Source organism: Nonomuraea sp. C10, assembly GCF_008017515.1.
GTDB classification, from domain to species: Bacteria; Actinomycetota; Actinomycetes; order Streptosporangiales; family Streptosporangiaceae; genus Nonomuraea; species Nonomuraea ferruginea.
This window is the reverse complement of sequence record NZ_VPFF01000001.1, coordinates 5,383,237-5,440,023: the sequence shown is the minus strand read 5'-3', so window position 1 is coordinate 5,440,023 and position 56,787 is coordinate 5,383,237. Positions and strand designations below refer to the sequence as shown.

53 protein-coding genes and 1 pseudogene (2 of these 54 cut by a window edge) are annotated in these 56,787 nt (G+C 69.3%); 27 read left to right on the top strand and 27 right to left on the bottom strand.

Translation table 11 applies throughout. The annotated features are described in order from the left end of the window. On the bottom strand, positions 1–635 hold the 5' portion of the coding sequence (locus FR742_RS24945) for an iron-siderophore ABC transporter substrate-binding protein (protein ID WP_148033186.1). 343 nt of this gene lie to the left of the window's left edge; the window shows 635 of its 978 coding nt (coding positions 1–635); it begins with the start codon at positions 633–635; its stop codon lies beyond the left edge, outside the window. Positions 636–646: 11 nt separating this feature from the next. After that, positions 647–1,465, bottom strand: a complete 819-nt coding sequence (locus FR742_RS24940; RefSeq protein ID WP_148033185.1) for an ABC transporter ATP-binding protein — start codon at positions 1,463–1,465, stop codon at positions 647–649. 182 nt (positions 1,466–1,647) lie between these two features. Here FR742_RS24940 and FR742_RS24935 point away from each other — a divergent pair, with 182 nt between their 5' ends. Continuing rightward, positions 1,648–2,661 (top strand): zinc-binding dehydrogenase, encoded by a 1,014-nt coding sequence (locus FR742_RS24935; protein ID WP_148033184.1) that lies wholly within the window; start codon positions 1,648–1,650, stop codon positions 2,659–2,661. A gap of 84 nt (positions 2,662–2,745) precedes the next feature. On the opposite strand, the gene FR742_RS24930 is transcribed toward FR742_RS24935, so the two are convergent. Both FR742_RS24930 and FR742_RS24925 read right to left on the bottom strand, forming a co-directional pair. After that, positions 2,746–3,180 carry a hypothetical protein gene (locus FR742_RS24930; protein ID WP_148033183.1) on the bottom strand — a complete coding sequence of 145 codons (435 nt, stop codon included), beginning with the start codon at positions 3,178–3,180 and terminating at the stop codon, positions 2,746–2,748. 181 nt (positions 3,181–3,361) lie between these two features. After that, complete coding sequence (locus FR742_RS24925) at positions 3,362–3,829, bottom strand: NUDIX hydrolase (protein WP_148033182.1); 468 nt, start codon at positions 3,827–3,829, stop codon at positions 3,362–3,364. Between the two features lie 120 nt (positions 3,830–3,949). Between FR742_RS24925 and FR742_RS24920 the strand changes: the two genes are divergently transcribed. Next, a complete protein-coding gene (locus FR742_RS24920; protein ID WP_148033181.1) occupies positions 3,950–4,522 on the top strand; it encodes a hypothetical protein in 573 nt (190 codons plus the stop codon). Positions 4,523–4,850: 328 nt separating this feature from the next. On the opposite strand, the gene FR742_RS24915 is transcribed toward FR742_RS24920, so the two are convergent. Beyond that, complete coding sequence (locus tag FR742_RS24915; RefSeq protein WP_148033180.1) at positions 4,851–5,465, bottom strand: Eco29kI family restriction endonuclease; 615 nt, start codon at positions 5,463–5,465, stop codon at positions 4,851–4,853. Positions 5,466–5,619: 154 nt separating this feature from the next. Between FR742_RS24915 and FR742_RS24910 the strand changes: the two genes are divergently transcribed. Both FR742_RS24910 and FR742_RS46415 read left to right on the top strand, forming a co-directional pair. Further along, positions 5,620–6,903: a DNA cytosine methyltransferase gene (locus FR742_RS24910; RefSeq protein WP_148033179.1), complete on the top strand. Its 1,284-nt coding sequence runs from the start codon at positions 5,620–5,622 to the stop codon at positions 6,901–6,903. After that, on the top strand, positions 6,900–7,697 hold the full coding sequence (locus FR742_RS46415) for a very short patch repair endonuclease (protein ID WP_315970628.1): 798 nt from the start codon (positions 6,900–6,902) through the stop codon (positions 7,695–7,697). Before FR742_RS24910 ends, FR742_RS46415 begins: the two co-directional genes overlap by 4 nt. A gap of 395 nt (positions 7,698–8,092) precedes the next feature. Here the strand turns inward: FR742_RS46415 and FR742_RS24895 are convergent, their stop codons facing one another. Together FR742_RS24895 and FR742_RS24890 are read right to left on the bottom strand one after the other, a co-directional pair. Next, a complete protein-coding gene (locus tag FR742_RS24895; protein ID WP_148033177.1) occupies positions 8,093–8,704 on the bottom strand; it encodes a hypothetical protein in 612 nt (203 codons plus the stop codon). A 6-nt stretch (positions 8,705–8,710) separates the two neighbouring features. Next, positions 8,711–9,934: a DUF262 domain-containing protein gene (locus FR742_RS24890; protein ID WP_148033176.1), complete on the bottom strand. Its 1,224-nt coding sequence runs from the start codon at positions 9,932–9,934 to the stop codon at positions 8,711–8,713. 213 nt (positions 9,935–10,147) lie between these two features. Between FR742_RS24890 and FR742_RS24885 the strand changes: the two are divergent. Beyond that, positions 10,148–11,232 (top strand): annotated as a pseudogene (locus FR742_RS24885) (IS630 family transposase). A gap of 357 nt (positions 11,233–11,589) precedes the next feature. Here the strand turns inward: FR742_RS24885 and FR742_RS24880 are convergent. After that, positions 11,590–12,036, bottom strand: a complete 447-nt coding sequence (locus tag FR742_RS24880) for an ATP-binding protein (RefSeq protein WP_148033175.1) — start codon at positions 12,034–12,036, stop codon at positions 11,590–11,592. Between the two features lie 195 nt (positions 12,037–12,231). Between FR742_RS24880 and FR742_RS24875 the strand changes: the two genes are divergently transcribed. From FR742_RS24875 to FR742_RS24865, 3 genes are all read left to right on the top strand, one after another. Continuing rightward, positions 12,232–13,053, top strand: coding sequence for a helix-turn-helix transcriptional regulator (locus tag FR742_RS24875; RefSeq protein WP_187281292.1), 822 nt, complete (start codon positions 12,232–12,234; stop codon positions 13,051–13,053). Further along, on the top strand, positions 13,035–13,244 hold the full coding sequence (locus FR742_RS24870; protein ID WP_148033173.1) for a DUF397 domain-containing protein: 210 nt from the start codon (positions 13,035–13,037) through the stop codon (positions 13,242–13,244). Before FR742_RS24875 ends, FR742_RS24870 begins: the two co-directional genes overlap by 19 nt. A 210-nt stretch (positions 13,245–13,454) precedes the next feature. Continuing rightward, the gene (locus FR742_RS24865; RefSeq protein ID WP_148033172.1) at positions 13,455–13,940 is read left to right on the top strand and encodes a hypothetical protein; all 486 of its coding nucleotides are present in this window, start codon (positions 13,455–13,457) and stop codon (positions 13,938–13,940) included. A gap of 8 nt (positions 13,941–13,948) precedes the next feature. Here the strand turns inward: FR742_RS24865 and FR742_RS24860 are convergent, their stop codons facing one another. Beyond that, positions 13,949–14,386, bottom strand: a complete 438-nt coding sequence (locus tag FR742_RS24860) for an NUDIX domain-containing protein (RefSeq protein WP_148033171.1) — start codon at positions 14,384–14,386, stop codon at positions 13,949–13,951. Continuing rightward, positions 14,383–15,585 carry a CynX/NimT family MFS transporter gene (locus FR742_RS24855; RefSeq protein WP_148033170.1) on the bottom strand — a complete coding sequence of 401 codons (1,203 nt, stop codon included), beginning with the start codon at positions 15,583–15,585 and terminating at the stop codon, positions 14,383–14,385. Before FR742_RS24855 ends, FR742_RS24860 begins: the two co-directional genes overlap by 4 nt. A gap of 253 nt (positions 15,586–15,838) precedes the next feature. On the opposite strand from FR742_RS24855, the gene FR742_RS24850 reads away from it, so the two are divergent. The 6 genes from FR742_RS24850 (at position 15,839) to FR742_RS24825 (ending at position 22,161) form a co-directional block, all read left to right on the top strand. Further along, positions 15,839–16,813, top strand: a complete 975-nt coding sequence (locus FR742_RS24850; RefSeq protein WP_222709048.1) for an endonuclease/exonuclease/phosphatase family protein — start codon at positions 15,839–15,841, stop codon at positions 16,811–16,813. 155 nt (positions 16,814–16,968) lie between these two features. Next, positions 16,969–17,424 (top strand): hypothetical protein, encoded by a 456-nt coding sequence (locus tag FR742_RS24845; RefSeq protein ID WP_148033168.1) that lies wholly within the window; start codon positions 16,969–16,971, stop codon positions 17,422–17,424. A 327-nt stretch (positions 17,425–17,751) separates the two neighbouring features. Further along, a complete protein-coding gene (locus tag FR742_RS24840) occupies positions 17,752–18,609 on the top strand; it encodes an SAM-dependent methyltransferase (RefSeq protein WP_148033167.1) in 858 nt (285 codons plus the stop codon). A gap of 302 nt (positions 18,610–18,911) precedes the next feature. Further along, positions 18,912–19,742 carry a hypothetical protein gene (locus tag FR742_RS24835; RefSeq protein WP_148033166.1) on the top strand — a complete coding sequence of 277 codons (831 nt, stop codon included), beginning with the start codon at positions 18,912–18,914 and terminating at the stop codon, positions 19,740–19,742. Between the two features lie 91 nt (positions 19,743–19,833). Next, complete coding sequence (locus FR742_RS24830; protein ID WP_148033165.1) at positions 19,834–20,736, top strand: polysaccharide deacetylase; 903 nt, start codon at positions 19,834–19,836, stop codon at positions 20,734–20,736. Between the two features lie 87 nt (positions 20,737–20,823). Continuing rightward, positions 20,824–22,161, top strand: coding sequence for an MFS transporter (locus FR742_RS24825; protein ID WP_148033164.1), 1,338 nt, complete (start codon positions 20,824–20,826; stop codon positions 22,159–22,161). A 7-nt stretch (positions 22,162–22,168) separates the two neighbouring features. Here FR742_RS24825 and FR742_RS24820 read toward each other — a convergent pair whose 3' ends face one another. Further along, positions 22,169–23,107, bottom strand: coding sequence for an acyl-CoA desaturase (locus FR742_RS24820; protein ID WP_148033163.1), 939 nt, complete (start codon positions 23,105–23,107; stop codon positions 22,169–22,171). Between the two features lie 208 nt (positions 23,108–23,315). Here FR742_RS24820 and FR742_RS24815 point away from each other — a divergent pair, with 208 nt between their 5' ends. From FR742_RS24815 to FR742_RS24800, 4 genes are all read left to right on the top strand, one after another. Next, a complete protein-coding gene (locus tag FR742_RS24815) occupies positions 23,316–24,590 on the top strand; it encodes a cytochrome P450 (protein ID WP_148033162.1) in 1,275 nt (424 codons plus the stop codon). Between the two features lie 2 nt (positions 24,591–24,592). After that, entirely contained in the window at positions 24,593–26,176 is a 1,584-nt protein-coding gene (locus FR742_RS24810; RefSeq protein ID WP_148033161.1) for a peroxidase family protein, read from the top strand. 137 nt (positions 26,177–26,313) lie between these two features. Continuing rightward, positions 26,314–28,389 (top strand): hypothetical protein, encoded by a 2,076-nt coding sequence (locus FR742_RS24805; RefSeq protein WP_187281291.1) that lies wholly within the window; start codon positions 26,314–26,316, stop codon positions 28,387–28,389. An 18-nt stretch (positions 28,390–28,407) separates the two neighbouring features. Then, positions 28,408–28,650, top strand: coding sequence for a hypothetical protein (locus FR742_RS24800; protein ID WP_148033160.1), 243 nt, complete (start codon positions 28,408–28,410; stop codon positions 28,648–28,650). A gap of 45 nt (positions 28,651–28,695) precedes the next feature. Here the strand turns inward: FR742_RS24800 and FR742_RS24795 are convergent, their stop codons facing one another. The 8 genes from FR742_RS24795 to FR742_RS24755 all read right to left on the bottom strand — a co-directional run bounded on the left by FR742_RS24795 (position 28,696) and on the right by FR742_RS24755 (position 37,645). Beyond that, entirely contained in the window at positions 28,696–30,135 is a 1,440-nt protein-coding gene (locus FR742_RS24795; RefSeq protein WP_261808725.1) for a flavin monoamine oxidase family protein, read from the bottom strand. A gap of 122 nt (positions 30,136–30,257) precedes the next feature. Next, positions 30,258–30,842 (bottom strand): hypothetical protein, encoded by a 585-nt coding sequence (locus FR742_RS24790; RefSeq protein WP_148033159.1) that lies wholly within the window; start codon positions 30,840–30,842, stop codon positions 30,258–30,260. A 94-nt stretch (positions 30,843–30,936) separates the two neighbouring features. After that, the gene (locus FR742_RS24785) at positions 30,937–32,226 is read right to left on the bottom strand and encodes an acyltransferase (protein ID WP_148033158.1); all 1,290 of its coding nucleotides are present in this window, start codon (positions 32,224–32,226) and stop codon (positions 30,937–30,939) included. A gap of 49 nt (positions 32,227–32,275) precedes the next feature. Continuing rightward, the gene (locus tag FR742_RS24780) at positions 32,276–32,890 is read right to left on the bottom strand and encodes a hypothetical protein (protein ID WP_148033157.1); all 615 of its coding nucleotides are present in this window, start codon (positions 32,888–32,890) and stop codon (positions 32,276–32,278) included. A gap of 165 nt (positions 32,891–33,055) precedes the next feature. Further along, positions 33,056–34,858, bottom strand: a complete 1,803-nt coding sequence (locus tag FR742_RS24775; protein ID WP_261808724.1) for a serine protease — start codon at positions 34,856–34,858, stop codon at positions 33,056–33,058. A 93-nt stretch (positions 34,859–34,951) separates the two neighbouring features. Beyond that, a complete protein-coding gene (locus FR742_RS24770) occupies positions 34,952–35,692 on the bottom strand; it encodes a hypothetical protein (protein ID WP_148033156.1) in 741 nt (246 codons plus the stop codon). Between the two features lie 527 nt (positions 35,693–36,219). After that, positions 36,220–37,233: an NADPH:quinone oxidoreductase family protein gene (locus FR742_RS24760; protein WP_148033155.1), complete on the bottom strand. Its 1,014-nt coding sequence runs from the start codon at positions 37,231–37,233 to the stop codon at positions 36,220–36,222. Positions 37,234–37,279: 46 nt separating this feature from the next. Beyond that, a complete protein-coding gene (locus FR742_RS24755) occupies positions 37,280–37,645 on the bottom strand; it encodes a MerR family transcriptional regulator (protein WP_148034793.1) in 366 nt (121 codons plus the stop codon). A 267-nt stretch (positions 37,646–37,912) separates the two neighbouring features. On the opposite strand from FR742_RS24755, the gene FR742_RS24750 reads away from it, so the two are divergent. Continuing rightward, entirely contained in the window at positions 37,913–40,732 is a 2,820-nt protein-coding gene (locus FR742_RS24750) for a LamG-like jellyroll fold domain-containing protein (RefSeq protein ID WP_148033154.1), read from the top strand. A gap of 90 nt (positions 40,733–40,822) precedes the next feature. Here the strand turns inward: FR742_RS24750 and FR742_RS24745 are convergent, their stop codons facing one another. Continuing rightward, complete coding sequence (locus FR742_RS24745) at positions 40,823–41,302, bottom strand: heme-binding protein (RefSeq protein ID WP_148033153.1); 480 nt, start codon at positions 41,300–41,302, stop codon at positions 40,823–40,825. Positions 41,303–41,558: 256 nt separating this feature from the next. On the opposite strand from FR742_RS24745, the gene FR742_RS24740 reads away from it, so the two are divergent. Then, positions 41,559–43,349: a helix-turn-helix domain-containing protein gene (locus FR742_RS24740; RefSeq protein ID WP_148033152.1), complete on the top strand. Its 1,791-nt coding sequence runs from the start codon at positions 41,559–41,561 to the stop codon at positions 43,347–43,349. A 4-nt stretch (positions 43,350–43,353) separates the two neighbouring features. Here FR742_RS24740 and FR742_RS24735 read toward each other — a convergent pair whose 3' ends face one another. The 7 genes from FR742_RS24735 to FR742_RS24705 form a co-directional block, all read right to left on the bottom strand. Next, a complete protein-coding gene (locus tag FR742_RS24735; protein WP_148033151.1) occupies positions 43,354–43,716 on the bottom strand; it encodes a Rieske 2Fe-2S domain-containing protein in 363 nt (120 codons plus the stop codon). A gap of 9 nt (positions 43,717–43,725) precedes the next feature. Then, positions 43,726–44,934 carry an NAD(P)/FAD-dependent oxidoreductase gene (locus tag FR742_RS24730; protein WP_148033150.1) on the bottom strand — a complete coding sequence of 403 codons (1,209 nt, stop codon included), beginning with the start codon at positions 44,932–44,934 and terminating at the stop codon, positions 43,726–43,728. Further along, positions 44,931–45,275, bottom strand: a complete 345-nt coding sequence (locus FR742_RS24725) for a Rieske (2Fe-2S) protein (protein WP_148033149.1) — start codon at positions 45,273–45,275, stop codon at positions 44,931–44,933. The genes FR742_RS24730 and FR742_RS24725 overlap by 4 nt, the downstream gene beginning before the upstream one ends. Next, positions 45,272–45,988, bottom strand: coding sequence for a TenA family transcriptional regulator (locus tag FR742_RS24720; RefSeq protein WP_148033148.1), 717 nt, complete (start codon positions 45,986–45,988; stop codon positions 45,272–45,274). Before FR742_RS24720 ends, FR742_RS24725 begins: the two co-directional genes overlap by 4 nt. 117 nt (positions 45,989–46,105) lie before the next feature. Next, positions 46,106–47,563 (bottom strand): aldehyde dehydrogenase, encoded by a 1,458-nt coding sequence (locus tag FR742_RS24715; protein ID WP_148033147.1) that lies wholly within the window; start codon positions 47,561–47,563, stop codon positions 46,106–46,108. Further along, positions 47,560–48,192: a Rid family hydrolase gene (locus FR742_RS24710; protein WP_222709047.1), complete on the bottom strand. Its 633-nt coding sequence runs from the start codon at positions 48,190–48,192 to the stop codon at positions 47,560–47,562. The genes FR742_RS24715 and FR742_RS24710 overlap by 4 nt, the downstream gene beginning before the upstream one ends. Next, a complete protein-coding gene (locus tag FR742_RS24705; protein WP_222709046.1) occupies positions 48,185–49,762 on the bottom strand; it encodes a gamma-glutamyltransferase in 1,578 nt (525 codons plus the stop codon). The genes FR742_RS24710 and FR742_RS24705 overlap by 8 nt, the downstream gene beginning before the upstream one ends. 362 nt (positions 49,763–50,124) lie before the next feature. On the opposite strand from FR742_RS24705, the gene FR742_RS24700 reads away from it, so the two are divergent. The 7 genes from FR742_RS24700 to FR742_RS24670 all read left to right on the top strand — a co-directional run. After that, a complete protein-coding gene (locus FR742_RS24700) occupies positions 50,125–51,663 on the top strand; it encodes a hypothetical protein (protein ID WP_222709045.1) in 1,539 nt (512 codons plus the stop codon). 78 nt (positions 51,664–51,741) lie between these two features. Beyond that, positions 51,742–53,076, top strand: a complete 1,335-nt coding sequence (locus FR742_RS24695; protein WP_148033145.1) for a lysine N(6)-hydroxylase/L-ornithine N(5)-oxygenase family protein — start codon at positions 51,742–51,744, stop codon at positions 53,074–53,076. Then, a complete protein-coding gene (locus FR742_RS24690) occupies positions 53,076–54,131 on the top strand; it encodes an iron ABC transporter permease (protein WP_148033144.1) in 1,056 nt (351 codons plus the stop codon). The genes FR742_RS24695 and FR742_RS24690 overlap by 1 nt, the downstream gene beginning before the upstream one ends. Then, positions 54,128–55,183: an iron chelate uptake ABC transporter family permease subunit gene (locus tag FR742_RS24685; protein WP_148033143.1), complete on the top strand. Its 1,056-nt coding sequence runs from the start codon at positions 54,128–54,130 to the stop codon at positions 55,181–55,183. Before FR742_RS24690 ends, FR742_RS24685 begins: the two co-directional genes overlap by 4 nt. Continuing rightward, positions 55,180–55,998, top strand: coding sequence for an ABC transporter ATP-binding protein (locus tag FR742_RS24680; protein ID WP_148033142.1), 819 nt, complete (start codon positions 55,180–55,182; stop codon positions 55,996–55,998). Before FR742_RS24685 ends, FR742_RS24680 begins: the two co-directional genes overlap by 4 nt. Further along, positions 55,973–56,200 (top strand): MbtH family protein, encoded by a 228-nt coding sequence (locus FR742_RS24675; protein ID WP_148033141.1) that lies wholly within the window; start codon positions 55,973–55,975, stop codon positions 56,198–56,200. Before FR742_RS24680 ends, FR742_RS24675 begins: the two co-directional genes overlap by 26 nt. A gap of 8 nt (positions 56,201–56,208) precedes the next feature. Continuing rightward, positions 56,209–56,787, top strand: the start of a protein-coding gene (locus FR742_RS24670) for an ABC transporter ATP-binding protein (RefSeq protein ID WP_148033140.1). 1,107 nt of this gene lie beyond the right edge of the window; the window shows 579 of its 1,686 coding nt (coding positions 1–579); it begins with the start codon at positions 56,209–56,211; its stop codon lies off the right edge, out of view.

The following is a 56,787-nucleotide window of genomic DNA, read 5'->3' as shown; positions in this document are numbered from 1 at the left end:
ATCGAGCTGCCCTGCTTCCACCCGTCGGCCATCACGAACGGCTTGCCGGCGCCGCCCGCGGCCTCGATCTTCGCCTTGCCGCCGGCCAGCGCCGCGTCGAAGTCGCTCAGCAGCTTGGCGCCCTCGTCGCTCTTGCCGACCGCCGCCGCGATCATGGTGACGTCCTCGCGCATCCGCTCCAGGTTGCGCGTGGCGTCGCTGCCCTTGGCCACCAGCACCGGCACGAACTTCTCCAGCTGGGCGGCCAGCTCGACGTCGTCGGACTCCATGACCACCAGGTCGGGGTCGAGCGCGCTGATCGAGTCGACGCTGGGCTCCTGCCGCATGCCGACGTCCTGCACCGAGGGGTCGAGCTTGACGGCGGTGTTCCAGACGGCGAACCCCTTCACGTCGGCCGCGCCCACCGGCATGACGCCCAAACTGGCCAGGATCTCGGTCTCGGCCCACTCCAGGCTCACGACCCGGGTCGCCGGCTGGTCGAGCTTGACCTCCTTGCCCCGGCTGTCGGTCACGGTCACGGGGGCCGCCGACGGCTCCGCGCTCGCCGACGCCGCCTGCTCGGGTACGGGTGCTTCGGTCGTGCCGCAGGCGGCGAGAAGGGCGATGGCCGCGATGGCCGTCAGGGCACTGCGCATGGTGGTTCCTGTCATGTCGTTGCGATGACGCTCTTGCTGTGCCGGCCGATCGGCCGGGTGGTCACGGTCCCGCTCACCGGGTCGTGGCTGACCTCGATGCGGATCCCGTACGTGTCACTGAGCAGGTCCTCGGTGAGGACCTGCGCGGGCGGCCCGTCGGCGCGGACCCGCCCCTGATGGAGCAGGACGACGTGGTCGGCGATCTCGGCGGCCTGGTTGAGGTCGTGCAGCACGACCCCGATCGCCACGCCGTGCTCGTCGGCCAGGTCGCGCATCAGCTCCAGCAGCTCCACCTGATAGCGGAGGTCGAGGAACGTGGTGGGCTCGTCCAGCAGCAGGACGCCGGTGTCCTGCGCCAGGCAGGTGGCCAGCCAGACGCGCTGCAGCTCGCCGCCGGACAGCTCGTCGACCGGCCGCTCGGCCATCGCCGTCACGCCGGTCAGCTCCATCGCCCGCGTCACAGCGGCGGCCCCGTCAGGATCCGCCGCCTTCCAGCGCTTCCGGTACGGGTGCCGCCCGTACCCGACGACGTCCGACACCCGCACCCCGCCGGGCGTGGGCCGGCTCTGCGCCAGCAGCGTCACCCGGCAGGCGAAGTCGCGCGCCGACAGCCCCAGCGCGTCGGCGCCGTCGCCCAGCGTCACCGCGCCGCTGTCGGGCCGGTGCAGCCGGGCGAGCGCGCGCAGCAGCGTGGACTTGCCGCTGCCGTTCGGTCCCACCAGCGCGGTCACGTGGCCAGGCCGCAGGGCGATCCGGCCGTCGTGCACCACGGTGGCGCCGTGATAGCTGAGGCACAGCTCCGCCCCGCGGAGAGAGATCTCCTCGGTCATGGGGATAAGGTTAGGCTAACCTTGCTGATCGCGCCACAGGGGGGCGGTGAGAAGCGACACGGTGCCCGGCCGGGGGATGCCGCCGGGGTGTCGTCGCCTCGCCCGGGGGCAGTCGATCCGCACGCGAGCCGAGTGACGAGCCTCGCCGCGTCAAGAGTGTCCGATCCACTAGGGGGCAAGGCATGCGGGCGTACCTGCTGACGGGCTTCGGCGGCCCGGAGAAGCTCGAATACCGCGAGGACGTTCCGGACCCGGAGCCCGGCCCCGGCGAGGTGCGGCTGCGCGTCACCGCGGCTGGCGTGAACAACACCGACATCTGGACCCGCGAGGGCGCCTACGGCGACCTCGGCGCCGGCGACCCGGCGGCATGGCGCGGCGCCCTGGAGTTCCCGCGCGTCCAGGGCGCCGACCTGGTCGGCTGGATCGACCGGGTCGGCGCGGGCGTGCCCCCCGAGCGCGTCGGCGAACGGGTGATCGTCGACCCCGTCCTGTACACCGGCGGCGAGGCGGAGCTGGCCACGTCCGGCCTCCTGGGCAGCGAACGCGACGGCGGTTTCGCCGAGCTGGCGACCGTCCCGGCGGAGAACGCGATCCCCGTCGACACCACGCTCACCGACGCCGAGCTGGCGAGCTTCCCGACCGCCTACCAGACCGCCTACCGCATGGTCGAACGCGTCGCGCTCGCCCGCGACGAGACCGTCCTGATCACCGGCGCGTCCGGCGGTGTGGGCTCCGCGCTGGTCCAGCTCGCCAAGGCGCGGGGCGCCCGCGTCGTCGCCGTCGTCGGCCCCGGAAAACAGGAGCAGGCGCTGCGGACCGGCGCCGACGCCGTCCTGCTCCGCGACGACGTCCCCGCCGGGGAGTCGGTGGACGTCGTCGCAGATGTCGTGGGCGGCCCCGCCTTCCCCGCGCTCCTGGACGCCCTGCGCCCTCTCGGCCGCTACGTCACGGCGGGCGCCATCGCGGGCCCGCTCACCGAGCTGGATCTGCGCAAGCTCTACCTGAAGGAGCTGACCCTCGTCGGCTCCACCGTGAGCACGCACGAACAGTTCGCCGACCTCGTCCGCCAGATCGAGGCGGGCGCCTTGCGGCCGCTTCTGGCGGCCACCTATCCCCTGCGCGATCTGCCCCGCGCGCAGGCGGACTTCGTCGCGAAGAAGTTCTTCGGCAAGCTCGTCATCACCCCGCAGGAGTGACCAGCCGCGGGCACTCCCGCCAGGGGCCGGTGGGCGACGTCTCGCCGACCTCGCCCATCGGCCCGGCTGCCTACGCGAGACGCGTCACACCAGCCAGGAGCCGGTGCACGTGGCCGGGCTCCCACCGAGAATGGACGCCTTCGCGCACGCCTTGTAGAGGCGGCCGGCGATGGCCCGGTGCGCAGGGGAGTAGGTCGTGTTCTTGATCCCCTTGCCCTGGCTGTCCCACTTCCCCGTCTTGGGGTTGTAGACCTGCAGGATGATGCGGTGGCTGTCCGCGTCGGAGTCCTTGGGCGCGCGAGCCCAAAGATAGCTGTACGACCCCCACTTGCCCGAGCGAAGCTGGATCGTGAAGCTGCCCCCGTTGCCGATACGGACCGACTTCGTCTTCAGGTTCCCCACCTTCGTCGCGTACTTCGGCGCCGACGAGCTCCAGTAGCTCGCCGCCGACGCGGGCGTCGTGCTCAACAGGGTGACCCCCGCCACGGCCGCGGCCACGGTTATACGTGCCAGTCGCATGTTGCCCCTTCATGGTGTTCGACTCGCTGTCGTCGAAGACCCTAGAGACCGGCGGTATGGAGGCGGTATGTCCACGCGTACCGGCCCGGCCGGATCTTCGCGGCGGCCCGCACGACCACCTTCCGCCCTTCGTGGAGTGTGACGCCCGCCGCATCGGACAGACCGGCTCGGCTGCGCGACTTCACCAGTTGAGGGTGACGGGCCGCTCGCGTCGTACTCCTTGCAGCAGGTCTTTCAGCAGTACGGCCAACCCGCGTGGAAAGACCCGCTCCGTGGTCGAGTCGAGCTCGGCCACGGTCCACCACCGGTGCCCGAGCCCGTCATCTCTCGTTCCGGGAGCTTCCGCCCTTGAGACTCGGACGAAGAAGTACGTGTGGACGGTGTAGTAGCGGCTCCCCCGGATGGACCACTCTCCCGCGTTGACGGCCACCGGATCGCCCAGGTCTTGGGGCGTGAGGATAAAGCCGGTCTCTTCGTAAGCCTCTCGACAGGCCGCTTCCACCGCTGACTCGCCTGGTTCGATACCACCCCCGGGGAGGTGCCATGCGGGCTCACGGGGCCAAGGGTCGGGTGGGACAAAGCGGAACATCAGCGCGCGGTCGGCAGGGTCGGCGAGGATGACGCGTGCGGTAGGGCGATTCTTGATCATCTGTCCGAGGGTACCTATCAACTCCGTGAAGGTTTCCTGTCACGGCACTAGGCGCCCCTGGGCTCGAACGGTTCGGCGCAGGATGTTCACGCGTACGTGTCCGCACTCGGGGGGAGCGTCATGAAGAAGGCTCCGTTGATGGTCGCGCTCCTAGCCGTGTCGGCCTGCGGTGCGCAAGGTGTGCTCAGCCAGGCCGCCATCGACCAGGCCCTCGGCCAGGGCACTGCTCCGGAGCTGATCTACGTCGTGGATCTGCCCGGGTACGAGCTCCAGGAGCAGTCCGTCGGCGCGGTGGGTGAGGAAGGGTTCGGGGCCTTTTATGTCTCACCGGACGGCAGGCAGGTGCAACTGCGCGTCGACCGTGGCGCCTTCGACGACGCGGTCTGCCGCGAGCGGCCCGTCACCGACGCCGAGCCGGTCGATGCTCCTGTGCGGTGCGCGCGTGATGAGGTCGGCTGGTATCGGGAGGCAGTCGGGCGGCATGAGTACGTCGCCGTCAAGGGTGATGCCTTTGTCCTCCTGGCCGGGAAGGTCACCGACGTGAACCGGGAGACGCTGAAGACGGCGGTAGCCGGCGCCCGTCAGGCGGCCGTGACCACGTCGCCTTCACCATGGCGTAGTCCGGTTGAGCGCGGAGACCTGCCTACGACTGGGGACGGGGCTCCGAACAACGAGGTGGGCCCAGGCGGATGACCGTGTTTATGCCGGGCAGGTGAGAGGGCCGCAATGCCTGGAAGATTGAGAGCTTAGGACAGGGCGGGGGATCCGCGCAGACGGCCCGTCAACGGCGACCCAATCCGTCAATTGCCCAGAGCCGCTAGCGTAACCCGACAAGATCACCAAGCAACTCTACGTACTCAGGATGAAGAGTCCTCATATGGTGGCGTCCTGGTGAAGCGCTTGCTTTGGGCGGGCCCGGCGCCTAAAACACTCCACCTCGCCAAGGGAAAGTGAAGCAGGCGGGGAACCACGTGGGGCGGATGCACTGATCCGGATATGCCGTCACCTTCGGATTTACCGCTCAACGCCAAGGAATCTCTCCGACCAAGGCGATACGCATCCTGATGTGGACCCGTGCTTCCTCTATGAGAGCCTCGCGCGTGTGCTTGCTCTCGCCATAGCTGCGATTCCGGCCCTGGTGAACGGTGTCCCACTTGGTGCGGGCACTTTTCCTAGTGGACGCTCCTTGTTCGTTGCTACCGAATCCGCGCAGGATGGCATTCCAGACAGGTTGATAATTGACACGTAGGCCGTTCTCGCCAAGGTCGGCGTGGACATCAGGCATGCGCAAGAGTCGTGCGGCGAACTCCTCCAGACGAAGTCCACCACCTTCGATTGAGCGAGCGTGCCCACGGACCCGTGACCACAGTGGTGACTTGCCCCGCGTCGCGACACCGGTCGCGCTGTTGTGAGAGAGAGATTGCCCTACGTATACCGGAATGTCGTGGGGGACGAGTGGGGCGTACAGAGGTTCAGTGGTGTCGGTGTAGTAGATCGCGTAGAGACCTGAGCCTTCGAATCGGGGCAATTCGGGCGTCAGAGGTATCAACGACTGAGCCTCAAGCTCGCGGCAGATGACGGAGGTAACGCTGCTCGTGTCGAGCGGATCGTAGTACTTGGGGGTGTAGTCGGACACTCGTCAGACACTACCGCGCGAGACGGGCCTGCTGGGCGATCCCGTATCACGTTGCCTCCCTTCGGGTCTGTTGTAGCGTCGGGTATGGGCTGGAAGATCAAGATCACCCTTCTGATCAGCTTGTAGATCAATAACTCCGCGGTATGCTTTCTCTATGGTTGATCAGCGAGAAGATCCATCCCGAGACCGATCGGCGGTAGAGTTGTTCGCGGGTGGGGGTGGCCTGGCGATGGCCGTTCACCGCGCCGGCTTCCGGCCGTTGCTGTTCAACGAGTTCGCGAAGCGCGCGTGCGAGACCCTGTCGGCTAACGGTGCTCGACGGGTCCCGGAGGGAGAGGGTCCTTGGATTCCCCAGCCTGGTGATGCCTGGCCGCTGGTTGAGGGAGACGTGTGCGGGCTCGACTTTAGGTACCTCGACGGAAAAGTGGATATGCTCGCGGGCGGACCCCCGTGCCAGCCCTTTAGCCTAGGGGGAGTGGCCAGGGGCGATGAGGACGAGCGAAATATGTTTCCCCAGATGTTTCGCGCGATTCGGGAAATGAAACCCAAGGCTGTTATATGCGAAAATGTACGCGGGCTTCTACGTCCTTCGTTTAAGCCATATTTCGAGTACATCCTCCGCGAGATGGAGCTTCCCTTCGAGGAGCGTGATAGTGATGCGTCCTGGCAGCAACATGACGCTGTCCTCAAAGAGCGGATACTAGAGGAGGGAGGAGACCTCTCTCAACGTTATCGGGTCATCATGACCCCCGTTAATGCTGCTGACTATGGTGTTCCCCAGGTTAGGCAGCGAATCATCATCGTCGCCTTCCGCGCTGACCTTGAAGTCGACTTGAATAAGTTCAAGAAGCTCATTGAGCCGACCTATTCTGAAGCCGCTCTCGCTCGGTCTATGGTCGATGGCGACTATTGGGAGCGGCATGATGTTCCTGCCAAAATACGGAAAGAAGTGCTTAAACGCTTGCCTAGTGCGCTACCGCTGGCTGATGCTAAGCGCCCGTGGCGTACGCTTCGAGACGCTCTGGCCGGTATCGAGGGCATTGAGGGTTGTGAAAAACCTCTGCCGGCCGTCCCTTTCGAACTGCTTGACCGGCAGGAGCACTATCTGGGCGGCTTTACCGACCACATCGGCTGGCCGGACGCGAGGATCTATCCCGGACACACGCCTAATGAGTTGGATCGCCCTGCCAAGACTGTAAAGGCGGGTGTCCATGGAGTGCCTGGCGGCGAATCGGTCGTTCTGCTCGATGATGGAACTCATCGCTACATGACTGTCAGAGAGACCGCACGCGTCATGACCTTTCCCGACGATTGGAAGTTGCGAGGACCGCGGGGCGAGAAGATGCGGCAGCTAGGCAACGCGGTGCCAGTCGTTCTCGGGGAGGTTTTCGCGAAGGCGGTTGCGGAGGCGTTGGACGCGGCTGAGAATAAATCATGATGGGAGCGGTTTCAGGCTCGGGGCAGTGGAGAGACAAGCCACCGCCTGAACGAGCGTGGAAAGGACGCAAGGGGCGGAGTAGAGAAGTCGCCTCAGCTGAGCAAGACCGAGCAGCTGGCGGCCGCCAACGCCGTATGGTACATCTAGGAGATGGGCGTTACGCATGTGCGTCCATATATCTAAAACTTCTACCGAAGACCAGGCGTATACGCGCCTATCTCCGCTGGTCGGACAAAGGGCGATCTCCAACGCGATATATCGGTGAGGTGAATCATGGATCGCGGGAGGAGAATCTTGCTCAGGCGTGGCGGATGGCGTCAGAACAGGGTCTCGCCGGTGAAAGAATAGTGTCGAAGGAGAACGCCCGAGAAACTGAGTCGTGGGCCTCCTCTCCTGCGGTCCGTGCCGTGATGCGCGGCAATAAAGGGCGTGACACTCGTCCGGAACTTGCGCTTCGTTCAGCTATCCATGCACTTGGCCTGAGGTATCGTGTTGGCATTCGTCCGCTACCTTTCGTACGAAGAACTGCGGATCTTGTATTCACTCGCGATAAGGTCGCGGTCTTCCTCGACGGTTGTTATTGGCATGGGTGTGACCAGCACTATCGACCGGCCCAGAGGAATCCGGAGTTTTGGACAGCTAAGATCAAGGCGAATCAGAACAGAGACCGTGAAACTGATCGCCTTCTACGGGAGGCCGGCTGGGAGAGTGTCCGTGTGTGGGAGCACGAACCTCCCGATGCTGCTGCTGCTCAAATCGCCGCGCTGCTCAAGCAGAAACGAGCAAGAGCGTGATATCAGAGGATGTCCTCAGATAGCAGGACTCTGAGACGAGATAGAATATAATAGTCATCGCGCAAAGGTTAGTTGGCGCTGCCAGCCTGAGGGCACTACATGTGAGAGCTAGTTATGGCAAGAGTTAAAGAGTTCTTCAGGACACAACAAAGCGCACGAGTACATCCAACCGAGGTAGAGTGTGGCTACCAGCCAGTCCATTCCGAGTACGGAATACTGCTCCAGTTAAGCACTTATGGGTCAGATGCAAGACAGTCTGAAAAAAAGGTCAGTCAGACCATTCAACTAGACCGTCAGCAAGCAGCGAAGCTCGCTGAGATCATCGCGGAGATATTTCCCGATCCATAATTTTAACTACATCGACTCTAGTGCGAGCGCTCTTCTGTGGAATTACGCTAGTCTTTCAGCGTAGCTATGTCGATAGCCTGATCTAAGGGATCCAAGAGAGTCAGAATGGGATCTATTCTTTCCCATTCTCGCATGGGCTCTGTCATCAGTCGAGCCCGGTTAACCTTTATGTGTGACGCTCGATTGCGGGCGTCACTCAGATCATCTAATCGATCCAGTAACTCTTGATCGATGTCGGTCTCTTTAAGTCCAAGAGGTATGAGAAGTTTTTGTAGATCACCACTGTCGATGCCGTGGCTTTTGCGAGATAATTGACCATACGCCTCCTCGACTCTCTCGAGGTAATCGTGATCACGAATAATCTCTGCACGAGATAGGGGAACAGTTCCCGTCATCTTTCGCAAGGTGTACCAGATGACGATGGCGTGGCCTGATCTTGTGGGCTGACCTCGCTTTAGTCTCCGCAACCCTTGCGCCGCCGCACTTCTGCATCGTTCTTCTACAAAGTGCTCGATCGCTGCGCTACTGAGCAGAATAAAGCTAAGTGCCATCGTGTGATCTTGGCGTGTGTATGCACTGTAGTGCTTGCCTTCCGCTATGAGGTCTTGCCTCAGGTCTGAAACAGCCTGACATAAGCTGGTTAGCTCAGGTGATGCCACGGCGGACTAGTCACCTCTAAGCCGGAGAAGATTGGATGCTCGCTGTATGATTGCGAGCTCTATATCAAGAATCTTCTGCACTTCTCCTCCGTAACGGAGAATGCGGCCTGCCGTTGCCTCCTCGGTTTTGGTAGTAGATTTGATGCTATCTTGGAATCGCTGATCCTCTGCACACAGTTTTTCGAACGCCTGTCGTAGTGTGGCAGCATGTTCGCTAACGTCCTCATCGCTAATCTCAGCCGATGAAAATATAGCGCACATGAGATCAAACACGGCGACATTAAATCGGCGGATGTACTCCGATGATTTTTCCGTTTGCTCATAGCGATAGAATGAGTTACTACCGAATACGGCGAAGGTGCGCTCGATAGCTTTTTCGCAAATATTGGCGAGCGCTTGGTAATGTTCAGCTTGGGAAGACCAGTTCTGATTGCCACGCTCGCATGTTTCGTCGAGAAACTGTCGAAGGTTTCCTGTGTAGTCTTCGAGGTGGTCCTGGAAGGCCACGGCTCGGAGTAGCATCTCTGCATCGCGCATCCGAAAATCAGGCGCCTTTAGTCGGCGAGCACGTCTGATCTGTGAGCTAGCCGCAGATCGATTATTTATCCAAACTGTGAAATCGCCAGGAAATAGAGCCTGTCGTAGTTCTTGGGGTGATAGTGGCACGCTGTATTGGTTTAGTCTGACGAAGATTTGGTAGAGGACAGCTGGCTTGCCCCAACTGCGTACGACTATAGTTCTCACTGGCTGGGCGAGGAAATTGTCGAGCCACTCTTGACCGTCCTCAGATTTTTGTATTCTGGCGAAAGATTTCCCTTTGAACTGAGTGAGGAATTGTAGCTTGCTTAGGGATAGTGCTTTAAAATGCTCGTTCGGTGCGGCGAACTGCTTCATTGTTACGAGGCGTTGTTTACCGTCGAGTACAATGAAACGACCCTTATGAGTTCGATCCTCTGCGAGGACGATTTGCGGCACGGGCAAGCCGAGCATGAGTGATTCGATGTAGAGGCTCTTTCGGGTGCCATTCCATGCATCTCGTCGCTGGAAAGCAGGATTTATATCGAAAGTCGTCCCTATTTTCTCCAGAAGGGACTGAACGCTCCAGTCGAGTGTATAGGTCACCACGTCCGCGACGTCTGCTGCGGTCAAGACGTCTTCGCCGAGTTCGTCTTCGTTGATGTCTTCAGCCAGTTCGTCTAGCGACTCTTCGCTCTCGCCGTGCTGGTCCATTGTGTCCTTTATGTCGCTTATATGCACTTTTGGTGCCGAGGGGTGTATGGGAAGTTTAATACCAGACAAAGTTAGTCTGTCATGGCTGCGTGCTCAAGTGATGGCACCCTCCTCCGCACCTAGTGAGCTGGTGGTGAGTCTCGTGGTCACCACTTGGGTTGCTTTCCGTAACTCGGTGGTGACTTCGGGCCGGACTGCAGGTGTGCTCAAGGAGTGGCAGACAGCAGATTGGCACCGCTGGAGCTGACCGCGCACGAACAGACGACCTTGCAGGGCTGGGCGTCACGACGGTCGACAGCACAAGGGCTGGCGTTACGGGCGCGGATCGTGCTGGAGTGTGCGCGGGGCGGATCCAACCTCGCCGTCGCGGCGCGCCTGGGAATCGCTCGTGGCACGGTGACCAAGTGGCGGGCCCGGTTCCTGGCCGCCCGCCTGGACGGACTGAGCGATGAGCCCCGGCCCGGGGTGCCCCGCACCATCACCGACGCCCAGGTCGAGCAAGTGGTAGTGATGACGCTGGAGAACGCCCCGAAGGGCGAGACACACTGGTCCAAACGGCAACTGGCCGCACGGATCGGCATCTCGCCGAACAGCGTCGCCAGGATCTGGAAGGCCTTCGGGCTACAACCCTGGAAGACCGAAACATTCAAGATCTCGCCTGACCCGCTCCTGATCGACAAGATCCGCGATGTCGTCGGCCTCTACCTGGCTCCGCCGGCCAACGCGGTGGTGTTCAGCGTGGACGAGAAACCCCAGATCCAAGCCTTGCAGCGCAGCGCTCCCGTGCTGCCGATGATGACCGGCGTGCCCGAGCGGCGCAGCTTCGACTACGTCCGGCACGGCACCGTCGACCTCTTCGCGGCCCTCGACATCGCCACCGGCAAAGTGGTGGGCAAGGTCACCGCCCGCACACCGCCGACGACTTCCGGGACTTCCTGGCCGACCTCGACGCCATCGTCCCCACCGGCCTGGACGTCCACGTCATCTGCGACAACCTCTCAGCTCACAAGGCACCGGCGGTGCAGCGGTGGATCGTCGCTCATCCCCGCTTCACCCTGCACTTCACTCCCACCTACTCGGCCTGGCTCAATCAGGTGGAGCGGTGGTTCGCCGAGCTTCAGCGCCGCTGCCTGGAGCGCGGGGAGTTCTGCTCGGTCGAGCAGCTCACCACCGCGCTGCAGGACTGGATCGCCGTATGGAATGACAACGCCCGGCCGTTCGTCTGGAAGAAGACCGCCGATCAGATCATCGACCGCATCTGCCACTACTGCTCACGTATTTCTGGACCAGCTCACTAGGCGGCTGTGTGCGGGAGTGGCTTGGGGTGAAGTGGTGGTGGTCCTATCATCCCTTTCGCGTGCCTCGTAAGCTCGCCTCCCCCGTAAGGATTGAATTCCACCTCCGCTCCGCTACACGTTGAGACCAGGGCCCTGCGTACGCGACTCGTGGGGGAGTGGTTTGGTACGTACGGCGGATCACGTACATGCCACCGGACGCGAGCAACTCGTACACGATCGTGCGGCACGAGCAGGTGTAGCCCAGCACCCGCGACCGATACGGCCGCTCAGCCGTCCAGTCGAGCGACATCGCCGGAGTGCCAATGCGTCCCGGCGGATGCGGAGCGAGTTGCGGGCAGTCCCAGTCGTCCGGGCCGATCATGACGACTCACCCAGCAGAACCCAGACGACCTTCCCGCCCGTCCTCGGCCACCGGTACCCCCAACTGGTGGCCACGGCGTCGACCACGCACAGGCCCCGACCACCGAAAGCCTCCTCCTCGGGGCAGCGGAGTCTCGGGGGGCGGCGGCTGCAGTCCCACACCTCCAGGACGACGCCGGCGTCCGCCTGGTGGAGTCCGACCCGCACGCGCCGATAGGACCCGGCGAGCGTCCCGTATACCGCGACCTCGTCCTCGCTGGGATCGGATGCCTTGATGCCGTTCGTCACCAGCTCGCTGATCACGAGCTCGGCGTCATCGATGAGGGTGCCGCGGCCCCACTCCGTCAGCACGCGCGCCACATGTCTCCGTGCGAGGGACACCGAGAGCGGGTGGACCGGCAGTTCGGTGTAGTTGCGCCAGGCCGCCGGCGAAGCGACGCTCATGCCCACCTCCCATGACAGACAGTGCGTCTTGTACGCCTGTGTGGAGTCCAAGCATGCGGATTCGACGGGGCCTATAGGGCTTTCACCTGGTGAAACATGGGCGACAGAAAAAGACACGAGAAACGATATTGCGAGTCGTCGGCTTGTAGCTATACCGTCACGTTCGGTGATATTCGTCGGTTGGGAGGGAGCGGAGTGGACGGCGACATCAGCGGCCCCATGTCTCCTCGGGCCCGTTTCGCCCGGGAGTTGGAGAGGCACCGCGAAGCAGTCGGTCTGTCGCAGATAGCCCTGAGCGTTCGAATGTGCTGCCATACATCCCTCATCAGCCACATCGAAAGGGGGCGACGGGCGCCTACTCGCGACTTCGCGGAGAGACTTGATCAGACATTTCAGGCCGACGGGCATTTCGTGGGCCTCTTTGAGCAGATATCCCGCTCGCCCGACCTTGGCTGGTTCGCCCGCTGGGTGGAGGAGATCGAGCCGCAGGCGGTAATCCTGCAGTCCTGGGATCCGCTGGTGATCCCAGGCTGCTTGCAGACTCCCGAATACGCTCGCGCCCTCATCTCCTCGACCTGTCCCGCGGAGCAGGTTGAGGAACGGGTGCTCGCTCGTACGCGACGAGTGCACTTGTTCGACAGGCCCAACGCTCCCATCTACCTGGCACTGGTCGACGAGAACGTCCTTCACCGGCCACTCGGCAGCGTGGCGATCCTGGCGGATCAGCTCGGCCATCTTCTGAAACTGTCCCAGCATCCGCGCATCACCGTCCAGGTCGTGCCGGTGGCGGCCGGGTGCGTGGTCGGCCTGCTGAGTGCTTTCTCGCTGGCCCGTTTGCGCGGCGGCGCCGAGATCGTATCGACGGACTCGTGGCTGTCCGGGCATGTCACCGGTGACTATGATGCGGTCGCGCAGCTCAAGGTGAGATATGAAACAATCCGAGCGGACGCATACTCACAATCCATGTCACAACGGGCGATTGAAGAGGCGGCGGCTAAATGGGCGAACTCAATCTAGAAGCGGCGGAGTGGCGCAAAGCCGCGGCAAGCGCCGACGTTGGACAGTGCGTTGAAGTGGCGACCAACCTTCCCGGTGTCGTCGCCGTACGCGACAGCAAGAACCCCCACGGCCCCGCGCTGATCTTCACGCCAGGCGAGTGGAAGGCGTTCGTGGGCGGTGTCCAGGACGGCGAGTTCGACCTGGCCTGACGTACGTCGGCTTCGGACGCTCGACTGGGACCACTCCCGGAGGGGTACGCATGGCAGCCTGCTACCGGATGTCCGGTCGGGCTGCCGGTGCGTCGAGGGCGCACTCAGCGGATGCTTCACCTTCGGTCCAGTCCACGGTCCGTCGAGACATCAGTGTCACCTCTGCCTGCTTGGATCGCGTGATCGCCCACGGACGAAGGGATAGGCGTCATGGCGGAGCTCATCAAGCACGTGGTGGTGGATATCAGAAGCGCTTGGAATGGGCCCATGGTGGTCGACCCCACCGTCCTCGCCGGCGAGGATCATGCTCCTTGGGATGAGGAGTGGTCGCCGTCCGGCTTAGATGGCTGGGCGCGAGTGGGACGCAATGCGGTGGTCTTCGACAAGCACACGGACATAGACGCTTGCATCCGGCTCGAACTGTGGACTGACGAACCTTCCATGACGCAACCGATGTGGGATCGCATGTGGGTCGGCGAGATCTACCTTCGGTCGGGGCAGCTCCAGATCCACGATTTTTATGAGGCATGGTCAAGGGGGGACGTGTTCGACCTGGGGCAGCGAGACGCTACCTGGGCCGTACGGATCCAGCACAGGAGACTGGAAAACGATCAGGAGCCGGACTTTCCGCGCGACATTTACCAGGTGGATATCTTCAAGCTGCAGTTCTGGATGCTTGAGTCCCTTCTCACCTGACTGCGGCGTCACAGGCCGATGTTGGCCTTGTCGCCCATGTACGACCCCGCCCCCGGCCATCCGGCTTGGGCCAACTCGACGAACCGGGAGCCGAACCCCAGCCCCGGCAGCTCGACCAGCGGCACGAAACGCACGCCCCGGATCCGGTTGGTGTCGACACCCTCGGTGACGACCCCCAGGGTGCCGCCCACACGGGTGACCTCGAACGTCATGTGGATGACGTGGAGGCCGCCGCCCGGAAAGTTGTCGCACACGTACAGCAGCCGGCCCGCCTCCACGTCCAGCCCGGTCTCCTCGCGCATCTCCCGTACCAGCGCGTCGGCCAGCGGTTCGCCCGCCTCGACCCGCCCGCCGGGCAGTGTCCAGGAACGGGTGTCGGTGTCCTGATCCAGCAGGAGGATCCGGTCGTCCTCGACGAGGATGCCGGTGACGCGCACGATGATCATCTCGATGCCCGCCTGCCGACCAGCAGCAGCAATCCGACGGCGGCCAGGATGCCGACGGCGATGGCAGGCACGAGCGCCCCGAAGCCCAGCCCGGCCGCCACCAGGCCGAACAGCGGCGGCCCGAGCAGTGACCCGAGGCTGCCCGCCTGGGCGACCACGCCGTTGCCGACGTCCGCGTGGTCGAGGCGCTCCAGCACCAGCGGCAGGGCGGCGAAGCCGAGGGCGCCCAGGAAGCCGTTCTCGATGGAGACGATCGCCGCGCCCGCCAGCGCGGCTGACGCCGAGCCGTGGTCGCCGAACAGGAGCCAGGCGGCCGGGAGGGTGAGCAACCCGGTCATGGCCAGGACGCCGACCGGGATGCCCCGGCGGAGCAGCACGCCCACGGCCAGCCCGCCGATCGCGCTGAGCACGGAGATCACCGAGGTCAGGGCGCCCGCGGCGGCGGCCGAGTAGCCCTGCTGCTCGATGAGGAGCGTGGGCAGGAGGACGATCACCGGGAGGGTCACCAGGATGGCCAGGCAGAAGGCCGCGGCGAGCACCAGCGGCCACCACAGCGCCCCGGCCCGGGGGCGCGGGCCGGCCGTCTGCCGTCCGGGCCCTCGCGGCAGGCGCGCCCAGAGGACCAGCGCCATCGCCAGCGTCAGACCGGCGACCAGCGCGATCCAGCCGCGCCAGCCCAGAGCGGAAGCCAGCGCGCCACCCGCGAGCGTGCTCGCCCCGAGGCCCATCGGGACGAACGTGGCCCAGATCGACAGGGCCGTGCCCCGGTCACGTCCGGTGGCCAGGCGGACGACCAGGGCGGGGCAGGTGATGATGATCAGGAGATACCCGATGCCCTCGGCGACCCGGGCGGTCAGCAACCAGCCGAAATCGGGCGCGGCCACGCTCGCCGCGCTCGCCGCCGCGGTCAGGGCGAGGCCCGCGACCAGTGACCGCTCCGCGCCGATGCGGCGTACGAGGTAGCCGGCGGGCAGACCGGCGGCGGCGCCGACGCCGACGACGGCCGAGATCACCCAGCCCAGCTGCGACAGCGACAGCCCGAGCTCGGCCGCCACCTCCGGCCCGACCGGGGAGAACTTGCCGAAGCTCATCGCCGCGACGACCCCGCCGAGGTAGATGACGGCGATCGTCAGCCACGGGGTGCGTCGTGCGGACTCCCCGGCCGGCTCGGACGTGTCCGGCATCGAGGGAGAGTCCATCGGGCTCCTTTTGCGTCGTCGCGGGCACGTCTCCAGGCTCGATCATGGCTCTGCCGGTTGCCCGGTTCAACCCGTTTGTTCCGTTCGGGCTCCGCTTGGATCTCCATCGCACGGAGGTGTGGGCGTCACCGGGTTTGTCCGTACGGTTTCGTCGCTTTTGCGGCAGGGCGCAGAGGCCCTTTCCATCGCCATTCTCCAGGGGCACGATGGAGGGCGTCTTGACCGTTGATCATCACGACGAAACGGAGGACCTGTGAAGATCGCGCGACGTCTCTTAACCGCCGTGTCCGCGCTCGCCCTCGTCATGACCTCGCCCGGCGTCGCGGGCCCCGCTCACGCCGAGCAGGCCGAGCCCGTCCAGGTCAAGCCCCTGTCCGTACGGAGCGTCGCGCCGATGGGCGCCGAGGCCGCGGCGCTGACGGCGAAGGCCCGCGGCGGCCAGGCCAGGTCGGCGCTGGCGGCCCGCCCGGACCGGCCCGCCAGGACGCAGGCCGCGCGGTCCTTCTACGAGCTCCAGCTCAACCTGTGCAACAGCGGCAAGGCGGGCTGCTACGCCGGCGGCCAGTCGATCTACGAGGGCGGCGACCTGATCTACTACCTCGCCCCCGACCTGGTGACGCTGAACGAGATCTGCTCCGTCGACCTGCCCAACTACCTCCAGCCGTCGCTCGCCGAGGCCTGGCCGAACGACTGGACCTACTCCGTCTTCTACCCGGCGCTCGACAAGCCGACGGGCAACCCGATCACCTGCACGAACGGCGGCACCTACGGCAACGCCGTCCTCGGCCGGGTCCCCGCCGCCCTGTGGCAGGGAGCCAACGGCTGGGTCGGCGAGTACACGACCCAGGACAGCGGCAACGAGGTGCGCACCTTCGCCTGCGCCTACGCGGTGGGCGACCACCTGTCCTGCGCCACCCACCTGAGCGCGAACAGCGAGCCGATCGCGCTGACCCAGTGCAAGGCCCTGATGTTCGACGCCGTGCCCTACATCAGGTCGCAGGAGGGCATCTCCGGCAAGACGGTCGTCGGCGGTGACTTCAACCTGGAGTACGACACCTCCGACCCGGAGAACGCGCAGAACTGCGTACCCAGCGGCAACACCCGCAAGGGCGACAGGGACGTGCAGCACGTCATCTTCAGCAACGACTTCACCTTCGTCAGCCGGAGCCTGTACGGGCTGACCTACACCGACCACGACGGCATGCTGATCCGCCTGACCAAGCCGTGACTCCGTTCCGGGTCTGACGGCGAATCCCAGGTGTGTCCTCCGAATGCCCGGCTGCTGTCCTGTCTGTGATCGGAGCGAGAGCGTTATTTTTTTCGCGACGGCCGTTGCTCATCGCAGGAAAATTCAGCGCGAAATCGCAAGGCGGGAGAGGGAAGATGAGAAAAGCGATCTGGGCTGCCGCGATCGCCCTGACGGCCGGTCTTCTGGCTGGTGGGGCGCCCTCGGCGGCGACGGCGGCCTCGCCGACGGACAACGGGGTTCACAACACCAGCACGATCGCCGTCGGCGCCGTCCAGACCTGGATAACGAACGCCTGTGTTTATCGGCAGGGTTGTTACGACGCCCTGATTCCGGCCGGGCGGTATTCGGGCTGGCGGTACACGGCCGCCGTCTACTTCGGGGACAACTACTGCCTGAGAGTCCGCGCCTGGCAAGCGGGAGGTGGTCTGGGGCCCGTGACGATCACCGGCGAGGGGCCCGCGTACTTCGTGTTCAACAGCGTCCACCCCGGCTTCGACGTGCGGGCGGTGCCGATCAACCACGCCGACTGCCACAGTGCGGCGGCGACCTCCAGCGGCGACGCGGGAGAGGTCGTCCAGGCCGGGCAGTGACATAACCGGGTGCGGGACCAGACGTCCGCGTCTGCTGCGAGATCATCACCGGCCGTGGCCGGGTGGCGAGCATGGACCGCCGCCTGGCCATGTGCTGGTGATTCCGCGCGCCCACGTGGCCGGGACGCGTGCACTGCACGACGGTGGCCCCGCCGTGGCTCGAGTTCGTCTGGCAGTACCGCCCGGGAGTCCTCGACGGAGAGGGCCGCAGGCGTCGCCGAAACTTTCTGCCTCGTTCTTGACAATTTTCGGCGGGATATCCAGACTGATTGCCCCAAGTGATCTCTCCTATCGGCGCGGTCATCGCCGGTCTACGAGGAAGAGAAGATGCCTGACAGCGACAGAGGGACAGACCCGCCGGCCCCCGCAGACTCAGATGCTCCGATCTCGAGGATTAATCGCCATATTCCTCATCCGGCTCGGATCTATGACTACCTGCTCGGCGGCAAGGACAACTTCGACGCCGATCGCAAAGCCGCCGAGGCGCTCATTGAGTTGTCGCCGGGCACCCGCGAGGGCGTGCGCGCGCATCGTGCCTTCCTGGGCCGGGCGGTGCGGTATCTGGCGGACGAGGCCGGCATCACCCAGTTCCTGGACATCGGCACCGGGATCCCCACCCAGGACAACACCCACACGATCGCCCAGCGGGCCGTGCCCGCGGCCCGCGTGGCCTATGTGGACAATGACCCGATCGTTCTGGTGCACGGTCGGGCTCTGCTGACCGGTGACCCCGCGGGCATGACCGACATGATCGAGGCGGACCTGCGGCAGCCGGAGAAGATCTTGGACGATCCCACGATCCGGCGCGTGATCGACTTCACCCGTCCCGTGGCCGTCATCCTGGCCGGGGTCATGCACTTCATCACCGACCAGGAAGATCCGTACGGGCTGGTCGAGCAGTTCAAGGCCGCGGTGCCCGGCGGCAGTCACCTGCTGCTGTCGCACATCACGCTCGACTTCGCCGACCAGGTGCGCCGCGAGGACTTCACCAAACCCTACGACAACAGCTCCGCCCCCATGGTGCCGCGCAGCCACGACGAGACGCTGCGGTTCTTCGCGGGCTGGGACCTGGTGGATCCGGGCCTCGTCGAGGTGGTGACGTGGCGGCCGGATCCCGTCGACGACCGGGAACCGATTCCCGGCGGCCATGCCTGGGCCTACGGCGGTGTCGCGATCAAGCCCTGAGGCGCCGAGAGCCAGATCCGGCCAGACCCGTCACAGCCCGAGCCGTTCCCCCCAGCCGGTGAGCGGCAGCCTGCCCAGCTCAGGCCGCTGTGATCAGCCTCCTTGCGCACGCTGAAGCGCACGGGCCCTGACATCAACGGGTGTTCCGGCATGGACGCGTTCGTTGGCTGGATCGGCTCGGGCGGCCTGAGAAGCTGTGACCCATTTCGCTCCTGACGGCCGAGCCGCATCACCTCGTAAACGCCTCTCGACGTTGCCCCGATCCTGGCGTACCGTGAGGAAAATTCTCAATAGGAGGGGCCGTGGTATACGAATTCTCGCTTCCGCCGGAGAAATACGGATACGACGGGTATACGCGGGAGGCGTACCAGAAACGCACGGACGAAAAAATCGAGGCCCACTACAACATCGCCACGTTCTCTTTCGTGCCGAGGCCGGGAGTCACCCCGACCACCGCGGACCCCGGTCGCACGATCAGCAGCACGGGGATCGGCGTATACAGAACGGTGGGAACTTACGTTCAGCACGACGTCAGGGTCAACGAAAGCCACTCCGAATACCAGTTCATCAGACACAGCCTGCCGTCGGTCGACGACGGGGTGTTCCCCGCCCAGTGGGTCCTGTCCTGGGTCTACACCGAGCGTCCGGCCTGCCCGGACGCGTTCTGGGGGAACAGGTACGTGGCACCGGGATGCAAGACGATGATCCAGCAGATGGAGGATCTGCAGCGCCAGCGGAGATGGGACGGAGAGACCAAAGAAGGCTACGCGCTGCGCGATGACCTGCGGGTCGAGATATTCTCCACGTTCACCGAGGGCTTTTCCGAGATCAACAGGGCGGTGGCTTTCAACCCGATCTGGCAGGACGTCCGTGACGATCTGGCCGAGAGGCTCGAGAAGCTCTATGAGGCCGACTATGACGCCGCCCACGACACCGAGGAGTTCGACCAGGAGTGGTATGACGCCATTCCCCGGCTGGCCCGTGAGCACGCGGAGAGAAGCCTGCCGTTGTTGGGTGACTATTTCCTCACGAAGAAGGACGGTGCGACCTTCCGAAAGGCCCTGAACGAAGCGGCGGCCCGGATCGTGTCCGAGTTCCACGAGAGCGACTCGGACGACACGATGGAAACCTGACGTGCCGCGGCACCCGCGCATGCGGCGGGCGTGACCTCAGCATCGTCGGTCCAGGACCGGTACACGGCGATGCTCCGGGTACGTGCGTGGCATGAAAGCCATCAACGTGTGTTTCGGCGTAGACGTGGACGCGGTCGCCGGCTGGATCGGCTCGTACGGGGGGCAGGAGTCCCCGAACGACATCCAGCGGGGTGTCTTCGCGGCCGAGGTGGGGACGCCGCGGCTGCTGCGGTTGTTCGCCCGGGAAGGCATCAGGACGAGCTGGTTCGTGCCGGGGCATTCGGCGGAGTCGTTCCCGAGGCAGACGCACATGATCGTCGAAGCCGGGCATGACGTCGGCGCGCACGGCTACATGCACGAGAACCCCGTCGCGATGTCCGCCCAGCAGGAGGAGGACGTGCTGGCGCGCAGCGTCGAGCTGCTCGACAAGGAGTTCGGCGTCCGGCCGAGCGGGTACGTCGCGCCGTGGTGGGAGATGTCGGCGCGCACCATCGACCTGCTGCTCAAGTACGGGTTCAGCTACGACCATTCGCAGTCGTACCGGGACTTCCAGCCCTTCTACGCCCGCCGGGGCGAGGAGTGGACGCGGATCGACTACGACAAGGACGCCTCGACCTGGATGAAGCCGCTGGTCCACGGAGAGGAGGTGGATCTGGTCGAGTTCTCCGCGAACTGGTATCTGGACGACCTGCCGCCCATGATGTTCATCAAGAACTCGCCGAACAGCCACGGCTTCGTGAACCCGCGCGATCTCGAACAGCAGTGGCGCGACCAGTTCGACTGGGTCTACCGGGAGCTCGACTACGCGGTCTTCCCCATCACCCTGCACCCGGACGTGAGCGGCCGGCCGCAGGTGCTGCTGATGCTGGAACGGCTGATCCACCACATGCGCGGTCACAAGGGCGTGAAGTTCATGTCGTTCGCCGAGGCGGAGAAGGACTTCCGGGCCCGCTACCCGTTCAAGGAGCGGGCGCGGCCGGCCGACGTCCACTGAGCCGGGGCCATACTGGCAGGCATGAGCTGGACCCCTGAGCCGCCGGTGAACGCCCTCCGCGACGGCATCACCCACGGCTGAGCCGGGATGAGCCCATCGCCCGCGCGTCTGCGCGCCCGCATCGACGACGCCCCGATGTCCCGATCGCAGTGGTCGGCGATCGCCGTGTGCGTCCTGCTGAACGTCGTCGACGGGTTCGACGTGCTCGTCATGTCGTTCACCGCCGCGGCCGTCTCCGCCGAGTGGCGGCTGTCGGGGACCGAGCTGGGCCTGCTGCTGAGCGCCGGGCTGGTCGGGATGGCGCTGGGATCGCTGTTCCTCGCGCCGGTCGCCGACCGGACGGGGCGGCGGCCGCTGATCCTCGCCTGCCTGGCGGTGTCGTCGTCCGGGATGCTGCTGTCGGCCCTGGCCGGGAGCGCCGTCCAGCTCGGGCTGCTGCGGCTGGTCACCGGGGTCGGCATCGGCGGCGTCATCGCCGGCAGCAACGTCATCGCCGCCGAGTACGCCAACCGGCGCTGGCGCGGCCTGGCCGTCAGCCTGAACACCGCCGGTTACGCCGTCGGCGGCACGGTGGGCGGCGTCATCGCCGTGGTCCTGCAGAACGCGTCGGGGTGGCGGTCGGTGTTCGCCTTCGGCGGGGTCGCCACTGCGCTGCTCGTCGCCGCCGTGGTCCGGAGGCTTCCCGAGTCGCTCGACTTCCTGCTCACGCGGCGCTCGCCCGGCGCCCTCGACAGGCTCAACGCGCTGCTGGCCGCGATGCGGCAGCCGCCGCTGCGGTCGATGCCCGAGCCGGACGCGCCCGCCGGGCGAGCGCCCGGGCTGCGGCAGCTCCTGTCGCCCGCGCGGCGTCGTAACACGCTGCTCACCTGGGCCGGCTTCTTCACGAGCATGTCCGGCTTCTACTTCGTGGCGAGCTGGACGCCCAAGCTGCTGGTGGAGGCAGGGATGTCGGCCACCGAGGGCATCACCGGCGGGTCGCTGCTCAACCTCGGCGGCATCTTCGGGACGACGCTGCTCGGCCTGCTCGCGGCCCGGTTCGCGCTCCGGCGCGTGCTGCTCGGCTACGTGCTGGCCTCGGTCGCGCTGCTGGCCCTGTTCGTGCCCGCCATGTCGGTGTACGGACCGGCGCTCGCGCTCGGCGCGCTCATCGGGCTGTTCGTCACCGGGGCGGTGGCGGGCCTGTACGCGCTCACGCCCTCGATCTACCCGCCGGAGATGCGGGCCACCGGCGTCGGCTGGGGCATCGGCGTCGGCCGCGTCGGCGCGATCCTGTCGCCTCTGGTCGCCGGTCGGCTGCTGGACGCCGGGTGGGGGCCGGGCGGGCTCTACCTGCTGGCCGCGGCGGTGCTCGCCGCCGGCGGGCTGGCCGTGGGCGCCTTCCGCCTGGACGCGGGCTCGCCCGTACCCGTGAAGACGGAGGCGTGACCGCGGGTCAGGGCAGGCGGTCGGTGCGGTGGGCGGAGAGGCGGGCGGGGTCGGGCCAGCGCACGCCGTGCGCCCAGCCCGCCCGCTCGAACCAGCGGATCAGCCGCGCGCTGGGGTCGAGCTGGCCTTTGAGCACGCCGTGGCGGGCGCAGGCGGGCTCCGCGTGGTGCCAGTTGTGCCAGCCTTCGCCGAACGTCAGCAGCGCCACCCACCACACGTTGGACGAGCGGTCGCGGGTGCGGAACGGCCGGTCGCCGAAGGTGTGGGCGACCGAGTTGACCGACCAGGTGACGTGGTGGACGACCGCGTAACGGACGAGCCCGCCCCAGAAGAAGGCGGTCCAGGCGCCCGCCCACGACATCGACCACAGCCCTCCGGCGGCGGCGGGCAGCGCGAACGAGAGGGCCACGACGGCCGGGTAGGCGGCGTCGAAGCGCCGCACGTCCGGGTCGGACAGCAGGTCGGGCACCCAGTGGCGGGTGCTGGAGCGGCGCCGGGCGGTGTAGAACCAGCCGACGTGCGCGTGCAGCATGCCGCGCAGCAGGCCCAGGCCGCTCTCGCCGTAGCGCCACGGGGAGTGCGGGTCGCCCTCGCGGTCGGCGTACTTGTGGTGCCTGCGGTGCTCGGCCGCCCACAGCGTGACCGGCCCTTCGACGGCCATGCCGCCCGCCAGCATGAGCGCGACCCTGAGCGCCCGGTTGCCGCGGAAGGCGCGGTGGGTGAACAGCCGGTGGTAGCCGACGGCGATGCCGAAGATGCTCACCGCGTACATCACGGCGGCGATGACCAGGTCGCGCGGGCCGATGCCCCAGCCCCAGGCGGCCGGCACCGCGAGCGCGAGGAGCAGCACGGGCAGCACGACCAGGACGACCAGATAGGCGGTGCGGCGGCCCGTGGTGACCGCCACCGTCTCCGCCGCGCTCCGGCGTGGAATGGCTGACGTCAAGCTTCCTCCCTGTGGTGACCCCGGCTCCCCATTCAACGGCGGGGGTCCTGGAGTGCGGCTATGACCTGACAGTGACGACTCGATTACTTTCAGGAGGCAGAACAATGCGCTCCGTAGCCATGAAGAAACGCAGAGGGTCTCCCTAGATTGTGGTTGCACAACGTGATCATTGATGATCGCTCCGGAACCATGCGGAAAGGTCCACGGAATGGGTGCTGTCGGCCAGACGACCACGGGCGGCTATCTGGAGAGGTACGACGAGGCGCTCGCCAGCGCTCCGATGTCCGCGTTCGGGCTGGTCAGAGAGTGGATCCGGAGCGACTGGCGCGGCCTGTTCGCCGAGCTGCGCGAGCGGCGTCCCATCCTCGTCACGCCCGCCTTCACGGTCGTGACCCGCCACGCCGACGTCACCGAGGTGCTCTCCCGTGAGGAGATCTTCTCGGTCCGGGCCTTCGGCCCGCGGCTCGACGCCGCCCTGGGCGGGCCGTTCATGCTCGGCAGGGACGCCACCGCGATGAACTGGCGGGAGAAGGGCCTGATGCAGGTCATGCTCGACCCCGGCGACGTGGCCGGGGTGCGCGAGCTCGCCGGGAACCTCGCCGACGAGCTGCTCGACGCCGCCTCGCCCGGCGGGCGCGTCGAGACGGTCGGCGGGCTGTTCAGGCCCGTCGCCCTGGGGGTGTGCGCCCACTACTTCGGCTTCCCCGGCCCCGACCCGCAGACCCTGTCGCGGTGGACGCGCGCCGTCGTCACCGACGGCTTCGCCAACTTCCACGGCGATCCGGAGATCCAGGCCGCGTCCGTACGAGCCGGTACGGAGATGATCGCCTACCTGCGCGAGCGGCTCGCCGAGTACCGGGCGGCGCCCGATCCGCCCGACGACGTCTTCGCCCGGCTCGTCCGCTCCTCGCACGTGCCCGACGACCGCATCCTGATCAACATGGCCGGGCTGCCGCTGGGCTTCGTGGAGAGCGCGCCCGGAGCCATGACGGAGGCGGTCGAGCAGCTGCTGATGCGTCCGGAGGTGCTGGCGGAGGCCGTCGAGGCGGCGGGGGACCCCGAGCGGTTCGACCGTTACGTCTGGGAGGCGCTGCGGTTCAACCCGTTCTTCAAGCTGCTGCCGAGGCTGTGCGAGCGCGATCACGTGCTGGCGGCGGGCACGCCGCGCGCCACGCCGATCCCGGCGGGCACGTTCGTGCTCGCGGCGCCCGCCTCGGCCATGTTCGACGCCGACGTGGTGCCGGAGCCGGGCGAGTTCCGCCTCGACCGCCCGGCGCACCACCACCTGTTCTTCGGCCACGGTCACCACGCCTGCCTGGGTGTCCATCCGGCCAGGGTCGTCGTGAGCGAGACCGTACGGCGTCTGCTGCTGCGTCCCGGCGTCCGCCTGCTGCCCCCGCCGGAAGGCGCTGTCGAGCGCGCCCTCGGCATCTTCCCCGACCGCTTCGTCGTCGGGCTCGGCACCGAGCGGCGGGAGGGCTGACGATGGCGGGCAGCACGACAGCGCGCGGCGTCGCCTCGGACGGGCTCGTCAACCGGCTCAGGTTCCTGGCCCTGACCAGCGGCCGGCCGTTCTGGGACCTTCTGCAGCGGGTCGATCCGGTGCGGCGCAGGGTCAACGCGACCCTGATCGACCAGGCGATCCGGGAGATGCCGCCGCGGCCGGAGCCGCTGAGCACCATGGCCGGCTACACCTCCTGGGCCTCGCTGACCGACCGCACCTACAGCGGGCGTCACCTGCCCCCGATCACCGTGGCCGACGACAGGCGGCCGACCCCCGAGCGGGCCGCCGAGCTGTTCACCCGCGGCGAGTCCATGATCCACTGCCCGCGCTCCACGGTGCTGTTCGCGTACTTCGCCCAATGGTTCACCGACGGCTTCCTGCGCGGCGACGTGAACATCCCGCGCGACCCGCGCAAGAACAGCTCCAACCACCACATCGACCTCAACCAGGTCTACGGCCTCGACGAGCGGGCGACCGCCGCGCTGCGCACCTTCGACGGCGGGCTGCTGAAGAGCCAGCTGCTCGACGGCGGGGAGTTCCCGCCCTTCCTGTGCGAGAACGGCAAGATCAAGCCCGAGTTCGCCCCGCTGCGCGTCATCCGCTTCGACGAGCTCAGCGACGCGCAGCGCGACACGCTCTTCGCCACCGGCAGCGACCGGGGCAACATCCAGCTCGGCTTCACCATGCTCACGGTGCTGTTCCTGCGCGAGCACAACCGGGTGGCCCGGCTGCTCGCCAAGAACCATCCGCGCTGGGACGACGAGCGGTTGTTCCAGACGGCCCGCAACATCCTCATCGTGCTGCTGATCAAGCTCGTGGTCGAGGAGTACATCAACCACATCACCCCCTACCACTTCCGGTTCACCCTGGACCCGAAGCTGTCGGCGCTGCTGGCGCACGCCCCCTGGCACCGGGAGAACTGGGCCTCGGTGGAGTTCAACCTCGTCTACCGCTGGCACAGCCTCATCCCGTCACACCTGTCCGTGGGCGGGCACGATCTGCCCCTGGCGCAGACCATGATCGGCGGCACGCTGATCCCCGGCCCCGGGCTCGGCCGGCTCTTCGAGGACGCCTCACGCCAGCGGGCGGGCCGCATCGGGCTGTTCAACACCGACCCGCTGCTGCGCGAGGTCGACGCGGCGAGCATCGCCGACTCGCGCGTGCTCGGGCTGGCCTCGTACAACGACTACCGGCGACACTGCCGCTTCCCCCGGGTGCGCCGGTTCGAGCACGTCTCCGGCGACGCGCGGGTCTCCGGCGCGCTGCGCGACCTCTACCGCGGCGTCGACGACCTCGACCTGTACGTGGGGCTCTTCGCGGAGGAACCCGGATCCCCGGACGCGATCCTGCCGCCGCTGCTCACCAAGATCATCGCCATCGACGCCTTCTCCCAGGCGCTCACCAACCCGCTGCTGGCGCCGCGCGTGTTCAACGCCGCCACCTTCTCCCCGACCGGCGTGCGGATCATCACGGCCACCCGCACCCTCGCCGACGTGGTACGCCGCAACACCCCCGAAGACCCGACCCCCCGCTTCGTCAGCATGACCCGGCAGGCCTTCACATGACCTGCCCTCCCGACCCGTCCCCGTCTGTCCCGTCCAGTCCCTCCGAGGAGTCCCCGGTCGGTTCGTCTGATTCGGCCGCCGCGTTGCTGCGTGCCGCTGCCCGGGAGGTGGTCGATGTCGCGGTCACTCTTCGGGAGGTGGCGGGTCACGCTACGGCCGCGCTTACCGACGGCGAGCTGCTGCGTGGCCTGCCGCGCGCTCCCGCCGAGGGCCGGTCCGCCTGCCGTGCGCTGCTGCGGGCCACCACCGGCCGACGCGGTCTCGGGTACGCGCTCACCGGCGGTCCGCTGGTCACCCTGGCCGCCAAGGCGGGCGCCATGGCCGGGGCCGAGAGCCTGGTCGTACGCGTGCTGGCCACGTCACTGCGTCTGCGCATCGCCGCCGTCGCGGTGGACCACCCCGAGCTGGCCGAAGACCCGATGATCGCCCGGCTCGTCGACGCGGCCGCCGCCGACCGCGACCTGGAAGCCGTCCGCGCCCTGCGCGCCCTGCTGAAGGACCGCGGCGCGGTGCGCGGGCTCAGCGGGCTCGCCCCCGTCTTCGGTGAGGTCCTCGCGCTGCGGGCGCTCCTGGACGAGAACCCGCTGAACGACGCCACCGCCTGGCTCATCGCGACCGGCCGGGGCCGCGCCACCGCCGACCCGATCACCGGCATCAGCAACCGTGCCATCGCCGTCCTCGACACGGGGGAGGGCGCCGCCCGCCGGACCGACCTGAGCGACGCCGAGTCCGCCCGGCTCGGCGACCGGGGATCACTGCTCGGGTTCCTGGGCAACATCAGCGTCATCGGCCCCACCGGGCGGATCCTCGTCCAGAGCGTCCAGGGCCCTGACGGGGTGGTCCGGCACGTCGTCCAGGTGCCGGGCATGGCTGGGCTGCTCGACGGCGACTCGCCCCAGGACCTGCTCGGCGCGTTCAGCAGCGCGGTGCTCGACAGCAGCCCCTACAGCCGCGCGCTGGCCAGGGCCGTCGCCGACTACGGGCTGCCCGAGGGGGCCGAGGTGGCGCTCGTCGGGCACAGCGCGGGCGGTGCGGCGATCATGAACCTGGCGCAGGACTCCGGCTTCTGCGCCAGGTTCACCGTCACCCATGTCATCGCCGTCGGATCGCCCGTCGACTTCAAGCGGCCCGCCGACCCGCGCACCTGGGTGGCCAGCGTCACCAATCAGCACGACATCATCCCCACCCTCGACGGGCAGGGCGCGGGCAACTGCTTCGACCTGAACCCCGGCTGGTACGTGGTCGACTACTACGACTCCACCCACCTGTTCCCGCTCTGCCACCGGCTGGAGCACTACATCGACAACCTCGCCCGCGACCTGCCCGAGGCCCGTGACCACATCGACGACCGGCTCGCGCCCTACCGGGGGCGGGTCGTGCGGTCCCAGGCGTACCAGCTGTTCGACCGCGCGCCCGATCCGGCGGGTTTCCCGTTTCTGACCGTGCCGACCTACTCGCTGGACGGGGCTGTCGAGCTGCCGATCAGGTGCCGTCGCGGCAGCGCGCTCACCGCGCTGTTCGCCGCCGACCGGGAGGCGGTGGCCGGGGTGCTGGAGGGGACCGGGTTCGGGCCCCTTCTCGTCGCGGGCCGCGCCCTGGTCGCCGTGCACGCGGCCTGGAACCGGGACACCAGCTTCGGCGGCTACCGGGAGGCGCACCTCGGCGTCGTCGTGCCCGGCCCGTGGCGGTCGCCCTGGCTCTGGCCCGACCTGCTGCGGAGCGCGGGGCGGCGGCGTTCGGGCAGCCTGCTCGTCGGGTCGGCCGTCGACACCGAGGCCGTCCGTGCCGTCGCGGCGCGGCTGTGGGGTGGTGAGACGCATCTGGAGCCCGTCGATGTGCGGCTCGCCGCGGGGCGGGCGCGGGTCACCGTCGGCGATGCCTTCACCCTCTCCGGGAGGCTCGGCCCCTTCCTGCCCGTCGGCGACCGCGACCTGGTCGGCTACACGGCCGGGACCGGTGCCGGCACGCTGCGCTCATGCGTACGGGTCCGCGGCCCTGGACGCCTCCACCCCCTGCCCCTGCTGCGGCTGACGGCCGAACCGGGCTCGGACCATCCCCTGGCCGAGCGGGTGCGCGCCCTCGGGCTCGACGGCGCCAGCCCTCTGCTGTCCCTGTCCTCGCCCGCCCGCCAAACCCTCAGAGACGCCGCCGTCCCCCTGCACCCCCCTGACCGCCCGCCTGTCGCCGGAGAAGTGTCGCCGTCCTGCTGGTGATCCGCCGATGGAGGAGAAATGCCGGTCGAACACGCGGGGCTCGCCGCGCACGCCGAGGTGTTGCGCTCGGACGCCCGCGCGCTCGCCGCCTGCGCCGAGCGCCTGCGCGAGATCGGAGCGCGGCTGGAGGCCGCCGGCGTCGCGCCGCCGTGGCTGCGAGCCTCGGTGAACGCCCATGTCGCCGCCTGCGTCGAAGCCGTCACCGACCTCGACGAGGCCGCGACCCGCCTGCACCGCTACGCCGCCCGGTCCCGCCCTTGACGCGGCATGGCTGCCTCGTACGGGGACGGACTCGCTCGGGGTGGGTCAGTTCGCTTCGTGGACGGCGCGGGCGGCGCTGAGTCCTGATTCGAGTGCGCCTTCGATCCAGGCGTGCCAGAGCGAGCAGTGCTCGCCGGCGAAGTGGACGCGGCCCTCGGGGGCGATGATCGCGTCGTGCAGGGCCGTCTGCTGGTGGGGCTCGAAGAGGGCGAACGCCCCGGCCGCGTACGGGTCGTTGTACCAGGCGTGGGAGACACCGAACTCGAAGTGGTCATAGATCTCCGGGTGGATCTTGGCGACGTCTTCGAGCGCCTGCTCGATGCGTTTCTGGGCGGGCATCGCGCCCCAGCGCAGCGCGTCCTGCCCCCAGGTGTAGGCCGCCAGCAGGACCGCCCGCTCGTCGCCTTCGGCGGGATGCGAGGGGTAGCAGATGCGCCGGATCGGCAGGTCGGTGACCGTGGTGCCGCCGACGATGCCGTCGGTCCGCTCCCAGAACGCCCGCCGCACCTGCAGCAGGATCTTGGTGGAGGCGTTGTAGTTGAGCTCGCGGATGGCGCGCTGCTTGCGGCGGGAGAAGGCGGGCCTGGTCTCGACGTCACGCAGCACGGAGAACGGGATGGCGCAGATGGCGTGGTCGCCGGTGATCGACGTGCGGCCCGAGCCCGTACGGACGTGCAGGGTCACCGAGTGGTCGTCCTGCTCGATGGCCGTCACCTCGTGGCCGAACCGGATGTGGCTTCTCAGCTCGCGGTAGAACGCGACGGGCAGCCGGTCGGCGCCGCCCACGATCTCCTGCATGTCCTCGAACGCCCGCCCGACGATCTCGCGGAACTGCTCGATGACGGCCGCGTTGAGGTTGGACTCGCGGAAGCTCATCACGCCGTAGAGCTCGATCGCCCCCTCGGAGAACCCCCGCTCGCGCAGGAAGCCGCGGATGGAGTAGCGGTCGTACTCGGCGCAGATGCGGTCGAGCGCCTTCTCGCCCTCCAGCGCGTAAAGGTCGTGGATCTCCTGGGTGGCGGTGCGCCACAGATCCTCGTAGGTGCGGCCGCGCTCGTGCTCGGCCAGGCCGAAGTCGACGAGCTGCGGGTTGCGCCCCAGCTCGCCGATGGTCGTCCGGACACCCTGGATGTACGCGAGCGTCCGGGGGTTGTTCATGACGAAGGGGCGCAGGGGCAGCCCGAACCGTTCGCAGTAGGCGAGGGTGAGATCGTGCACGCGGGGTATGCGCATCGCCCCCGCTTCCGCGTACAGACCGGGGGCGAAGTCGCGCAGGGTCAGCACCCGCCCGCCGACCCGCTGCTGGGCCTCCAGGACCACGGGCTCGTGGCCCTGACGCATCAGCTCGTAGGCGGCGACCAGCCCGGCCATCCCGGCTCCGATGACCAGCACGCGCTTGCGCGGCCGGCCACCGGCGCCGAGCCCGCGCCCGGCCGTCGCGACCAGCTCGGCCGGGACGCGGAGATCGTGACGCGGGCGGGGCACGCCCGGCGGGTTCGCTTCCAGGGTGCCACGCCCTTCCCTGACGGCTACACAAGGTAAGGAAGTGACTACCTGAGGTCAATGCCTCTGTCAAGCCGGGCGCCCGGCTTGACAGTCGGCAGTGGTCAGGAAGACTCCGGCTTGCCGTGACGGTGCTCGTGCGGCCCGTCCATGTGGCGCCGGTCCTTCCCCTTCCCCTCGCCCTCGGACTTGGCGCGGATCGCGACGGCGGTGGCCGTCTCGCCGTCCACCTTCGCCAGGACGGAGACCTTCTGCCCGGTCTTCACCGTGTCGATGGTGGCGTCGCGGTTGATCCGGGTGTCGGCGCCGACCGCGTACTCCCTGGAGTAGCCGTCCTCGCTCTTGACGGTGAGCGAGTCCTGGTCGACGGCCGTGACCTCGCCGCGCTGGGTGGCGACGGTGACGTACTCGCCCTCGCCTTCCCGCACCACGAACTCGCCGTGAAGGTTGATCTTGGGGCCGTCCCAGTGCCGGCGGCCCTCCTTCTTGGAAGGCTTGTCGGACGGGCCGGTCGACGGGGACTCGGTGGCCGTGGGGGTGGGGGTGCCCGACGGGGGTGAGGCGGCCGCAGCGGTGGCGACGCCGGCGCCGGTGGCGACGACGAGCGCGGCGGTCGCGGTGAGGAGCAGAGTGCGAGGGAAGCGGCGCTTGGACGGCTCGTTCCCTGCGGTTTCCGGCTCAGTGGTCATGTGAGGTTTCCTCCCCGATGTGCATCTGTTACCCCAAGAGTGCATGCGGCTGCTTAAGGCTGAGTTAAGCGCCGTACCTGCCTTGACCTGCGCTTTAAACTCGGCGGGCATGGCGGAGGATGGCCGCCCCGGCGAAGTAGGTGACGAGGCCCGGGGTCGACAGGCCGGTGAGGCCGTGGTTGCCGGGGCCCGCCATCGCGGCGACGAGCAGACCGGCCAGCACGCCCGCCATCCCGGCGACGGCCGGCACGATCGGCGAGCTGTGCGGATCGGGCCGTGGACCGGCGCGCCGCTCGATCGGCCCGAACACCGCCACCAGGCCGGCCAGGATCAGGGCCAGCGCGAGGAGCCAGGGCACCCGCAGGACGAACCAGAACGAGGAGCCGGGCGGCGGGTCAGGCAGCACCTGCGTCAGATACAGCGCAGCCACGCCCAGCACGGCGGCCGTCATGTGCCACAGGAACACCGTCATGATCACGGAGTTGACCGCCACGACCGCCGTCCACGGGCGCGGGCGGCGCAGCCACCGGTTGACCGGATCGTGCAGCCACAGGGCCAGGCCCGCCTGCGTGGCGGCCACCGCCAGCAGTGCCAGGGTGGGCGGGGAGGTGTTCTGGATCTGCTCTCCGGCGACCCCCACCATGCTGATCGGGTACGGCCCGGCCACCGTCAACACCACCAGGGCGGTGAAGCCGGCCACCGCGAGCGGCAGCCCAACGCGCCGCCCGGACGGCAGGCGCCCGTCCTGCCAGGAGAATCCGAGCTGGTAGACGGCCAGCCAGGCGAACAGGAAGCTGCCGTACGCCGCGAAGCCGAGGACCGAGGTCATCCGCGCCACGTCACCCACACCGACGAGCACGGTCAGCAGGATCGGCACGGCGAGCCCGTACCTGCGGTGCAGGGCGTGCATGAACGGGGTGAGGACCACCACGGCCAGGTAGGCCACGAGGAACCAGAGCGGGATCGCCGCCATCCACACCCCGGTGCCGACCAGCTCCGGATCGACCCCCAGCGCCCGTGCGGCCAGGGCGCAGACCGCTAGCACGCCGAGGAACGCGGTGGTGGGCCGGACGAGCCGGTCCGTACGGCCAAGGATCCAGCTCACGGCGGTGCCGCCGCGCTTCCGGTGGGAGGTGAGGGAGGCCGCGCCGGCGAACCCGCCGACCAGGAAGAAGACCGGCATCACCTGGAACAGCCAGGTCAGCCAGCGCGTCCACGGAACGACGTCCAGCACGCTGCCGCCCCGCAGCCCGCCGTCGTACGTCACGTACACGGCCAGCCAGTGACCTGTCACCACGGCGATGATCGCGACGGCGCGCAGCAGGTCGACCACTCGATCCCGATGCGCCGGTGTGTTCCCGGCCAGCTGCCGCAGCCGTCCCATAGGCATCTGCTTACCCGGGCGGGCAGGGCCGTCACACCGGCGGCGGGTCTCAGGACTTGGGGCGGAACTCCTGTCGGAGCCGCCAGAATTTCTTGCCGGACGCGGTGGTGCAGGCGGTCGCCCCGGAGTAGCCGTACGTGGAGTCGAACCCCGACCGGTTCATCGTCGTGCCTGCCGCGGCCGTGTCGTAGACGCTATCGACCGTGACCGCGACCCGCTGGCCGAAAAGCTGGACGACGTCGTTGCAGAAGTACTCCAGGCGTTTCTTGCACGCGTCGCAGGGGCCGATGTTGCTCACCACGAGGACGTGGATCCTGCCGACATCGGGGAGTTGCGTGCCCTGTCCCTCGATCCAGTCGTAGGCGTCCTGCAGCGCGGCGACTTCGCTGTCACGGCTGGACAGGCGTGCCTCGTCCGCGCTGATCCCGGACGGCCGGGGGTGCGCGCCCTTGCTCGCGGAGGTCAGGGAGTAACGCTCCTCCCCTCCGGAGCCGGCCGCCTTGACCGCCGTCCGGTAGCTGTTCGCGTCGTCGAACGAGACGTCGCTGTCGACCATGACCAGGACCTGGGTGAACAGGCCCTGGTGCTGGGCGTGCACGTCCGTCAGCGCCTGGACGACGACCTGGTCGAGCGGGTCGTGCGAATGCGGGGTCGAGGTGGACATCAGGCCTCCTTGCCGATGCGAGAACCCCAATGTTTCACCGGCGGGAAGGGAGTCAACGCCGCGGTGCCGTCCAGGATTGACAGGCCACATCCGGCCGGCACGTGTATCACGGTGAGCCGAAGGCCCGGCCAGGGCGGGTGAACGCCTGGGCCGGGCCGGCCGATGTCAGGAGGGTCTGTCGTCAGGTGGGGGTGCGAACTGGCCGAAACGGACGTCGCGGGTCCGGTCCTCGTAGGGCGGCTGGGGCCGGCCCTGCGGGGGCGCGGGCTGTCCGTACGGGCCGGCGCCGTGCGGGCCGCTGTGCTGACCGCCCGGCTGGTGGGCGCCGTAGGGACCGCCGCCGTACTGGCCGCCGTACTGGCCGCCCTGGTGGGCACCGTACTGGTCCGCGCCGTAGCCGCCGCTCGCGCGCTGGTCCGCGCCGTACGGGACGTTGTTGTGCTGCGGGCCTGAGCCGTACGGGCTCTGCGCCTGGTGATGCGGGGCGGCGGGGAGCTGCTGCATCGGGTACGGCGACGGCTGGGCGTAGCCGCCGCCCGGCGGGTGCGGAGGGAAGGACGGCGGGGGACGCCGGCGGCCGCGCAGGACCTTGACCAGGATCAGCGCGACCACGAGGGCGACCAGCGCGCCTGCCCCGATCAGCACCCACATCAGGATCGGCCGGGGCGACTGGTCCTTGCCCGCGGAGATCGCCTGCTGGGTGTCGCTGATGTACTTGGCCACGTACGGGTGGTTCGGGAACAGCGCCTGGACCTCGCGGAACTTCGGCAGCGCGTCCTCGTAGTAGTGACGGAAGTAGTCGTTCAGCGCCTCGTTGTACCGGGTGGTCGTGGTGGCCTGGGCCGCCTTGATGTTCTTCTCGCCGAGCTTCTCCTTGACGATGCTCACCGGCAGCACGAAGCTCTCGCTCTCCGAGGCCTCGCCGCCCTCGCTCACGGTGCCGGCGATCAGCATGCCGATGACCTTGCCGTCCTTGCTGAAGACGGGGCCGCCGGAGTTGCCGTGGTAGGAGGGCGCCTGGGTCTGGATGTACGGCACGCCGGTCTGCGTGGCGCGCGTGGCGTTGTACGGGCCCTCGGTCAGCGCCGGCTCCAGCCTCGACTCCAGGCTGAAGAACGCCGTGTTGGTGACCAGGCCGGGGAAGCCGCTGATGTAGAGCGTGTCGCCGGTGCGCACGTCGCCGTCGTCGCCGAGCGGCACGGTCGGCATGTTCTGCTGGCCGTTGACCTTGAGCAGCGCGAAGTCCTTGCCGGGGTAGTTCTCGCCCACCGAGACCAGCTCGGCCGGTACGGCCTTGGCGGTCTTGTCCACGCCGCCGCCGGGCAGGCTCTGCAGAACCGTCAGGCTCTGCTGCAGGCCGCGGATCTTCATGTGGGTGCTGTTGAACGTGACGAAGATCTGCTGCGCGAGCTTGAGGATCTCCTCGTCCGTCTCGATGCCCTGCAGGCCGCTGACGATCCCCTGCGCGTCTTCCTTGTTGAACGTGGCCAGCGCCTGCTGCGCGAACATCTGCGCGAGCTCGGTGTCGCCGACCTGGACGCAGTGCGCGCCGGTGACCATGTAACCGTCGGGGGTCACCCACCAGCCGGTGCACAGGCCGCCGACCTCGGCTTCGACGGTGCGCTCCGGCGAGCTCACGGTGAGGTAGGCGTCCACGTTGCCGGCGATCCGCTGGAACATCCACTTGGCGATGCTGCGCTCGTCCGCGGAGATCTTGCCCGACGTCACGGCGTCGGTGGCCTGCACGGTGAGCTGGTTGAACGCGGCCTGGTTGAGCGCGCTCGACGGCACGGCGACCGTGCCGGTGTAGGTGAGGCTGATCAGCTGCACCGCCGGCTGGGTGCGGGCGGCCAGCCAGGTGCCGACGGGCACGTCGGGACGCTCGTCGGCGCCGTCGTCGGCGACCGCCGGTAGGGCGGGCAGCGCGACCGCCATCGCGACCACCGCGGCTGCGGCGATCTTTCGCAACTTACTGCTGTGATTTCCACGCACAACCGCACATGGTGACGAATCGATCTTGTGGATGACTTGTGGATGACTTGGCGACAGTGCCGCCGAGGGTCACGTGGTGACGGTCACGTCGCGCAGCAGGAGTCGGCTGGCCGCGTAGGCGTGCAGATAGAGGTGGAAATCCTCGGCCTTGGCCTTGGCCGACCTGTCCGCGGTGACGACCGTGGCGACCACGTAATTCTGCGACGGGTTCGTACGGATCATGCCGTAGGCGAAGTCGGCATGCGTCATGTCCCTGCGGGTGTTCACCGAATTGCCCGCCTGTTTCTGCAGCTTCTTGGCCGTGGCCCTGGCGACGGAGGCCGTCGGGAACTCCATCATGACCTGCACCGCTTTCACATGCCCGCGGTAGGCCGTGTAGGCGATCTGAATGGCGCGCTGACACTTGTTCCCGGCCAGCACACCCCGGGCGTCCACCGGGTCGCACGTGTCGTACGTCCAGCCGCCGACTTTCTTGGCCGAGTAACGCACGCCCTGGAACTCGAACCGCCAGTCCTGGAACTCGGTGTGCGCGAATCGCGTCCCCGACTCGTCCGGCGCGGCTGTCGGTTCGGGCTCGGCGGTCGGCTCCTGCGAGGGCTCCTCGGACGGCTCGCCCGACTGCCAGGGCGCCGTCGTGGGGAACGAGGGCGCGGTGCTCGGCTGGGCGGCGGGCGCGGAGCCGGAGGCGTTGACGTAGTAGGCCGCACCGGCCACGCCCCCGCCCACCAGGACCACGGCCAGGCCGACGGATAGCGCGACGATCAGGCCGGTGTTGCGCCTGGGCGGCGGGTCATACGGAGGCAGGTTCATGCCGAATCCGTCCTGCCAGGCCCGAGGGTCGAACTGGTCCTGCGGGCCGTGGTTCCGGTGGCCGGTTCCCCGGGTCTGACCGGTGTTGTCCCACTGTCCGAAGTCGGACCGGGGGAACGCGTGATCGGGGGACGGCTGCCGCCCGTGTCGCATCGGTGGCCGCTGTGGCCGGGAGGCCCAGGGGTCGTCCGGATGAGGCTGTCGAGGGTCGGTCATTGCCCCATTGTGAAATGACTTTTCGCAGTTAATCGGACTACGCCGGTTAATGGCATGGAAGTGAACCGGACCGCCGCTTTCGTGCGTACTACCTCAATCGAGCCGTCTCGCGAACAACGGGATCCTCACTCACGGGGAAAGGCTGAAACCATTCTCCCTATGCGCCTTTCCCCCGTCATCGGCAGCGCGGGCCGCAAGGAGCAGGGCGGCATGCTTGTTCCGCCGGTACATCATCTGGCGGAACAAGCATGCCGCCGGCGAACGGGTCCGCGAGGTCGTGAACAGGGCGGACGTTGCCTGGTGCGGCACGACTAGCGCCAAGGATCGAGGGCGTGCTTGCCGCGGGTCCGGCCGGCTTCGAGTTCCCGCAGCACCCTCGCCCCCTCAGCCAGGGGGTGAACCTGCGGGGTGCCGGGCGTGTACACGCCGTCGGCGATGAGAGCCTCGATCTCGACGAGCAACGACTGATAGATCGACGGGACCGCGGTCGCCAGCGCACCGATGTGCAGGCCCTTGACTTGAACCTGGTGGGTGAAGACCAGGTCGTGCGTGGTCAGGGTGGCGTCGCCGGAAGCGGCGCCGAACACGATGACGCGTCCGGTGAAGGGTTTGGTGACCGACAGGCTGGTTTTGAACGTGGCCTGTCCCACCGATTCCAGGACCAGGTCGACCCCGCCGGTCAGGCGGGTGATCGCCTCAGCCAGATCGGGACGCCGGCTGTCGAGGATCTCGTCGGCGCCGAGCGCTTCGACGGTGTTGTGCTTCGCTGGTGACGCCGTGGCGATCACGCGTGCACCGTAGTGGCGGGCGAGACGAACGGCGGCCTGCCCCACGCCTCCGGCCGCGGCATGAACGAGCACCACCTCACCCGTCTTGATCTCGCCCAACGGCTTCAGTGCCGCCAAGGCGGTAGCCCAGTTCAGCACCAGGCCGAGGGCTTCGGCATCGCTCCAGCCGGAAGGCACGGGCAGCACACCCGCAGTCGGCATCGTCATGTACTGCGAGAATGCGCCGGGGCCGGCTCCGACGACGCGGGTGCCGAGCCGCAGTGGCCTCTCAACGTTCGGGCCAACACCCACGATCTCCCCGGCGGCCTCGAAACCCGCCACATAGGGCGCCTGCGGGCCTCCTCCGTAAGTTCCACGGGTCTGCATGACGTCAGCGAAGTTGACCCCGGCGGCGCCCACGCGGATCAGGTACTCGCCGGGCCCTGGGGTGGGGCGGCGATGATCGGCCGTGAGGGTCAGATCCTCCGGTCCCCGGTGCGACCGCTGGACCAGCGCTCGTACCCGCTGCTCAGCGGTGTGCTGCTCGTTGATCTCCATGCGCCGAAGGTAGGAGCCTCACACTTACGTCAGGGTCAAGTAGCTGTCAGAGATCAGTGCGGCAGGCTTCTCGAAGGTAGGCGTCGAGTGCCGCCTGCTGATCGCTGAGAATCGCGATGCGCGCGGCGAGCCGATCGCGATAGCTCTGCACCTCGTGCAGGAACTCCGCGCACACCACGCCGGTGCCGGCATCGGGTCCGTCGGTGAGGCGGGGCAGGGCTTCCCTGATCAACCGTACGGGCAGCCCGGACTCCAGCAGCGAGCGGATGATGAGCACCCGGTCGATCGTGGACTGGCAGTAGTCGCGGAACCCATTGCTGAATCGGCCAGGGACGATCAAGCCCTCATCCTCGTAGTGCCGCAGCGATCTCACACTCACACCGCTGACCCTGGAGGCTTCGCTGATCTTCACACTCGGAGACAACACCCAGGAGCACCGCGGTCTTCCAGCGATCACCACGACGAAGTGCACCGCGCCGGGATCAGCGCACGTCACAACAGGGCGAACGTCGCCTGATGCGGCATTAGGGCTGTCGACGCGCGCGCAGGTGGTGACCGGACCGTCCACACCAAGACCGTCAACACCCCCTGGCAGCACGAGACCGCCTCCCGCACCCGCTCCTGGGGCACCTCCGCCGCGGTCCTGACCGGCGTCGCCACCACCCGCACCTGGACCGCCATGGACGGCGGCGGGTGGCGGCAGACCCGCACCGACACCGCCCACGACACCGTGACCGGCCTGCCGACCGAGGTCGACGACCAGGGCGACACCGCCCGCCAGGACGACGACCTGTGCACCACCACCACGTACGCCGTCAACGACGCCGCCTGGATCCGCGACCTGCCCCCCCGCGTCGAGACGGTCGCCGCCCGCTGCTCCGCCACCCAGGCCGGGCCGGACGGGATCGTCTCCGACGTCCGCACCTTCTACGACGGGGGCGCGTTCGGCGCCGCGCCGAGCAAGGGAGACCCAACCCGGGTGGAGAAGATCGCGGCGCACGACGGCACCGGGGCGACGTACGTGCCCTCCGTCCGCACCGCGTACGACGCGTACGGCAGAGTCACGGCCGTCACGGACGCGGCCGGCCACACGACCACCTACACCGAGACGGCCGGACTGACCACCCGGACCGTCACCACCGGACCGCCCGTCACGCCTGGGAATCCGTCGAGCGCGCACGTCACGATCGAGACCCTCGATCCCGCCCACGGCCAGGCCACCGCACGGACCGACCCGGCCGGCCGCACCACCAACCTGACCCACGACGCGCTCGGCCGGCTCACCAAGGTCTGGCTACCGGGCCGCGCCACCACCGACACCCCCGACATCGAGCACGCCTACCAGGTCGCCGAGGGGAAGATCGGCGCCGTCACCACCAGGACCCTGACTCCTTCCGGCGGTCGGCGCGTCACCCTCATCACCGACACCTTCCACGACAGCCGAGGCAACGTCGCCCGCACCCATGACGTCTATTACGCCGAGGGAGAGCCGGAGGCCGCGCTCTTCGGCGTCGCGACGCCCGGTGACGTCGAGGCGCAGCTGACATTCGCCTACGACGGGCTGAACCGGGAGACCCTGCGCCGGTTCGTCGTCGGCGGCAACGACGTCCAGGAGAAGTGGCGCACGGTGACCACGTACGGCGGCGACTGGGTGGCCGTCGACCCGCCCGACGGCGCCACCCCCACCGTCACCGTCACCGACGCCCGGGGCCGCAGAACCGCTCTGCGCCAGTACACCGACGCCCGGGGTCGCGCGGTCGTCAGCGCCTACGATCCGCTGGGCCGCGCCACCGAGGTCCGGGAGAGCTCCGCCACCGGCAGGCTGGTGGCGGCTCGGACCTACGACACCGTGCGGAAGGGCGACCTCGTCACGCAGACGCGCTACACGGACGGCCACCCCTACACCGAGCGGATCGACGCCTACGACCACCAGGGCCGTGCCGTCAGATACACCGTCGTCATCCCGGAGACGGAAGGAGCCCTGGCCGGAAGTTACACCTTCACCACCGCCTACAACCCGGACGGCACGGTCCGCACCCAAGGCTTCCCGGCGGCAGGCGGTCTGCCCGCCGAGAGCGTGACCACCACCTATGACGAGCTGGCCCGAGCCACCCGCCTCACCGGCAGTCTCGGCACCTATGTCGGTGGGACCGTGTACTCCGCGATCGGCGACCCTCTGCAGTACGAGCTGACCACCGGCGGCAAGAAGGTGTGGCAGACCTTCACCTACGAGTACGGTTCGGGCCGGCTGGCCACCGCCCGAGCCGAGCGCGAAGGCATGACCGGCGCGGACCGCAACGCTACCTACACCTACGACCAGGCCGGGTCTTTCACCTCGATCTCGGACGTGTCCCGGTCGGGCACTGATACGCAGTGTTTCGACTACGACCACCTCCAGCGCCTCATTCAGGCGTGGAGCCAGGCCACGCCCGGCTGCTCGGCGGTCCCGGCGGTCTCCGCCGTCGGCGGGCCGGCGCCCTACTGGCACAGCTACTCCTACGACGCGACCGGAAACCGCACCCGGGAAGTCCGGCACGGCATCGGCGGCGAGACCGACACCGTCAGGTCCTACGCCAACGCGCCCGCTGGGCAGGGGCACCAGCTCCGCTCGGTCTCCCAGACCGGTGGCGCGAGCCCCCGCACCGAGACATTCGACTACGACGCTGCCGGCGGCGTGACGCTGGGGGTGGACGGTCAGGTGGGGACCGCGATGCGCGGTGACGGCTCGACGGGCCATGCCGAGACGTCCGCATCGGTCGTCGACACATCCAGGACGTACGCGGTGGGCGCCTGGGTCAGGCTCGCCCACACTGACGGCTTCGCTACCGTCGTCAACCAGGACGGCGACGTGGTCAGCGGCTTCTACCTGCAGTACGTCAAGGACGAGAACCACGGCGTGCCGCAGGAGGAGAAGCCCTTCACCGTCACCTGGAACGCCACCGGCCCGATGGCCATCGGCCGCGCGAAGCACAACGGCGCCGCAGTGGACTTCTTCCCCGGGGAGATCGACGATGTACAGGTCTACGACCGCCTGGTCAGTGCGGAGGAGGCCGCAGACCTGTTCACCCGTCACCCCGTGCTCTCCGGCCGCTGGACGCTCAACACCGACGGGCAGGACGGCGTCGGCGGCTGGCAGGTCGAGATGCCGGGCTCCGACGCGTCAGGCGCGGTGGCTCAGCGGGCGGAGCACTCCGCCTATCAGAGCCAGCTCGACTGGGACCATGTGGCCATCGTGTACGACTCCTTCGCGGACGTCCTGCGGCTGTATGTCAACGGCTGGCTTGAGGAGACCGAGGAACGGGTTTCGGCTCGCTGGCACACGATCGGCTTCGACGCCACCGGCCCGCTCCAACTGGGCCGTACGAAGACCGCGGGTGCCTGGGGCGAGCACTGGCCTGGCGTGATCGACGACGTGTGGGCCTTCTCCGGGGTGCTCACCCAGGAGCAGATCCAGACGCTCGCGGGCTACACGGAACTCCCGTCGGACTCGCCTTTCTGACTTTGGGTGAGATGGCGAATCATCGGTAAACAGAATGGATCTGTAATCGGCGTAAGAATGAACCGGGCGTGCCTTTTGGCGCCGGTCCGGTCAAGCCGGGGCGTGCGGCGGTTCGCCGTCATTCGGGGCCGGAGCCGCCACCTTCTCCCGGAAAGCGCGCAGTGCCGCGGCGCCCACCGCCTTGTCCTGCTCGCCGTTGCCGCCGCTCACGCCCACGGCGCCGACCACCTGGCCCTCGTGCACGATGGGGAAGCCGCCGACGAAGACGGCGAACCTGCCGGGGTGCATGTGGCTGATGCCGAAGGCCTCGTTGCCGGGCAGGGCGGGGCCGTTCGGGGGTTCGTTGAAGAGGTGGGTGTCGCGCTGGTGGCCGGCCGCGGTGAAGGCCTTGGCGATCGCGATCTCCACTCCGGTGAGGCGGGCGCCGGTCATCCGGTGGAGGGCGATCGGATGGGCCCCGTCGTCGGCGACGCAGATGGTCTGTTTGACGCCGATGCGGCGGGCCTCCTGTTCGGCGGCCTCCAGCATGACGAGGGCGTCCTCAAGGGTGAGGCGGAAAACCGTGTGCATTGCCTTTTCAGCTCCTGCCCGCATGAATATTCCGGCCGTCTGACAAGAGAAAGCGGCGCGACGCCATTTACCGGCGACCCGCGGTCCCTGACATCGGGCTATTGCCTTCCGTTCCCCCGAAATGGAAAATGAGGGAAATCCGTCCTCCCTCCTCACCCGTGACTCGCGGCGACTCCGTTGACACCGTCAGTCTCCGAGGGCCGGTGGCCCACGGCTACGTACACACTGCCGAACCGGCGAGACAGGATTTGGGCACATGGCACAGACGTCCCCCAGCAGTGTCGACCTGATCGATGCCCAGGACCGTGACCCCAGTGGGCAGATCTCCCTGCGAGCGCTTCTGGCCGAACCTCTGCTGCGCGGCCGGGTCATCGCGGGCACGGCCGGGCTGAGCCGGAGCGCGTCCTGGTGCCTGCCGCTGTCCGAGCTGGGGGAGGCCGGGCCGGTGTCCTCGCCGGACCTCTCCGGCATGGTCGTCCACCTGCCCGCGGACGCGCTGGCCGAGCCGGACGAGGCGTGCGCCCTGGTCGCCGACCTCGCCCGTAGGGACGCCGTCGCGCTGCTGGTCTGGCCGTCCCCCGAGGGCCGCGTCCCGGACCTGACCAGGGCCGCGCGGGCGGCCGAAGAGGCCCGCATCCCGCTGCTCGTGCTGCCGGCGGAGGCCGACTACCGTGCGGTGAGCCGCCTGGTGGGGCAGAAGGCCCTGGCCCAGACCTCTCACGTGCTGGAGTACGGCTCGCGGGTGCACCGCACGCTGGCCGAGGTGCTGGCCAGGGGGTCGGGAATCCCGGCCATGGCGCGGGCGGTCGCCGGGCTCGCCCGCTGCCCGGTCCTGGTCATGGACGCCGACGGCGAGACCCTCGTCTGCGCGGGCTTCGAGCCGGGCGCCGCCGGTCTGGCCGCCGAACCGGCCAGGATCGCCGACCTCATCGCCGAACGCCTGCCCGACCTGAGGGAGAGCGACGACTGCGCCCGGACGCTGACGGAGCTCAACCTGCGCGAAGGCGAGCTGGACGACCCGGTTCGCGTCCTGATCGCGCCCATCGTGGTGGGCGGCGACCTGTACGGCAGGCTGGTGCTCGTGGAGAACGTCTGGCCGCCGGACGCCCACGACCTGGCCCAGCACCGGGTCATCGCCGAGCACGGGGCCACCCTGACCGGCTCGGAGATGTTACGCCAGCGTTCGGTGCGGGCCGCCGAGGAGCAGGCCAGGGGCGACTTCGTCGAGTCGCTCGTGCACGGCCGCTTCGCCGACCCGCACGAGCTGGAGGCCCGCGCCCGCCACCACGGCTTCGACCCGGAGGGCCGCTACGCGGTGCACGTGCTCACGGCGGGCGCCCTGCTGCCGGCCGGCCGGCGCGACCAGCGCCGGGCGGGGGCCGTGACCCGCATGGTCCAGGTGGTCGAGCCCTCCGACACCCAGCGGACGCTGGCCGCCGCGATCGGCCCCTTCATCGTGGTCATCCGGCAGGTCACCGGGGACGCGCTGGCCGGGCAGGCGTCCGTGGCGCAGTTCGCCGGGCAGCTGCACCGGGCACTCCGCCCCCACCTGGGGGACGACCTGCGGCTCACCCACGGGCGCGCGGGCCGGGGCGCGGCGGGGGTGGCGGCCAGCTACTACGAGGCGCGGGTGGCGATGGGGCTGGCCCGGCACACCGGCGCCGCCCCCGTGTGCGGGTACGACGACCTGCGCGTCCACGCCGCACTCAAGGACGTGGCGGCCAGCGTCGAGGGGCGGGCGTTCGCCAGGGAGATCCTGGACGCGCTGCGCCGCGTGCACAGCCAGACCGGTGACCTGGAGCAGGTGGTGCTCGCCTACATCAGGTCCGCGGGCAACCTGAACGCCGCCGCCCGGACGCTGAAGCTGCACCGCAACACCATGCTCTACAAACTGGACCGGGCCTCCAGGGCGCTGCGGATGGACATCCGGTCGGCCGACGCCCAGTTCATGGTCTGGCTCGCGCACCACATCGACACTCTCGCGGCGGTCACCGGCGCGCTCTCCGACGAGTTGTCCCCGCCCGTCGACTCCGTCGAGGCCCTCTGACGGCTCAGCCCTGGGCGGCCTGCCGCCGGCGCCTGGGCCCGTCCTGCTCCTTGGCGTCGCCGGGAAGCAGGACGAAGATCTCGCCGTTCTCCTCGCGCACCGGATACACCCTGATGGGCTGCGTCGCGGGCGGCAGGATCGGCTCGCCTGACTCGTAGTCGAAGACGCTGCCGTGGCAGGAGCAGAGCAGCCCCTCCTCGGTGGCCCGGCCGGAGGAGAGCAGGCAGTCCAGGTGGGTGCAGTAGTTGGACATGGCGTGGACCCGGCCGTCCCAGCGCGCCACCGCGACCTCCACCTCGTCCACGAAGAATCTGCGTACGAGCCCGTCGGGCACCTGCCCGGACCGTGCGACGCGCCGGTATTCCATGGTCTCTCCTCAGAGCAGGTCGATCAGGTCGGTGTCCTCGTCGCGGAGCGCGGCGGGGTCGGGTGCGGCCCCGGCCGCCATGAGCTGCCGGGCCGCGGACACCTCGGCGCCCCGGTCCATCCCGAAAGCGGCCTTGAGCACGCCCTTGCGCAGGTAGAAGGCGACGAAGTCGAGCTCCTCGGCCGAGCCGCGCACGACCAGCTCGTCCCAGCCCTCGGCGTGTCCCGCGTACTGCAGGTCGCGGCCGAACTGCTCCGACCAGAACCAGTGCGGGGTCGTGTACGGGACGTCGCGGCCGAGGATGTTCCAGGCCGCCGCGGCGCCCTGGCCGCTGGCGTTGTCGAAGTGCTCCACCCGCACCGGCCTGCCGGCCAGGGGATGGAAGGCGCGGGCGACGTCGCCGGCGGCGTAGACGCCCGGCACGTTCGTCCGGCAGTACTCGTCGGTCAGGACCCCGTCGTCCAGGTCGATGCCCGAGCCGGCGAGCGGTTCGACGTTGGGCACCATGCCGACGCCCACCACCACCACGTCGCCCTCGACGATCCGGCCGGCGCTGGTCCGCACCACGGCGACGTCCGGTGTCTCGGCGTACTCCACGACGCTCTCCCCGGTGCGCAGCGTCACCCCGCCGGCCCGGAGCAGCGCGGCGCACACGTCGCCCGTCTCCTCGCCGAGCACCTGCCCGAGCGGGTGGTCAAGGCGCTCGATCACGGTCACCGCCGCGCCCCTGGCCCGCGCCGTGGACGCCACCTCGGAGCCGATGAACCCGGCTCCGACCACCACGACGCGGGCCCCGGGCCGCAGGTCGGCGCGGAGCCGGTCGGCGTCGGCCACGGTGCGCAGGTACCGTACCCGGTCGCCGGCCACCCCCGGCAGCGCGCGCGGCCGCCCCCCGGTGGCGATCAGCAGCGCGTCGGCCGCGGCCGTGGAGCCGTCGGCGAGCTCCACGGCGCGGTCCGCGCCGCGCACGGCGGTCACCGCGGTGCCCAGCAGCAGCTCCACCTCGTTGGCCGCGCACCATCGCGCGGTCAGCAGGTCCAGCCCCGCCCGGTCCACCTCGCCCGCCAGGTACTCCTTCGACAGCGGCGGGCGCTGGTAGGGCGGTTCCGGCTCGGCGCCGACGAGCGTGACACGGCCATCGAAGCCCAGCCGCCGCAGCGTCCGGGCCGCCACGGCGGCCGTCTGCCCGGCCCCGGCCACCAGCACCGACCGGATCACCGGCTCTCCTCCGCCGTCAGCGCCCGCGGCCGCGGGTCCACGTAGACCACGCCGTCGTCGACCCGTACGGCGTGCACCGGCTGGCACCGGTCCTGCCCGTCGGCCTCACCGGTGCGCGGGTCGAACGACCACTGGTGGCCCGGGCAGATCACCCTGCCGTGCAACAGCGTGCCCTTGCTGAGCGAACGCCGCTTGTGCACGCAGGTGTCGGCCAGCGCGTACACCTCGCCGTCCACCAGGAAGAGCGCGATCTGCTCGGCGCCCACCGTGACCAGCTTGCGGTTGCGCCGCTCCAGCTCGCGGAGCGAGGCGACCTCCACCCACTCGGCCGGCGTGCTCACTCCGCGGCCACGAGGTCCGGCCGGACGTAGTGGTCGTACAGGCCCTGCGTGTACGAGTAGCGCATCTCGGCGCCCCACCGGCACATCCGCAGGCACCGCTGCTGCAGCTCCGGCGTGTCGGCGTGGTCGAGCACGATCTGGTAGCCCCGCTCGCCGTGCACCTCGTCGGAGGTGATGTGCAGGTCGAAGAACTCGATCTCGTCCTCGCTGAAGCCGTAGACCTCGCGCAGGGGGACGATCTGCTTGCGGTAGATGTTCGGCACCTGCGACTCCAGGCCGACGACCAGCGCGGCGGTGGCCACCACGAAGTGCTCGCGCATGGCGACCGCGTAGCACCACGACTGCAGGCCGCGGGTGATCGGGTTCGCGTTGTCCGGGTCCTCCACTCGCTCCCGGGTGGTGCCGCACGCCTCCGCGAACTTGATGAGCAGGTCGGTGTGCCGGATGTCGGCCAGCTCCTCCTCGTACATGTTCTGCAGGGTGAAGTCCTTGGCGCCGGTGTACTGGTCGGGGGTGTTGGCGTAGACGTAGGCGAGGTAGTCGGCGAACGGGCCGACATAGTGGTAGTGGTTCTCGGCCCAGCGGGCGAAATGCTCCCGCTTGAGCTTGCCCTCCGCCCAGGCGACGCTGAAGTTCGCTTTCGAGGCCTGCCGGCCCTTGATCGCGTTCTCCAGGGCCGAGCGGAAATCATCCCGCGACAGCAGTTCCGGCATTTCCGGTCTCCCTTTCCCCGAGACGGCTTTTCTCGTCTCACAGTAGGAATTCCGCGGTTCGTTTCGTACGGTCAACCGGCACAGGGAACCGCCGATTTCGTGTGCACGTTGCACGGCTCATTCGAGCGCGGACAGATAAACGCTTTTCTCCTGCGTGTAGAAGAGCATCATCGTGGGCCCGGCCTGCTCCTTGAAGGTCTGCGTCCCGGACTCCTTGAGCCCGCCGAAGGGCACGTTCATCGCCATGCCGGTGGTCGGCTGGTTGACCTTCACCAGCCCGGTACGGCTGCGCCTGGCGAAGTCCAGGGCCCGGCCGAGGTCCCGGGTGACGATGCCGGAGGCCAGGCCGTACTCGGTGGCGTCGGCCAGCGCGAGGGCCTCCTCGAAGTCGGCGGCCCGCTGGAAGGCCAGGACCGGCCCGAAGATCTCCTCGCGGGCCAGCCGCATGTCCGGCCGCACGCCCGCGAACACCGCCGGGGACACGAAGAACCCGCGCTCCAGGCCGTCACCGGTGAGCCTGCGGCCCCCGGTGACGAGCTCCGCGCCTTCCTCCTGGCCGGCGCGCACGTGGTCGAGCACCTTGGCGAGCTGGAAGTCCGCGGCGAGCGGGCCCATGTCCACGCCCGGCGCCCGGCCGTCGCCGACGGTGCGTTCCCCGGCCAGCTTCGCCACCCGCTCCAGCAGCGGCTCGTACACCTCGCCGAGCGCGATCACCCGGCTGGTGCCGGTGCACGCCTGGCCGCTGAGCCCGAACGCCCCGGTCGCGATGATCCGGGCGGCCCGGTCGAGATCCGCGTCGGGCAGCACGACCACCGGGTTCTTGCCGCCCATCTCCAGTTGGACCCGGCGGGACGGGCCGGCGGCCGCGTGCACGGCGCGGCCGGTCGCGGTCGAGCCGGTGAACGTCACGGCTCCCACCCTGGGGTCGCCGGCCAGCGCCGCGCCCGGCTCGGGGCCGCCGTGCACCAGCGCCAGCGCGCGTGACGGCAGCCCGGCCGCGAGCAGCGCCTCCACCAGCCGCTGCGCCGTCAGCGGGGTGAGCGGCGAGGGCTTGAACACCACGCCGTTCCCTGCGGCGAGCGCGGGACCGATCTTCCTGGACGGGATGTTGAGCGGGAAGTTCCACGGCGTGATCGCGCCGACCACGCCGACCGGCTCCCGCCAGGTGTAGACCAGGGCGCTGCCGGGGGCGGCGTAGGTCTGACCGCTCATCCGCACCGCCTCGGCGGCGTGGAAGCGCAGGTTCATCGGCGTCCGGCGGGTCTCCACCGACGCCTCGGCCAGCGTCTTGCCCTCCTCCCGTACGATCTCCGCGGCCAGTTCGGCGGCTCGGGCCTCCAGCAGGTCGGCGGCCTTCTCCAGGACCCTCGCCCGGGTCTCGGCCGGCGTGGCGGCCCACTCCGCCGCGCCCCCGGCCACGGCCGCCACGGCGGCGTCCACGTCGGCGGCGGAAGAGTCGGGGAACGCGCCGACCACGTCGTCGACGTCCGCCGGGTTGCGGCGGGTGAACGTCTCACCCGAAAGCGCGGGCACCCACCGGCCCCCGATCAGGTTGCGACCCTCGTACGCGCTCACCGGCGCACCCCCTCGGGCACACGCCGGGAAAGCGCGTCGGGTGTGGCGTTTTGCGGGATGAGGGCGGTGGGTGCGGTGTCTTGCGCAGTGGGGGTGTCGGGTGCGGCGTTCTGCGTGGTCGGGGGGTGTTGGGCTGCTGCGGTGAGTTCGATCTCCACGGGGGCGCCGCCTGGCAGGGCCCGTACGCCTACCGCTGTGCGGGCGGGGATGCCGAGCGCCGGCGCCGTACGGGCCAGCGCGGCGGACGCGCCGTCCGCCACCGCCGACAGCTCCGTGAACCCGTCCACGCAGGCGATGAAGACGCTCAGCCGGAGCAGCCCGCGCAGCCGGTCGAGCCCGCCCGCCGCGCCCGCCACCGCGGCCAGGGCGTTGCGCGCGGCCAGCCCGGCCGCCTCGGCGGCCGCGGCCGTATCGACCTCGCCGCCGACCAGGCCGGTCACGGTGAGCGTGCCGTGGTGCCTGGGCGTCATCCCGGCGCTCACCACCAGCGCCGAGCAGGGCACGTACCCGCGTCCCCGGCACGGCGGGTGCGGCTGGCTCACGGCGGCCGCGTAGGCCCCGCGCGGGCACGGCACCTCGGGGAGCTCCTCCGGGATCGCTCCGTCCGTTCTCCTGTCGGTCTCAGACACCGAGAGCCACTCCGTCCTGTCGCGGATCCGCCGCGCCGAGCAGCGCGCCGGACTCCTCGTCGATCGAGATCACCAGGGCGCTGCCGCCCGCCCCCCACGCGCCCTGCGTCCGGACCTCGTGCCCCAGCCCGGCGAGCCGGGCCAGCGTCCGCCGCCCCAGCCGGGTCTCGCACCGCAGCTCGTACGGGCTGCCCAGGGTGTCGGCGTCGCTGCCGGGGTGCACGGTGAACCGGGGGGCGCCCACCGCCCGCGCGGGGTCCGCCCCGTGGTCGAGGAGGTGGGACAGCAGTTGCGTGTTCCACTGCACCTGGCCGTCGCCGCCGGGCGTGTTCCCCGCGTGCCGCAGCCGGCCCGCGTCGTCGGTGACCAGCCAGGCGTTCAGCGTGTGCAGCGGGCGGCGGCGGGGAGCCACCTCGTTGGGGTGCCCGTCCCGGAGGTACGCCCCCCGGCCCAGCCGGTTGTTCAGCACCACGCCGGTGCCGGGCACCGTGACCCGGGCGCCGAACGTGAAGGCGAGCGAGTGGATCAGGCTCACCGCGCGCCCGTCGCCGTCCACGGCCACCACCGAGGTGGTGTCGCCCGCTGCGGGCACCGCCGGGGCAACCGGGTCGGGCAGCCGCCCGGCGGCGAGCAGCGCCCGGCGGGCGGCGATCTCCCGAGGCGTCAGCAGCTCCCGCCATCCGTCGTCGCCGTCGCCGCAGCGGGCCAGCCGGTCGGCGAACGCGAACCGCGCCGCGTCCGCCGCCCAGTGCACCGCCTCAGCCGACAGCCAGGGCAGCTCCGCCAGCGTGCCGTCGCACATCCCCGCCTGCTGGAGCACCATCCACCCGGGGGAGGGCGGCGGTGTCTGGTGGACGTCCATGCCCCGGTAGCGCCCGGTCAGGGCCGGACCGGGCACGACCTTCCCCGTCTCGGCCCACTCCATCCCGGAGAACGGCGCGCCGGCGGCGGCCAGCGCGGACACGGCCCGCTCCGCCAGCTCTCCGGTGTAGAGGTCACCGGGGTCGCCGGCGAGGCGGCGCAGCGTGGCGGCCAGCTCCGCCTGGACGATCGGGGCGCCCACGGCCGGCACGGCGCCGCCGGGCAGGAACACCGCCGAGGTCCCGGGGTCGGCGGCCAGGGCGTCGCGGTGTTCCAGGATGTCGGCCCTGGTCTTGGCGGTGCAGCGCAGCCCGCCCTGCGCGGCGGCGATCGCGGGGGCCCAGAGCTCGGCCAGGCTCCGGGTGGCGCCGGCGCCGTGCAGCGCGGCCAGCGCCGCCACCGCGCCGGGCACGGCCACCGCCAGCGGCCCTTCCATGGGGACGGCGGTAAGCCCGCGCGCCCGGTAGAAGTCCGCGGCGCCCCCGTCGGGGCCGTATCCGCTGCCGGAGAAGGAGACCACCGCGCCGTCCGGGCGCCGAAGCAGGGCGAAGGCGTCCCCGCCCACGCCGCACTGGCCCGGCAGCGCCAGCCAGCTCATCGCGGCCATCGCGAGGGCCGCGTCCACGGCGTTGCCGCCGTCCTGGAGCACGCGCACCCCGCTGAGGCTGACGGCGGGATGGCTGGAGGCCACCATCCCTCCTGCCGACACCGCCGGTCCCCGTGGAGGGTCCTGCCAGTCCTGTCGTTCTGAACGCACGAACCACAGTGTCTGCCTGTCCGCAATGTCCGGATATGGAGGAAGTGTTGGATTCGGCGTGCGGAACTTGGGCGTCCTGCACATCCGGGAAAGCGACCTCCGGCGCGGCGACGCGGACGTGAGCCGGTTCCGGGTCGCCGTCGCATCGGCACGCTGCACAAACAGCCGGGCGCTTAATGTGCAGTTTCCTCATTGTTCGCCTCGGGCCGACCCAGGACATTCTGTGCAACAGTTCGCAGCTTTGGTACGCCATGCCGTACCGAAAGGGAGGTGCCATGGAACTGGGTGCCGCTCACTGGATTTACCTGGCGGGAATGGCAGTGATCATCGGCGTGATGGTCGCCCGCAAGAACATCGTCATCCCCGCCGTCGCCGCCACTTTCCTCACCGCCTGGGCATACACGGGAGACCTCGTCTCCGGGTTCCGGTCCGTCTTCGGCGCCAGCCTCACGGCCGCCGCCGAACTGTTCAACATCTTCCTCATCATCGCCCTGGTGACCGCGCTGCTCGGCGCGCTGAAGTCGCTGGGCGCCGACCGGCGCATGGTCGAGCCCTTCCGGGTGGTCATGCGCAACGGGCACACCGCCTTCTGGGTGATGGCGGCGGTGACCTACGTCATCAGCCTGTTCTTCTGGCCCACCCCCGCCGTGCCGCTCATCGGCGCGATCCTGCTGCCCGCGGCCATCAGGGCAGGGCTGCCGCCCCTGCAGTCCGCCCTGGCCATGGCCATCGCGGGACAGGGGATGGCGCTGTCGAGCGACTACGTCATGCAGGTCGCCCCCGGCCTGTCGGCCACCGCCGCCGGAGTCGAGGCGAGCGTGGTGGCCGACCGCGCCATGGTGCTGTCCCTCATCACCGGCGGCGTCGCGCTGGTCCTCGTCTACGTCATGAACCGCAGGCACATCCTGCGGCCGAGCATGACCCATTTACAGGCGTGGGAGGCGCTCTCCACGAGCGCCGCCGAGACCGTCCAGGAGACCGGCGCCCAGAACGGGGTTCCCCAGCCCGCCGGGAGCAGCGTGCCGGTGGCGCACACGGCCGCCGGGCCGGTGGAGATGACCGCCGCCGGCGCCACGGTGGCCGTCGCGCCCGCCCCCCAGGACGGCGGGCCGGGCCACGGCGGCCCTCCCGGGGAAGGCGCCGGGGCGGGGCGCTCCAGGGCCTTCGCCGTCATCGTGCCGCTCGTCCTGCTCGCCGTGGTCGGCTACATGCTGCTCGGCAAGTTCACCGGCCTCGTCCCCGAGACGGTGGGCTCGGACGCCGCCGCCCTCGTCGGCGGCGTGGTCGCGCTCCTGCTGCTGGCCGCCTCGATCACCAAGGACGCCCGGGGCAGCCTGGAGGCGTGCGCCGAGCACGTCGTGGACGGCCTGGTGTTCTCGATGAAGGCGATGGGCATCGTGCTGCCGATCGCCGGCTTCTTCTTCATCGGCAACGGCGACTTCGCCGGTCGCATCATGGGCCTGGAGGAGGGCGCCGAGGCGCCGAGCTTCCTGTTCGAACTGGTGAGCGCCGCGCAGGGCGCGATCCCGTCCAACGCCTTCTTCATGGCCTTCGCCCTGCTCGTCATCGGCATGATCACCGGTCTCGACGGTTCCGGGTTCTCCGGCCTGCCGCTGACCGGCTCGCTGTCGGGGGCGCTCGGCCCCGCCGCGGGCGTCGACCCGGCCACCCTGGCGGCCGTCGGCCAGATGGGCGCCATCTGGGCCGGCGGCGGCGTGCTCATCGCCTGGTCCTCGCTCATCGCGGTCGCGGGCTTCGCCCGCGTCTCGGTGCTGGACCTGGCCCGGAAGGCGTTCCTGCCGGTGATGCTGGGACTGCTGGCCGCCACGCTGGTGGCCGTGCTGATCTTCTGATGGCCGCCTCCCTCTCCGGTTCTTGCAAGGTTAGGCTAACCTTATCTAGCATGTCCGGCAGAGGGAGGCGATGCCTCGGTGGAGACACTGCTGAGCGGACCGGACGGCACCTACGACATCCTGGGAATCGGCTTCGGCCCATCCAACCTCGCGCTGGCGATCGCGCTGGCCGAGCACAACGCGCGGGTCCCGGAGAGCGAGCGGCTCCGCGTCGGATTCCTGGAGAAGCAGCACGACTTCGGCTGGCACAGGGGGATGCTCCTCGACGACGCGACCATGCAGGTGTCCTTCTTGAAAGACCTGGTCACCATGCGCGACCCGGCCAGCGACTTCAGCTTCCTCTGCTTCCTCAAGCAGAGCGGCAGGCTGGTGGACTTTCTCAACCACAAGACGCTCTTCCCGTTACGCATCGAGTTCCACGCGTACTTCGAGTGGGCCGCCGCGCGGATGCGCGACCTGGTCGAATACTCGGCGGAGGTGGTGTCCGTCGAGCCGGTGACCGGGGAGGGCGGTGAGGTCCACGCGTTCGACGTGATCGTCCGCGATCCGGAGCGTCCGGAGCGCACCTTCATCCGCCGCGCGCGCAACCTCTGCGTCGCCACCGGCCTGGAGCCTCACCTGCCGCCGGGGACCGTCGTCTCCGACCGCGTGTGGCACAACAGCGAACTGCTGCCCCGCGTGACCGCGCTCCAGGAAGCCGGGACCCGGGTGCGCAGGGCCCTGGTGCTCGGGGCGGGCCAGAGCGCCGCCGAGACGGCCGACTACCTGCACCGCACCTTCGACCAGGCCGAGATCTGCGCCGTCTTCGCCAAGTACGGCTACACCCCCGCCGACGACAGCCCCTTCGCCAACCAGATCTTCGACCCGGCCGCCGTCGACACCTACTTCGGCGCCCCGCCCCAGGTCAAGCAGTCCCTGCTCGACTACCACCGGAGCACGAACTACTCGGTGGTGGACATGGACCTCATCGAGTCCCTCTACCGGACCGTCTACCGGGAGAAGGTCCGGGGCAGCGAGCGGCTGCGCCTGCTGCGCGCCTCGCGCATCCGCGAGGTGCGCGCGCTGGACGACCGGCTCCGCGTCGAGGTGGAGTTCCTGCCCACCGGCGCCCGCGAGGTGATCGAGGCCGACCTGCTCGTCCACGCCACCGGCTACCGGCCCCAGGACATCGGCGCCGTGCTCGGCCGGGCCGCCAAGCTCTGCCTCCGCGACGAGGAGGACGAGGTCAGGATCGGCCGCGACTACCGCGTACTGACGCCCCCGAACGTGTCGGCCGGCATCTACCTCCAGGGGGCGGGCGAGCACACCCACGGCCTCACCTCGACGCTCCTGTCCACCACCGCGATCCGGGCCGGGGAGATCCGCGACTCGCTGCTCGCCCACCGCACGCCGCGGGCCAGGGCGGCGACCTAGTGGTCGTCGCCGAGGGCCGGCCGGGCGTCTCCGCGCAGCGGCCGGCCGGCCTCGCCGCGGGCGGCGCCGGCCGGAGCGGCGTCCTGCTCGTGCTCGTGGCGGCGCTGGCCGCCACGTGCGTCCTCAGCGTCGCCGCCGGCACCAGGACCGTCGCCCTCGGCACGGTCTGGGACGCGTTCGCCCACTTCGCCAGCACGGAAGAACACGTGATCGTCCGCGAGCTGCGCGTGCCGAGGACGCTGCTCGGCCTGCTGGCGGGGGCCGCGCTCGGCGTCTCCGGGGCGGTGCTCCAGGCCGTGACCCGCAACCCGCTGGCCGACACGCAGATCCTCGGGATGAACGCCGGCGCGGCGCTCTTCGTGGTGTTCGCGATCGGCGTGCTCGGGCTCACCGGCATCTGGTCGTACGTGTGGTTCGCGTTCGCCGGGGTGGCCTTCGCCACGGTCCTCGTCTACGCGCTCGGCTCGATCGGGCGCGGCGGCGCGACGCCGCTCCGGCTGACCCTGGCGGGCGTCGCGCTCGGCGCGGTCATGTCGGGCGCCTCGGCCGGGATCCGGCTGGTGAAGCCGAGGGCCTTCGACTACCTGCGCTTCTGGGACGTCGGCACGCTCGCCGGACGGCCGGCGCAGATCGCCGTGGCCGTCGCCCCGTTCGTCGTGCTCGGCCTGGGCCTGGCGCTGGCGGCGGCCCGCTCGCTGAACGCCGTCGCGCTGGGCGACGACCTCGCCCGCACGCTCGGCGCCGGGGTCGTCAGGACGCGCGTGCTCTCGGTGCTCTCGGTGACGCTGCTGACCGGGGCGGCGACCGCGGCCGTCGGGCCGATCGGATTCGTGGGCCTGATGGTGCCGCACGCCGTCCGCCGGATCGTCGGGCCCGACCAGCGCTGGATCCTCGCGTACACGGTGATCTGCGCGCCGATCCTGCTGCTCGGCGCGGACATCGCCGGGCGGATGCTGATCCGTCCGGCCGAGTTGCAGGCGGGCATCGTCACCGCGTTCCTGGGCGCGCCGGTCCTGATCTGGCTGATCAGGCGGAGAGCGGTGAGCGGCCTGTGAACGGGGTGGACTTCGGCCACCGGGTCGTCGTCGCGCGCGGACCCGGCCCGCTGTCGGTCCGGTTCGGCGCGCGTACCGCGCTCGTCTGCGCCGGGCTCGGCCTGGCCGCCCTGGCGGTCGCCGTGCTCGGGCTGGGCACCGGCGAGTTCGAGGTGCCGCCTGGCGAGGTGATCGGGGCGCTGGCCGGGCAGGGCTCCGGCGCGACGCGGCTGGTGGTCGTCGAGTGGCGGCTGCCGCGCGTGCTGCTGGCCCTGCTCGTCGGCGCGGCGCTCGGGCTGAGCGGCGCCGTCTTCCAGTCGCTGCTGCGCAACCCGCTCGGCAGCCCGGACGTGATCGGCTTCAACACCGGCGCCTACACCGGGGTGCTGGTCACGATGCTGCTGGTGGGCCGCGACTACCACCAGACCGCGGCCGGCGCGCTGGCCGGGGGGCTCCTGGCGGCCGCGGTGGTCTACCTGCTGGCGTACCGGCACGGCGTCCACGGGTTCCGGCTCATCGTCGTGGGCATCGCGATCAGCGCGATCCTCGCCTCGGTGAACCAGTGGTTCGTCATCAAGGTCCAGCTGCAGCTCGCCGTCGCCGCCGCCATCTGGGGGCAGGGCAGCCTCAACACGGTCACGTGGGAGCAGGTCCCGGCCGTGGCCGTCGCGGTCGCGCTGCTCGCCGCGGGCCTGCTGGCTCTCGGGCCGCGCCTGTCGCTGCTGGCCATGGGCGAGGAGTCCGCCGCCGCGCTCGGCGTGCGCACCGAACGGACCCGGCTGCTCTGCCTCGTCATCGGCGTCGCGCTGACCGCCGTGGCCACCGCCGCCGCGGGGCCGATCTCGTTCGTCGCGCTCGCCGCCCCGCAACTGGCCCGGCTGCTCACCCGTACGGCGGGCGTCGCCCTGGCGCCCTCGGCCGTGATGGGCGCGCTGCTGCTGACCACGAGCGACTGGCTCGGCCAGCGGCTGTTCGCGCCCACCCAGCTGCCCGTGGGCGTGGTGACGGTGTCGCTCGGCGGGCTCTACTTCGCCTGGCTCCTGGCCAGGCCGATGCGGAAGGCGGCACCGTGAGACTGAGCGCCAGGGACCTCACGCTCGGCTACGACCAGCGGCCGATCAGCGAGCACCTCGACCTGGAGATACCGGACGGCCGGCTCACCGTGATCGTCGGGCCGAACGCCTGCGGCAAGTCCACCCTGCTGCGGGCGCTGGCCCGGCTGCTCAGGCCGTCCGCCGGGCAGGTCGTGCTCGACGGCGAGGACATCCATTCATACCCGGCCAAGGAGGTCGCCCGGCGGCTCGGCCTGCTGCCGCAGACGTCGATCGCCCCGGACGGCATCACCGTGGCCGACCTGGTGGCGCGCGGCCGCCACCCGCACCAGAGGCTGCTGCGGCAGTGGTCGGAGCGGGACGAGGCCGCCGTGGTGAACGCGATGGCGGCCACCGGCGTCACCGACCTGTCGGGACGGCTCGTCGACACGCTCTCCGGCGGCCAGCGCCAGCGGGTCTGGGTGGCGATGGTGCTCGCCCAGGAGACCCCCATCATGCTGCTGGACGAGCCGACCACCTTCCTCGACATCGCCCACCAGATCGAGCTGCTCGACCTCTGCCTCCGGCTGAACCGGGAGCAGCGCAACACCATGGTGGCCGTCCTGCACGACCTCAACCAGGCCTGCCGGTACGCCGACCACATCGTCGCGATGAAGGCGGGCGCCGTCGTGGCCCAGGGCGACCCCAAGGCGATCGTCACCGCCGAGCTGATCGAGGATGTGTTCGGGCTGCCCTGCCGGATCATCGACGACCCGGAGACCCACACCCCGCTCGTCATCCCCCGCTCCCACCACGCGAACAGGAGAAACGATGTCCGACAACCCCTTCGACGATGAGGACGGCACCTTCTACGTGCTGATCAACGACGAGGAGCAGCACTCCCTCTGGCCCACGTTCAAGGAGGTGCCACAGGGCTGGCGCGTCGTCTTCGGCGGGGAAGGCCGGAGCAGACGCCAGGAATGCGTCGACTACGTCGAGGAGCACTGGACGGACCTGCGGCCGAGGAGCCTGCGCGAGAGCATGGCCGCCGAGCAGTGACCCGACCCATGACCCGCCCCGTCACCGGGCGCCGCGTCCTCTGGCGCGCGGTGACCCGCAACCGGCGCCGGCTGGGCGCCGGCACCGGCCTGATCAGCCTGCACCAGGTGTGCGAGTCGCTGGTGCCGATCCTCATCGGGGTCATCGTCGACCAGGCCATCGGGCCGGGCGACGGCGGCGCGCTCCTGCTGTGGGTGGCGGCCATGGCCGCGCTGTTCACCGCGCTGACCATGTGCTACCGCTTCGGCGCCCGCCAGCTGATGATCGCCATCGCCGACGAGGCGCACACCCTGCGCGTCGAGGTCGCCTCGAAGATCCTGCACCCGCGCGGGATCAGGACAGACCGGCGGGCCGGCGACCTGCTCACCGTGGCCGTCAACGACACTGACAACACCTCCTACCTGCTCGACTACGTGCCGCGCGTCGCCGGAGCGGTGACCGCGACCGCGGTGAGCGCCGTCGCGCTGCTCGTGATCGACGTGCAGCTCGGGCTGGCCGTGCTGATCGGCACGCCCGTCGTGCTCGTCGCCCTCCAGGCCGCCACCCCGCTGATCACCAGGCGGGTGGCCGAGCAGCAGGAGCTCGCC

What these genes read in the sequence shown, in the direction of transcription:
- FR742_RS24870 (WP_148033173.1), top strand. Translation starts at nt 13,035, where the DNA reads ATGGGCGAACTCAATCTAGAAGCGGCGGAGTGGCGCAAAGCCGCGGCA.
- FR742_RS24825 (WP_148033164.1), top strand. Translation starts at nt 20,824, where the DNA reads ATGAGCCCATCGCCCGCGCGTCTGCGCGCCCGCATCGACGACGCCCCG.
- FR742_RS24890 (WP_148033176.1), bottom strand. Translation starts at nt 9,934, where the DNA reads ATGGACCAGCACGGCGAGAGCGAAGAGTCGCTAGACGAACTGGCTGAA.
- FR742_RS24880 (WP_148033175.1), bottom strand. Translation starts at nt 12,036, where the DNA reads ATGAGCGTCGCTTCGCCGGCGGCCTGGCGCAACTACACCGAACTGCCG.
- FR742_RS24720 (WP_148033148.1), bottom strand. Translation starts at nt 45,988, where the DNA reads ATGCCGGAACTGCTGTCGCGGGATGATTTCCGCTCGGCCCTGGAGAAC.
- FR742_RS24830 (WP_148033165.1), top strand. Translation starts at nt 19,834, where the DNA reads ATGAAAGCCATCAACGTGTGTTTCGGCGTAGACGTGGACGCGGTCGCC.
- FR742_RS24735 (WP_148033151.1), bottom strand. Translation starts at nt 43,716, where the DNA reads ATGGAATACCGGCGCGTCGCACGGTCCGGGCAGGTGCCCGACGGGCTC.
- FR742_RS24745 (WP_148033153.1), bottom strand. Translation starts at nt 41,302, where the DNA reads ATGCACACGGTTTTCCGCCTCACCCTTGAGGACGCCCTCGTCATGCTG.
- FR742_RS24760 (WP_148033155.1), bottom strand. Translation starts at nt 37,233, where the DNA reads ATGGAGATCAACGAGCAGCACACCGCTGAGCAGCGGGTACGAGCGCTG.
- FR742_RS24780 (WP_148033157.1), bottom strand. Translation starts at nt 32,890, where the DNA reads ATGTCCACCTCGACCCCGCATTCGCACGACCCGCTCGACCAGGTCGTC.
- FR742_RS24790 (WP_148033159.1), bottom strand. Translation starts at nt 30,842, where the DNA reads ATGACCACTGAGCCGGAAACCGCAGGGAACGAGCCGTCCAAGCGCCGC.
- FR742_RS24855 (WP_148033170.1), bottom strand. Translation starts at nt 15,585, where the DNA reads ATGGACTCTCCCTCGATGCCGGACACGTCCGAGCCGGCCGGGGAGTCC.
- FR742_RS24920 (WP_148033181.1), top strand. Translation starts at nt 3,950, where the DNA reads ATGAAGAAGGCTCCGTTGATGGTCGCGCTCCTAGCCGTGTCGGCCTGC.
- FR742_RS24910 (WP_148033179.1), top strand. Translation starts at nt 5,620, where the DNA reads ATGGTTGATCAGCGAGAAGATCCATCCCGAGACCGATCGGCGGTAGAG.
- FR742_RS24925 (WP_148033182.1), bottom strand. Translation starts at nt 3,829, where the DNA reads ATGATCAAGAATCGCCCTACCGCACGCGTCATCCTCGCCGACCCTGCC.
- FR742_RS24750 (WP_148033154.1), top strand. Translation starts at nt 37,913, where the DNA reads ATGGACGGCGGCGGGTGGCGGCAGACCCGCACCGACACCGCCCACGAC.
- FR742_RS24700 (WP_222709045.1), top strand. Translation starts at nt 50,125, where the DNA reads ATGGCAGTGATCATCGGCGTGATGGTCGCCCGCAAGAACATCGTCATC.
- FR742_RS24845 (WP_148033168.1), top strand. Translation starts at nt 16,969, where the DNA reads ATGAGAAAAGCGATCTGGGCTGCCGCGATCGCCCTGACGGCCGGTCTT.
- FR742_RS24785 (WP_148033158.1), bottom strand. Translation starts at nt 32,226, where the DNA reads ATGGGACGGCTGCGGCAGCTGGCCGGGAACACACCGGCGCATCGGGAT.
- FR742_RS24935 (WP_148033184.1), top strand. Translation starts at nt 1,648, where the DNA reads ATGCGGGCGTACCTGCTGACGGGCTTCGGCGGCCCGGAGAAGCTCGAA.
- FR742_RS24810 (WP_148033161.1), top strand. Translation starts at nt 24,593, where the DNA reads ATGGCGGGCAGCACGACAGCGCGCGGCGTCGCCTCGGACGGGCTCGTC.
- FR742_RS24930 (WP_148033183.1), bottom strand. Translation starts at nt 3,180, where the DNA reads ATGCGACTGGCACGTATAACCGTGGCCGCGGCCGTGGCGGGGGTCACC.
- FR742_RS24940 (WP_148033185.1), bottom strand. Translation starts at nt 1,465, where the DNA reads ATGACCGAGGAGATCTCTCTCCGCGGGGCGGAGCTGTGCCTCAGCTAT.
- FR742_RS24815 (WP_148033162.1), top strand. Translation starts at nt 23,316, where the DNA reads ATGGGTGCTGTCGGCCAGACGACCACGGGCGGCTATCTGGAGAGGTAC.
- FR742_RS46415 (WP_315970628.1), top strand. Translation starts at nt 6,900, where the DNA reads ATGATGGGAGCGGTTTCAGGCTCGGGGCAGTGGAGAGACAAGCCACCG.
- FR742_RS24860 (WP_148033171.1), bottom strand. Translation starts at nt 14,386, where the DNA reads ATGATCATCGTGCGCGTCACCGGCATCCTCGTCGAGGACGACCGGATC.
- FR742_RS24840 (WP_148033167.1), top strand. Translation starts at nt 17,752, where the DNA reads ATGCCTGACAGCGACAGAGGGACAGACCCGCCGGCCCCCGCAGACTCA.
- FR742_RS24800 (WP_148033160.1), top strand. Translation starts at nt 28,408, where the DNA reads ATGCCGGTCGAACACGCGGGGCTCGCCGCGCACGCCGAGGTGTTGCGC.
- FR742_RS24675 (WP_148033141.1), top strand. Translation starts at nt 55,973, where the DNA reads ATGTCCGACAACCCCTTCGACGATGAGGACGGCACCTTCTACGTGCTG.
- FR742_RS24865 (WP_148033172.1), top strand. Translation starts at nt 13,455, where the DNA reads ATGGCGGAGCTCATCAAGCACGTGGTGGTGGATATCAGAAGCGCTTGG.
- FR742_RS24740 (WP_148033152.1), top strand. Translation starts at nt 41,559, where the DNA reads ATGGCACAGACGTCCCCCAGCAGTGTCGACCTGATCGATGCCCAGGAC.
- FR742_RS24770 (WP_148033156.1), bottom strand. Translation starts at nt 35,692, where the DNA reads ATGAACCTGCCTCCGTATGACCCGCCGCCCAGGCGCAACACCGGCCTG.